This window comes from Providencia sp. PROV261 (assembly GCF_028477945.1).
GTDB classification, from domain to species: Bacteria; Pseudomonadota; Gammaproteobacteria; order Enterobacterales; family Enterobacteriaceae; genus Providencia; species Providencia stuartii.
The window spans coordinates 115343-173013 of record NZ_JAMPMC010000006.1; the positions used below are offsets into that span (position 1 = coordinate 115343).

A 57671-nucleotide genomic window follows, 5' to 3' on the forward strand; every position below is an offset into this window, starting at 1 on the left:
TTTTGCCCTACGCTTCCTCACATCCACTATCAGCTTTAGCTCTGGTGCCCCCGGTGGTATTTTCTCTCCACTACTCGCTTTAGGTACGCTTTTCGGGGGCATTTACGGTTACTGCGTGTTAGAGCTTTTTCCGGATTACCACATTGAAGTGGGTACTTTTGCTATTGCGGGTATGGGCGCTTTATTTGCCGCGACAGTCAGAGCGCCGCTAACGGGGTTAGTGTTAGTACTCGAAATGACCAGTAACTACCAACTTATTTTACCTATGATTATTACCTGTCTAGGCGCGACCATGGTAGCGCAATTTTTAGGTGGTAGACCACTTTACTCGGTTTTATTAGAAAGAACATTGCAAAGAAGTGCGCAAGAAAAATCAGCAGAGCAAACCAAAGCGGCGAGCTAAGCTTAATCAACCAGCGGGATGTTTTACGCATCCCGCAATTGTCTTAACCTAATCAAACACTACCGCTTTTTGGCAATTAATGTCGCGAAATTAAGTTTTATACGGTTACCTTGCGCATCCGTTCTATGCAGATGACCAGGATTTTCATTATATTTTAAAATCTCCCAGTCTTTGTAATATTCATGCAACTCCCCTGCTTTGAGAAAGCATTTGAATGGGATCAAATCTAAAGGAGCATCTGGCGTTTCAGCAGCACATACGATCACATTAATACCACCCGGTAATGTGTGTGCTTGCATGTTAGCAATAACATCCGCAATACGTTCACGCTGCAAAAACATTAATACAACGGTAGAGATGATTAAATCATAATCGTCTTTGATTTGATGGCTATTAATATCATAAATCGCAGTTTTAATATTCTCTATACCAGCTTGTTTTTTGACAAATTCAATGGCCTGAATATGTTGTGGGTTAATATCTACCGCTGTCACGTCATAACCTTGCAATGCAAGATAGAAGCTATTGCGTCCACGTCCTGATCCTAAATCTAACGTTTTACATGGCTGAGACAGGTTATTTTCACACAAAAATCTCACTTCCGAATGTGGGATAGTTAAGCCATATTCTTTATAGAATTTGATATCGGGATGACATAAAAAGGAGAGTTGGCACTGCATATCATCGCTGCAATCCGAAATTCGATGCCAAACTTGAGGCTCAATAATCGGTGGTTGGTTATTAATATCAAATGTAAATTTTTGCTCGCTACCGTCTTCTGAAAAAATAACAAAATCGAGTGTTCCTTTTAGTACTCGAAGTTGTGCATAGGTATCTTCTTTCGTGTTATGGCGCTCTTGAAACATCAGAGGAAGAGAGGCTTTATCCCACACAGGCATAGTCTTATAACAAACTAACTCGCTCATATCATCACCTTTAAGTTGCATATTAAATACATCTTATAACTTTATTAATCGACCTGCAAAGGTTTCATAAGATGATGTTTGGTAGCTTGATCAGAATCAACCTTCTGGAAAACCAGAAGGTTGATAGCGGAAGATTAATAACCCAGTTGTTTTGCTGATAAACCTAAAAACTCAAAAGGCTCACTCTCTACATACTCATTGGTCGCATCGCCAGAAAAAATATGACTCTGCTCAGCACCGAGGGTCAGTTTTTTCACCTTGCCCGTTTCAGCAGAGAAATCAATCTTCTTAAGGTTAGTCCAAAAGATATTTGGGGTTAGAGCGGATTCGAAGAAATAGAGTTGACGTTTATGATCAACTAGAGTCCGCCAGCGAGTCGAGGAAATTTCAGGTGAGTTTTCTGTGGTTAATCCATAAGGAACAGACACATTACGAATAACGCCGAACACACTGGCAACGGCTTTATTTGGTGTTGTCTGTTGTGGGATAGCATTAATATAAAATTGTGCACGTGCAAACCGATCCGCTGAGCGGTTTGTGCCCGGCAACATAACCGTACCACCTATTCCTTGCCAATATTCTTGCATAGCTAATTGCTTTTCATAAATAGGTGAATTTGTCATGACTTGATATTGGCGACTGTGGTGAATAACTTGCTTACCATTAATGTATTCAACAATCGCACTATCACCACTCGCATCTGACAATGATAAATGCAAAGTGGCTAAGCGGTCTTGCCCGGGTACGTTATCGGTCATAACCAATAACGGTGTTTTCTCTAATGCTTCTACCGCTTCAGCCACCGTCGCAAAGTTATCAAGCATATATTGGGCCCATAATGAGATAGAGAGCGCTGGCTGCTTATCATTCGCTGGCGGGTATTGTGATTCTGCAAGCCATAATAAATTAGCCACTAAACCTTTTTCATTCACCCCATCGGTCGTTGAAATATCATAGCCTGATGCAATCACACTACCGTATTTTGACGTCCATTTTAGGGAGTTAGGCCCAGCGATACCCTCTCTCTTCATTCCTCGCGGAAATATCCATAAATTAGTCCCAATATCATATTTCCAGTCCATCGTCCTCGCGGTCATGGTTTGCTGATCTTCACCTAAATACACGACGCGCGTACATGCTTGAGTGACAACTGAGGGAACATAAACTGCGGCCGCGGTGAGTAGTGCAACCATGCTTTTCTTAACAAACGACATCTGACCTCCTAGAAACAAAGAGTTACCGCCAATAGACTTTACACATCGTCAAACAGTGATGGACTGAATAAATAAAATGTATCAACTTGGCTCAATTAACATGTTCATATTCATCATAAAATTGAAAATATAATTTGATGATAAAAGTATAGAAGAATTATGAGCTATGCGCAGGACGAATCAACCTTTTGAAACATTCAATAACAATTAAAGGCTATTTAGCTTCAAAAAATACATTCATTAATGTGAGGATATATTCGACTTTGTCTATTAAACCGTCATATTTGGCAGGGAAATAACATGATGAAGCAATATCCCATCATTTTAAGATGGGATATTGCGTCACTGATTATTGATTCGTGCCAGCGAATAGAGAGCGTAAAAAGGCCGCTTTTTTCTGGCTATCTGGCATCGCCAAAATGTGATCGTAAAAACTCATTGTAATACGGCAAGTGACGGCCGGTTGCTGCTTAGCTTTTTCTAAATCCCCTAGTAATGAGGTTTTCTTACCATATTTTGCAGTTAATTTAGCCTGAATATTCGTCAGAATTGTGTTTTTTTCTTCATTCGACAATGTCGGCTGTTTAACGCCAGCTTCACTGGAAATCAGTAATTCATTGGTTGCCTCTAATTGTTTAAGGAGGACCGAATGACTTTTTTGTGGTGGCATAATCGCCGCTGAATCACGCAAATATGGGAACAGTGAATAGAAACAGGTTTTTCCTGACGGGTCTGCTTCCAACAGCACATTTAAATAATCGTTCACTTTGCTGGTAAAATTAATGATGGATTCATCCGAAGCATAAGGGATACGTTCAGTCACGAGCTTCATGACACTACCCACTATCTGATCAAACATATGTCGGCTCAGTAGTTCATTAGAAGGATCGTAATCACGAACAATATTTTCTATGGCTTGATAAACATCAGGATTGATTTTTTTTATCGTTTTAATAACCGGCATATCTTTTTCGATATCAGATAATGCCTCTATCTGAGCAACGCTTAATGGTGCCTCTAAAGAGCTTGATTGAACTTCAGCCTCTGCTTGTGTTGATAATGTATTGTTATCTTTGCCCAACCAATAAAAACCGAGTGCAAACGCGATAAAAATAACAACAACAATCAGTGCTGTTTTACGTGAATTATTTGTCTCCAAGAGCCTATACCTTTATAACAATGCCTGACTAATAAATCGCCTCAACTGACTTATCCTAAATAAGCACTTACGATCAAGCCATTTGATTTTTAATGTATTCTACCCTGTTACAAAGTCATTAAGCTATAGGAAAAAGGGAAATTAAAAATCCAAATATATTGCCCCCAATGCGCGGGTCGCATTGAGGGCATTTTAGGCTAAAGAATCATTACTTCTCTTGCACGCCTTCAACTGAAATTAACAACTCAACTTCTTGAGATTTAGGACCTAAGTCTGATTTGATATTAAAATCTTTCAGTTTAATATTCCCTTGTGCTTCAAAACCAGCACGGTATCCACCCCAAGGGTCTTTACCTTCACCCATCAATTTAGCATCTAAAGTGATAGGTTTAGTGACACCATTGAGTGTGAAATCACCTGTAATTTTGTAATTTTCACCCTCTTTTTTCACGTCAGTAGAGACAAATTTCGCTTCTGGGTACTTCGCCGCATTCAAGAAATCGCCACTACGTAGGTGCTTATCACGTTCAGCATGGTTAGTATCGATGCTACCCGTTTTAATTGTCACCTCGACTTTGTCTTTTGCAGGATCTTTTGCATCGTAGGTAAAGCTACCATCAAAGTCTTTAAAGCTGCCATAAACCCAGCTATAACCCAAATGTTGGATACGGAATTCGATAAATGCGTGTTGACCTTGCTTATCAAATTTATAGGTTTCAGCTAATGCAGAACCTGCTGTTAAAAATAATGCTCCAGTTGCCAGACCAAGAACCGTTTTCTTAAACATATCTTTCTCCACGTTTATTTATCGGGATTAAAACCCAACATTCTTTTTAAAGTAATATCACCATCAAAGAAGTGATGTTTAAATGCTGCAAAGGCATGTAAAAGTGATAGCAAAACAACTGCCCAAGCAAGATAAAGATGAATATCCCCTGCTGTATCTGCTTGTGTTGCTGCACCAGTAAATAAAGCGGGTACTTCAAACCAACCAAAAACACTAATGGGTTGGCCATCAGCAGTTGAGATTAAATAACCACTGATCAAAATACTAAATAAAATCACATAAATTAATATTTGTGCGATCGCTGAACTTATTTTGGTTAAACGACTATAACTCTCAAGCGGTTTAGGTGACGGAGAAATAAACCGCCAAATCACACGAAATGCCATAACAATAAATAATAAAATACCTATACTTTTATGAATTTCGGGTGCTTGATGATACCAACTATCATAGTAACCAAGGGTCACCATCCATAAACCCAGTGCGAACATTCCATATACAACAATCGCAACTAACCAATGTATGAGCAGTGATATATGCCCATAACGAGTGGCACTATTTTTCCATTGCATGATAAATAGCCTTATAAATTAAAAGGTAATCATTTGTTTTAATAACCTGCCGTAATCATAAGGGGATTTTTAAATTATTCCTATCCCTAACTTAAACAAATATTTTGTTGAACATATTCAAATACTATCAACATTATCGTTTTTTCAATAAATTTCAATTTGTCTAGTGCCAATCATTTAATGTAAATAAAATTATCTTCAGTTTATGTAAATAAAAGAAACCATTTATTTTTATTACTCTTATTGCAACTATAATTTTCGTTATAACTTATATAAAAAAAATATAACCTAATTTTGTATTCTGTCTAATAAATCGTTGTCATTGTCCATAAAACACTTAAATTAAATGGGCTTGTTAGCCACTATCTTCCCTCTCATTATTCTACCGATATAGGGTGGTCATACTATGTACAAACTTTGGATTGCTAATAAAAATTACTCTTCGTGGTCACTACGCCCTTGGGTTTTGCTCAAAACGCTCGGTATCCCTTTCGATGAAAACCTCTGTTATTTTGAAACTGGTAGAGGGAAAAGTAGCCACGATAAGTTTAAAAATTTCTCGCCCACTGGTCTTGTTCCTTGCTTAGTCGATGGGAAGCAAACGATCTGGGATTCGCTGGCGATTTGTGAGTATCTCTATGAAGCGTTCCCTCAAGTATGGCCTGCTGATAAACAAGCACGTGCATGGGCTCGCTGCGCTAGTGCAGAAATGCACTCTGGATTCACGGCGCTTCGCCAAACATGCCCGATGAATCTGACTCACCAAGCTCCATTAGAAAAACTTTCTCGAGAATTACAAGCCGACCTTAATCGGCTTCAACAGTTATGGCAAGAAGGCTTTACGACCTTTGGTGGACCATGGCTAGCAGGAAATCAATTTACGGCGGTGGATGCTTTTTACGCCCCTGTCGCCTTTAGGATCCGTAGTTATCAACTGCCTATGAGTAATGCCGCTCAACAATGGGTTGACCGCATGCTAGCGTTACCGGCAATGCAGGAATGGTATCGAGCAGGGCTTGAAGAGCCAAGCGTTGAACATATCTAATACGATTGGGCTGTTTGCAGCCCAACTTAACCGATTGTTTATAAAAAAATCATCTGTACGAGCATCAAAACTAATTTTTGTTCAATATGGCTAAATCGCCCGCAAATATCGGTTGTAACACCATCAATTACAGGTTTTCATCCCATGGATCTGCTGTCATGACATCGCCATTCGGCGTATGAAGCGTGACTTTTTCGTTTTTAAACCATTCTGCCAAAGAGAAACCACCTTTTGGTGTCTCAACATGTATATCAATGCGGCATAAAGGCGTATTCGCTTTAATGGCAAACTCTGCAAAGTCTTCTTTTTTGTGGCGCGTAGGGCAACGGATCAAAACATCCAAATCACAATCTGCGAGCATACTTTGAATATCGGTCACTAATGTATAGGCACAGCTCCCTGTCACCGCCCATTTCCATGGCCAATTATGCTGTGAAAGTAATAATAATACTTGTACTGGCGGTAATGCGATAAACATAGAGCGCTGTAATTCTCGTGAGTTAGAAACGAGAGACTCTACATTCATAATATGAGTAATTGCTGACTTATCTATTTGAGTAATAACACGCTGTCCCGGTTTGATCCCTCGAATACCCACTGAAAGTTTATTTTCATCCGTTGCTTCTCGGCGCACGACCAATGGCAATTGCTTATTCCATTGAGAAATAACCCATTCCGGCAGTGATTCCACGGGTAAATCATCAAGGCTGCTGATCCAGACAAAATCATGGGGATTCACTTGCATTACAGATTCCTTATTTTAATTCTAATGACATGCTCTTAGATTATTATGCAATTTTTAGATGGCAAAAAATACCGTTAGATGGAATTTGGCATTTTGTGTCTATTTTCATTCTAATTGATTGAGTACAGACCTTTGGCTGATATTTATGATATTATAAATTTACTTTAATAAATAATAACTTACACCGCAATTTGTGAGCATCTTTTTATGAGGAAAATACCAGCGATTAATGACGGTCTTATGTTTAGTGGCTGTATGCTATTAAGTGCAGCAGTTGCTTTCGCCATTATGGATGTGCAAGCTTCTATGTGGGCCGCTTTCTCAACACTATATGCCTTTAACCTTTTTAACGCCGCTAAAGAGTATAAAAACTATTTCTATACGGCTTTTTGGTTAGCCATGATCATGCTCGCCATTTTTATTGGGGATACCTTACGGTTAGGCACCAGCTTTTATGTTTACCTAGCTATTTTCTCTTTTATTTATTATCAACTCTATGGAACCGATCCCGTTATGGATTTGACGATGAAATTTATGATTATCATGTCAACCATTGGAACGGTTCTACCGGATATATCAAAGAGCCTTGCACTGGGTTTTTTAATTGGGAGCAGCGTCACCCTAATGACCTGTTACCTGCTAAGTAAGAAGATGCATCGCCATATTATCCTTACTGGTAGCCTCGTCGAACAAAATTTGTTTACGCTACGCAAATACATTATTCCTCGGTCGATGACTTATGCTATTGGTTTATCACTTTCGTTAGCGATCCCTCGGATGTTGGAGCTCGGCCATTTTTATTGGACGCTACTGACATTTGTGTTTGTTCTACATCCAAAATCACAAAGTATTATTCATATAACGCTACAACGTGTTGCGGGTAGTTTGCTCTCGGTTATTTTACTTTATTTTTTATTCAATACCCCTTTGATGCCTTATATTGGTCTTACCGCTATTGTGGTTTTTGCCTTTTTAATGCCGATGAGTTTCCATCATGGTTATACTTTTATGACCTTTATCGTGACAAGTTTGATCCTTTCCGTGCTTGAACAGGTCATCTATTGGCGACACCCTGCCTATGTACTGCTATTTGATAGGGTATTGGAAACGGCATTAGGTGGCGTTATTGCCATTATCACAAGTATCATCTTAAAACTGTTTAGGGATGCCAAATAACAACCTGTCTAGCTAAGATGCCCTGAGTGTTCAGGGCGTTTCCATTATTTCCCCCGAAAACTGCGCGTAATGTTCAGTAAATGGTTAAGGGAATACCACTATACTTCTCCACATTGAGATATACTCAAATAGAGCGATGTAGGAAATCTGATCCAATTGCAGCTATAAAATTTAACTATAGCTTAATGTTATTAATAACTTGCGGGGAAAATGATGAAAATATCGATTATTGGAGCGACGGGTTTCGTCGGCAAGGTTCTCGTGAATGAAGCCTTATTTCGCCAACATCAAGTGACAGCCATTTCTCGCCATAGTAACCAACTACAGCAACATGCTCATTTAGTCACCGCTTCAGGGGATGTTACTGATATTGCTTGGCTAACAGCACGCCTTAAAGGGCAGGATATTGTAATCAGTGCTTTTAATGGCGGCTGGCAAAACCCAAACCTATATCAAGATACAGTGACAGGCAATCAGGCTATTTTACAGGCCGTCAAACAGTCTGGCGTTAAACGCTTTATTGTCGTAGGGGGTGCTGGGAGTCTTGAAATCGCTCCTGGAATAGAATTAATCGATTCCCCTGACTTCCCTGCTGAAATCAAACCGGGTGCGCAAGCGGTCAGAGAGTTCAAACAACAACTGCAAAACACCCCCGAGCTAGATTGGACATTTGTCTCTCCTGCCGCGGTGTTAGAATCAGGTGAGCGCACACAAACATTTCGGCTTGCAGGCAACCAATTATTGATGAACGGTAACGTTCCTGCCAAAATTTCAGTTGAAGATCTTGCGGTTGCCATTCTTGATGAAGCAGAAAAGCCGCAATTTATTCGCAAACAATTTACAGCTGCTTATTAAAAAGCAGGGTTTGCTCCTGACTCACATCACGAGGAGCAAACCTAAACTTATTTGGTTATAAGCCAAATTTCTTTTTCAGCTTATCCAGTAACTGTTGCTGAAAATGTTCAAACTGCGCTCTTGGTTGCTGTAACCTAATAAAATCCAATAAGGGGTCAGCCACTTCGGTACGTACACCGCTCATCTCTTCTATAACAGCAAGTCCACAGAAAGGCACATACGCCTCTGAATATCCACCTTCATGAACGATAACTAACTTACCGTCACACAAGCTATCCGCGGCATTCATCACAAGACGAGTCATGTCACGAAAACTCTCACTATGCAGTTGCATTCTGGCTAATGGGTCCATGGCATTCGCATCATAACCACTCGCCACAATAATCAATTCAGGCTTAAAACGTGCCAATGCAGGGATCACTATCTGCTCCATCGCATAGATGTAACTGTTGTGCCCTGCTCCCGCGAGTAGCGGAATATTTATGTTATACCCTGTACCATCTCCACCACCAATATCATCTTCCCCACTGTACCCAGGAGGAAAACAACCATCTTGGTGTATTGAAATGGTTAAAACATCTGAGCGATCCCAAAAAATATGTTGAGTTCCATTGCCATGGTGAACATCCCAATCAATGACAGCGATACGCTCAATACTAAATAGTGTCTTAGCGCGTTCGATCGCTAATGGGATATTCGCAAGGAAACAAAATCCCATCGATTCATCCGGTAAACAGTGGTGACCCGGTGGACGTGAAAGACTATAAGCATTGTCCAGTTCGCCTTTAAGTACTGCCTCTACAGCAGCACAAGCCAATCCTACAGATAATTTAGCAATCTCATAGCTTCCAGGGCCTAATGGTGCTTCTTTTCCCAACAGCCCTCCCCCATTATCACTCACTTGTTTAAAACGGGTTAAATATTCTTGAGGATGTATTTTAAGTAATGTCTCTTCAGTTGCAGGCTCAGCGGAAGATAAAATCAGAGAGCGGCTTAAACCAGAAACATCCATTAGGCTTTTCAGCCGCCTTTTCGTTTCCGGTGATTCCGCATGTGAAGCTCCAGCGGGAGGCTGTACCCAGCCGCCAACGGGTAACGTTGTGGCATGTAAGCCAGTACTATGCCAAAAACAATGTTCATCGAAGAAAAAACCTGTTTTACGCTTCATTGACACCTCACTCATCATGTTTTTTGTTTACACAAAATTAACACAATGGAAACACACAAACAGGTTAATATATTAATAATGTGACTGATATTACAATTCAATTTTTCACATTTATACTGTTTATTACTGGCAATAATGGCATCACAAACTTATTAATATCGTAATAAACAAAAAAGCCGGTAATAAATTACCGGCAAACAATAGATAACAGATTTTGGTTTGGTTTTGGTACGTACTCTACAACCTCGGCTGTTTCTCACTAATTCAAGAAACAACCGTCTGTGAGTATTAATAACTACTTTTCATCACGATGTTTAGCGGCATACGTTTCACTATTGATCCAACTATGGTCTTTTTCCCACGTAAAGAGCCACTTACGTGTCGGGCCAGCCATTACATTTAAGTAATAGTTATCGTAACCCGCCATTGTTGCCATTGGATGGTAGCCTTTAGGCACCATGACGACGTCCTTATTATATACCGCCATGCACTCGTCTAATTCACGGTCATCCGTGTAAACACGCTGCATACAAAAACCCTGAGATGGATTCAGACGGTGGTAATAGGTTTCTTCCAAATAAGTTTCTGCGGGTTCATTATCGGTATCATGCTTGTGACTTGGGTAAGAGCTTGTGCACCCTTCATCAGTAAAGACTTCAACCACCAGTAAGCTATCTGCTGATTTATTATCAGGTAGAATGTTATGAACATAACGCTTGTTATTACCATGACCACGCTGCTCAGCATCAATGTCTTCTGGCCCTATCAAGCGTGTCGGATACGTGCCTTTACCTTTTGCTTGGCATACTGCTAGCTCTAGCGCCGTTTCTGCTTTCACCTCAACCGCTTCTTGTGCTGTCACATAAACTGCATACGGTTTTTTGCGCTCAAAAGGATCCATACGGTCGCCGATATTTTCGAATGTTTGCCCCGGCGTTTTCACCGTTGCTTTACCTGCAACCAACACTAGACAAACTTCATTCTCAGATGCCGGCAAGGAAATAGATTCACCTTGTTTGAGTTCATACACATCAAAGTGCACATATCCCCAGTTGGCGATTTCAGGCGTAATATGCTGAGTACGCTTATGCGCATCTGGAGAATGATACTTTGATAATAATTTAGACATATCGCTTACCTCGGCCTCTAAAAAATACTTTAAGCTGTGGAAGCTCAGTTACCCGAATCATCGATATCACTCGACTCATCGGGCTAACTTCACTCTTCAATTATTAGCAACTCAAATAATTGAGATTTGCTATCCATGGTCATTTAGATAAGACCTGCATCTTTCGCGAATTTATGCAGATTCTTATAGCCCATTGTCGCATAAGTCAGCGGATGAGCGATGGCAGGATCTTGCTCCGCTTCAACCACTAACCAGCCATTTTCATACTGGCTATTTTTCAATACTTTAAATACCGCTGGATAATCAACACAACCATCACCAGGAACCGTAAAGACACCCGCTAAAACAGCATTTAAGAAGCTGGTTTTACGGTTTTTCACGTCTTTTAGCACATCAGGGCGAATATCTTTACAGTGAACGTGGTTGATGCGTTTAGCCCAACGTTTCGCAACCTCGACAGGATCTGCTCCGGCAAACGTTAAGTGGCCTGTATCAAGCAGTAAACCAACTTCATCACCGGTGTGTTTCATCAGGTTATCAACATCTTCCGCTGATTCGATCACGGTTCCCATATGATGGTGATACGCGATTTGTACGCCTTGAGATAAGGTATATTTAGCGAATTCGGTTAATTTTTTACCGTATTCTTCCCATTTATCCGCAGGGAACAAAGGACGCATATGGACAGGTTTGTCTTGGTCGCCATGAATACAGTGAGTGACTTCCGCGAACACCATCACTTTTGCGCCCAAATCGCGTAATAACGCTAAGTGGCCTTGCACTGCTTCAATTTCTTCTTCTACGCTGCGAGTCAGTAGTTCGCCTGAATACCAACCTGAAACTAATTTAAGATCATGCTTTTCTAAAATTGGCCCTAAAATTTCGGCTTTACGTGGAAATTTATTGCCTAATTCAAAACCGGCAAACCCCGCCTGACGACCTTCAGTTAAACATGTTTCTAAAGGCGTTTCTGCGCCCAATGTTGGTAAATCATCATTGGTCCATGTCAAAGGGTTAATTCCGAGTTGGATTGCCATGATGAAGCTCCTGTGTATAGGTAAGAGTAAAATTATTTACGCTGACGCCATAAGGCGATCAGGTTGTGATAATTAGATTTAATGGTCTGCACTAACGCGTCATCATCCAGTTCACCTTTCATCCATGCGAGAGAAGGTTTACCAAATAAGGTGCGACCTACTGCAAACCCTTTTACAATCGATTTCCCAGCAGCAGCATTGAAACCCGCTTCTAGCTCTGATTGTGGCGCATCAAGACCCAGTAACACGACACCACGGCAGTAAGGGTCTCGCTCTTGGATCAATCTATCCACTTCATCCCAATTCTCGGCTTTCAATGGCGGCAGTTTCCACCAATCTGGCTTGATACCAAGGTTATAGAAGCGTTTGATGGCTCTGAGGTATAGTTCGTCATTACGTTCCATATCAGCCGGTAGAATAACTTCAAGCAGTAGTTCATGGCCGGATTGGCAACAAGCGCTATAGACCTCTTGTACCGTTTTTTCCTGCTCAAGGCGTAGTGGATGGTTATCTTCTGGGTGGAAGAAAACTAAGCACTTCACAATATGCTCTTTTGGCCAACTGACTAGCTGTGAGCCAATATTACCGTGCTCTAAACACAGCGGTCTTGAAGCCGGTAGTTCAATTGGACGCCCAATCCACCAACCACGTCCCGTCACATCATTTAGCACGTCTTGACCAAATGTACTGTCACACAGTAGCCCCGCTTTACCTTGTAAGTTTGCTTCCTCCGCGACTTCACGGCTGGCACGGAAAATCAATTTTTTCAGATAAGGAATACATGAAACATCAGCTCCCGCCGCGCGAGCCATATCAACGAACTGAATTCGATGATCAAAAGCCATGACACACAGCTCTTCCCACTGTGTTGCACGAGTCGTAACACGATGTAAGTGATTTAACATCGGATCTAAGTCAGGGCGCGGTACAACCGCCGCACGCTCAAGATAGTTATCTAACTCAAGCTGACTTGGCATCGCCGGTGCACAGCCATGACGAGAAACCACCAGCGCGCCACACGCATTGGCATAAGTACAGGCTTTTTCCCAACCTTCTCCATTGAGATAACCGCGAAGTAAGCCCGACATAAAGGCGTCACCTGCTCCCAATACATTCAGGACTTCAACCCGTACCCCTTTGACAGTAATACCTTCATCCAAGGTGTCTGGGATTGCATCAGTAAATACTGAGCATCCAAGTGCACCTCGTTTACACACCAGTTCAGCGCCGGTCAATTGACGAATATTTTTTAGTGCTTGAATGGTGTCGGTAGAGCCACCTGCAATATGGAACTCTTCTTCTGTTCCGACAATCAGATCAAATAACGATAAAACCTCTTGCAGCTGTTCTGTCACTTTGTCCGATTCAATAAAGCGGGTTTCACCATCCCCTAATGAAGTGAGTCCCCAAAGTACTGGACGGTAATCGATATCAATCGCCGTTTTCACCCCGTTGCGTTTCGCGTATTCTAGGGCTTTTAACACTGCTGCTCGGGTTTTAGGGTGTGATAAATGGGTGCCTGTAATCGCCAGACAACGTGCCGATGCAATGTACTCTTCACTAAAGTCATCTGGCGTGATAGCCATATCTGCACAGTTTTCACGGTAGAAGATCAGAGGGAAAGTATCTTCATCTTTGATCCCCAAGATCACTAACCCAGTTAATCGCTCTTTATCCGTAATTAGATGGCTAGTATCACAACCTACCCGCTGTAATTCTTCACGGATAAAACGTCCCATGTGCTCATCACCAACACGCGCCAACATTGATGACTTCAAGCCTTGTATTGCTGTTCCGTACGCAACGTTCCCTGAAGATCCTCCGAGATACTTAGCAAAGCTACTCATATCTTCTAAGCGTGCACCTATCTGCTGTCCGTAAAGGTCAACGGCGATACGGCCCATGCAGATAACATCTAACTTCTTCTGCTTATCCATTAATTACCCCTTGAACAGAATTAATTGATTTCAGTGACTTTAACCCAACGCTGTTCTTCATAAGAACGTGCGATAGCATCGAGAATACGCGACACTTTCCAGCCCTCTTCAAAATCAGGCCACATATTTTCACCGGTCGCGACACCATCAATTAAATCGCGGACTTCAACTGTTTTTTGGTCATTAAACCCAATACCATGCCCTGCGCCATTACAGAAAGGTGCATAGTCAGGATGCTCTGGACCAACTAAAATTGTTTTAAAACCTTGGCGATTGGAAGGCTCATCATGGCGGTATAGTTTTAGCTCAGCCATTCTTTCTTGGGTGAAGGATAAAGTCCCTTTAGTACCCGTAACCACATAGGTTAACCCCATTTTACGCCCTGCCGCGATCCGTGAAGTTTCGATAACGCCCATCGCTCCACTCGCAAAACGAACCATGGCATGAGCCTGATCTTCGTTTTCCACATCGACCATCACTGACGAGCCGGCCTTTTCTGGACGCTGCTTAATGACAATTTCCATATCACCGCATACCGTTTCAATATCACCGACTAAGAATTGCGCCATGTTGACAATATGGGCTGACAAATCACCTAGAGCACCTAAACCGGCTTTTTCTTTAAAGCAGTGCCAATGGATTGGTGCATTAGGATCTGCCATATAATCTTCATTATGAGTGCCGTAGAAATGAATAACTTCTCCAATCTCACCATTAGCGATGATCTCTTTTGCCAATTGTGCCGTTGGGTTTTTCATGTAATTAAAACCCACTAAGGTTTTCACACCAGCTTTCTCAGCGGCAGCCACCATCTCTTTCGCATCGTCAGAGTTGAGGGCTAATGGTTTTTCGCAATAAACATGTTTGCCATGCTTAATTGCTTCCATCGCCATCTCTTTGTGCAAAAAGTTTGGTGAACAAATATCGACCACATCAATGTTTGGGTCCGCAACTAATTTTCGCCAATCATCCGTTGAGCGATTAAAGCCCAACTCTTTAGCACGTGCTTCGGCTAATTCAGGCGTGACTTCCGCGATCATTTCGCGAACCAATTTGCCTTTTAATGGGAAAACAGTCGGCGCTTGCGCATAAGCTATTGCGTGAGCACGACCAATATAGCCAGTACCAATCAGACCAATGCGGATTTCTTTCATTCTGTATTCTCCCTTCGTGCAACTCATCATGTGTAGCGCAAGCTAGCCCGATGTCTGTGCCTGATGTTTTTATTTGATACTGACTTTATACGGAATATTTATTTCATTTTCAACAAAACGAGAAATATTAATTTCATTATGTGATCTAGCCTTAATTTTTTGTGTAATTAGTTAATATATAAAGAAATAAAAATAATATTCTTTATATCTGATCTCACGAATGAAATAAAAAAGGGTTAAAAATGAAATGAAAATTTCAAAAAATCATTATAAATATTATTGTGAGCGCTTATAGAGCTGTTTAATAACAGGATGTTGGGAAGGGTAAATCACTTTAGATTGTGCTAAAAAGAGTTCTGCTGTAGCAATAGCATCAGAGAGCGCATTGTGGGCATCATAATCGGGTAGCTGATAACGGCTTCTTAAGGCTGACAGACTAAAATCATTACGATTAATATTCTTATGGCTTAGTAACGTTTTTTCAATGTTAAGCGTATCAAACCAGAGCAAAGGGAGTTCTTTGATATTCAATGCCTTAGAAAGAAAAGCATGTTCTATCGCACTGCCGTGCGCCAAAATACACTTACCTTTTGCTTCATGTAAAAATGATGCAATGGCGTGAGGCAACGATACCCCATCGCTGAGCTGTTCCGGCGTAATGTGGTTAATCACCGCCGTTTCTGCTTTCACCGGTTCGTTATCATTCACATAATAGTGTTGGGCGCTTTTGAGTAGGATTTTGCTATCTGCAATGGTCACCATCCCAATACTTAAAATTCTATCTTTTTCAGGATCTAACCCTGTAGTTTCTAAATCAATCGACAGAATTTGTTGGGTTTTTAATAAACTATCCTCGCTCGGTATCGGTGATTGTAAGGCTGCCTGCAATAGCTTCGGTAGTTGGGGTGAACGCAATAATTTCGCACGGCGACGTGCTAAACGCGCCAATGGCTGATGGTAACACAGCATTGAACCTATCATTTCATCACACCTTTAGCATGATAACGTTGTTCCGCCGCTTCTTGCGTGCGAGCTATAATACGAAACGCATCTTTCAAATGATTTCGTTCAAATTGCGTGAGCCGCTGAGGCACAATTAAATTCGATAACGCATCTCCGGCTAACAATGCCCTGCGCTGGCAGCCAAATCGCACCTGATTAATAAACAAATAAGCTTCTGTTAACTCTTGGCAAGACGCTGCACTGATAATGCCTGAATCACGCGCCACTTCAAACCGAGTCAAGGTTGATGGCGTAAAAATACCAGCTTCTAATGCGTAAACTCGTGCAAGCTCCACTAATAAATTAACGGCTTGCTTTTTAATATTAAAGACACTGTGGTTTTCGCCATTTTTAACCAACACAAACTGCCTAAACATACCTAAAGGTGGATTTATGCGCGTTGAATTAGCGACCAACATTGAAAGTAACCGCTTACTTCCTTTTAAATGTGATTCTGCTGAACGCACCAATGAGTTAAACAGCACTTGGCTACCATAAAGAAACCGAATATCTAAAAAAACTGAAATGTTTAATAAGGCCAGTTGCTCAGGCTCTTTGAGCCACTGTTGATAATAGGTCTGCCACTGTGTTAACGGCTTACACCACTTGGGATTGGTCGCCATAATATGCCCAGGACAGAGAGAATAGCCGCACTCGTCTAAACCATAGCAGACATACTCTGCCAGTTGCCTAAACCAGCCCTCCTCCTCCTTAGTCACTTCACGCGCTAAAATGATCCCATTGTCTTGGTCTGAAAGATAATGCATCTCTTGTCGTGCCTGTGAACCTGCGGCAAACCAGCAATAGTCACAGGGAGGCTCTCCTAGCTCTCGTTCCGCCAGCCTTAACAATTGCTTATTAAATGCATCAGCAATTAATGTCATCATTAATTGAATAGTGTGTGATTGAACACCGGATTCAATCAAAGACTCAAACACAGCTTGCCTTTGTATCCCAAGCATTTTTAATTCAGCAAGGCTCTCTTGGCGATAAATGCGGCTAATCAAATACACCGCTTGCATGCTGTTTTTCTGCACTAAGCTCGTTGCAGTTAAAACACCAGTGATACGGTGGTTTGTCATCACTGGTAAGCTACGAATGTTATGCTGCATCATCAATTCAATGGCATTAATGATAGGAGCATTGGCTGCAATGGTGATTGGGTTTTCAGTCATCACTTTGCTGACGGGGGTTTTAATATCCAGCCCTAAAGCCACAACCCGCTTCGTCAGATCACGATCGGTAATGATCCCGAGTAATGTCTCCCCATCCATGACTAATGCCGATGAACGGTGCTTTCGCACCATCTCTTGAGCTGCATCTTGAACACTTGTGCCGGGTGTAATCACGACGATATTGCCATTTTCAATGGAGGAGACTGGATTTAAGTACAACAGGCTATCTTCTGTGAGGTTATCGATTTTGGGCCGTGATGCTAATCGCTGCCCTTCCTCACAAGCAAAATGATGGCGAACCGCTTGGTTTTGTTCCATCGCTAACAACAACGAGTCGCGAGGGATGCAATAAAGCAATGTGTTTTCTATAGCGATCACTTGGTATTCACCGGGGGATTCTGGGGTTTTGTTTAACACACTGAACCCAAAAACATCCCCAGACCCCAGCCTTGCTCTTAAGGAGCCATCCTCATAACGTTGTTCCACCGCCCCCGTTCTTACCAGATATAAACCTTGACCAGCAATTTGGTGCGGCTTCAACACTTCCCGTTGAGTCAAATAGCTAATTTCAACGCTATTTACTAATTGGTCTAGCTGCATATCATCTAAGCGATCAAATGGGTCACGCTGTGAGATAAACTGCTTAACCATCGGGATAAGTGATGGCTCCATAATACGTCACTCTCCTTTATGCATTAACCGACTGAGTTTTACCCACTAACCACGCCTTTGAGAATTTATAAATAATAAAGGTTAAAAGGATAGCGGCAAAAATATAGTAACCAATCATGACATAGCTTGGTGCACCTTGAGCCAAATAGACATACATTGAGATAGCGCCTAGTACAATCAAGCAAGCAACAGGAGTCGCAAAACGCCATGGTGAGATATCAACCTGTTCAGTATAAACATCTTCATAAGGTTTACCCGGGAAGAAGTAACCAATAGTCAGCATAAAGAGGATATTTGCGACAAACAAAATGCCCACTAAATGGAAGAAGTGGATATCTAGATCCAAAATAAAGTTACAAATGATGTAAGCAGACATACCAAACAATAAACCTAATTTTGCAGCAATGGCAGGAACACGCTTAGTCATCAAACCAACTAACACCACACTTAAAATAGGTGCGTTAAAGATACCTTGTAATTGTTGAATTAAATAGAATAGGCCATCAGGAGCATTAGCAACCAAAGGAGCTATAATCATGGTTGCCAGCGCTAAAGCGATCCCCAAATATTTACCGACTTTAACCGTCTGAGCTTCTGTCGCATTCTTATTGATACGATCTTTATAAATATTAACCGTAAATAAAGTGACTGAAGAGTTCAAACCACCACTAAATGTTGAGAAAACTGCACCAACCACCACCGCGGCAAAGAATCCAACTAAGAATTCAGGTAGAACCATGTGTACTAAGACGGGATAAGCGTTATCTGGATTATCAATTTCGCCATTAAGAATATGGAATGCAATAATACCCGGTAAAATAATGATTGATGGGATGATCAACTTAAAGAACGCGCAGAGCATCACCCCTTTTTGCCCTTCCGCTAAGTTTTTAGCGCCCAATGATTTTTGGACAATTGACTGGTTAGTACACCAGAAAAACATATTTGAAACAATTAACCCTGTAAATAGAGTTGAGAACGGTACGAGTGAATCTTCATCACCAATGGAGTTAAATTTCTCTGGATGTGATTGATAGACTTCAGTTAATCCAGCCCAAGCGTTGCCATCTCCCACATAAATCAGGGCAAATATTGTCACTAATAGACCGCCAATAATCAAACCTGCGCCGTTCACAGTATCTGCAATCGCGATCGCCTTAATACCACCAAAAATGGCGTAAATAGCGCCTAAACCACCAACTCCCCATACCATAATCCACAGGGCGGTTGTTTTATCGACATTAAAAACATGTGAAACTTGGAATAAGCTTTCAAGAGCAATAGCTCCCGTATATAACACAATAGGTAGCAATGAAATCACATACATTGCGAGGAATAAAATAGAGGTAATTAATAAGGTGTTTTTATCAAAACGGCGCTCTAAATATTCCGGAATAGTCGAAATACCTAATTTAAGATATTTCGGTAAAAAATAAATAGCGAATAACACAATGGTTAATGCCGCCATAACTTCCCAAGCCATTACAATAAAACCGGTTCGGAAAGATAAACCATTTAGTCCCACAAGGTGTTCAGTAGATAAATTCATCAGTAGCATAGAGCCACCGATATACAGGCCAGTCATGGAACGGCCACCCAAAAAATAGCCCTCGGCAGACGAGGTCAAATGTGCATTTCGGGTTTTATAATAAGCAATCCCAGCAACCAATAAGGTAAAGCCGATAAATGAAAGTAGAGCCAGCATTAGTACCCCCAAGCCTTTCTATTTATAATTAGCGCATAAATTTATGTAAGGTGACTGATAAAGCGGGAATGGCATTTCCCGCTTTTTATTTAGTAATCGGTAAACAAGAGGTATTTAAAACTAAAGTTGAATTTCTTTGCCTGTTTTTAGTGATTCAAGGGCTTTGTCTGCTAAGTAAAGCGCCAATTCACCATCTGTACCTGTTGTCTCTGATTCAGCACGGCCTGCAAGGATATCGACAAAATGCTCCCATTCTGCTTTATACGCTTCGTGGTAACGCTGCAAAAAGAAGAATTCAGGTTTTGCGGATAAGCAACCAACGTCACTTAAAAACTCAACGCTGTTTTCTTTGATATTCCCTGCTGTTAACAACCCTTTTTCACCATGTAATTCGATACGTTGGTCATAGCCATAACCTGAACGACGGCTATTAGAGATGGTTGCCATGGCTCCTGATGGAAATTTCAAAATAATAAACGCGGTATCAATATCCCCTGCTTGCCCTATTGCAGGGTCAACGACATTGCTACCTTGTGCATAGACTGAGCATGGGTTTTCGCCAATCATAAAGCGAGCCATATCAAAGTCATGAATTGTCATATCTCTGAACATACCACCGGAAACCTTAACGTATTCCGCTGGTGGAGGTGATGGATCCCGTGATGTAATAATTAAAGATTCAGCTTTACCAATTGCGCCTTGTTCGAATAAATTTTTCAGGTGGCGAAATTGTGGGTCATAGCGGCGGTTGAAGCCAATAAAGAGAGGTACATTATGCTCTTTAACGCTTTTTAAGCACGCTTTAACACGCTCAAGATCTAAGTGCACCGGCTTTTCACAAAAAATCACTTTCTTATTTTTTGCAGCAAGTTCAATTAAATCTGCGTGGGTATCCGTTGCAGAAGCAATCAGAACGCCATGAACATTTGGGTCCTGCATCGCTTCTTCTGTAGATTGAACTTTCGCTTGGTACTTCTCAGCCAATGCTTGTGCATTAGGTTGGTAAGGGTCAATCACAGAGTAAAGTGTAGTTTCTTTGTGGCCGGCAATATTGACAGCATGAACCTGCCCGATACGTCCTGCGCCAAATAGTGCTATATTGAACATTGAAATGCTCCTTGAGGCGATAAATCCACTATTAGGATATGATGAAATATAACAAATAAAACATTCATTTCAATTTATAATTAATTGAAAATTATGTTTTTGAGGACTAGATAACAATTGCTATAATAAAGTGGATTTTTAGTGTTATTCTGATCACAAAATAACAATGTAAACTCAATCAATTAGCCTTTAGAGCATGCCGATAGTCACAATTAGAGTAAGGTTAATAACGGGAGATATTCAACTTAACGGATATTTTAGAATATTCATTTCATTAATTATCATTTCGTCACAGCGACTCCTTTTATTTTGACTGCCTTTTTCCTGATAAAATGAAAGAGTCGACGTGAGTTCCCCCCGCTAAAACCATAAATATGGCACAAGATAAGCTCCCAGCGAACTGAACGACCAACGATCAAAGGAACAGCTTTAAGATGTGAAGTGAAAAGAGTTACGCCACTTTATGCCAAAAAAACGACTTTTCGACTTTGAATTGTTGTTGCCATTTCACCAACGAGTACTTCATACCTTCACCAAAATGCGTTTTTTCTCGCACTCGGTAAAACGAGTTAACACTTGCCGTGATACATCAACCTAAATCATATTGCTTTGCCGACGCTCATCATTTTATTAAATCGCTTTTAACCTTCAATGCCCAAAATGGATAAACAAAAAACCCAGCTTTCGCTGGGTAAAAAGAAATAACCTAATGACGTCAACCACTTTAATCGTCAAATAACAACCACTGCATCCATGCAAACTTCCCGATAAATAACCTGATCTTGTCTGATTAGAGCTCATCACCGCTCTCAATATTTCAATGTGCCGATTGGCTAAGGCGGATTATTTCCCCTTATTAAACAAGCATATTTCAACTTATTTTGAGTGATGCAAAGAGATGGCTAAAGCATTTAGCCCATTACCCTCCCTACAGAGTAATGATTTAGTACTGCCGTACTCGGTTAGCAACCATGTCTTTGATTTTATCTGCTGCGGCAACCACTTCCGGTTTCTTCGCGACCTGCGCTGTTCCGGTACGCCACCACGCTTCATAACCGTTAGTCATCGTTTTAGGGAGTACTTTGATATCAATTAATACACAACCTGAATGCGATTTAGCATCCTCAATTGCGGCGATCAATTGAGCTTCATCATGTACGCGATAACTCTTACACCCATAACTTTCGGCATTTTTAGCAAAATCAACTTTAACTAATGGACCATCCATTTGCCCTGTTTGTGGGTTACGATGACGGTTTTCCGTTCCGAAACTCCCCATGCCTTGACTCATTTGCAGATTATTAATACAACCAAAACCTGCGTTATCGAATAACAGAATAGTGATCTTCACGTTTTCTTGGATAGCCGTTTGTAACTCACTGTGTAGCATCAAATAGGAGCCATCACCGACCATCGCATAAACAGGTTGTTCCGGGGCTGCTATTTTTGCGCCAATGGCAGCAGCAATTTCATACCCCATACATGAATAACCATATTCCAAATGATAAGTATCAGGATGCTTAGGTAACCAAATACGCTGTAAGTCTCCCGGCAATGACCCTGCTGCACCAACAACGATGGCATCATCTTCCATATGGCGCTGCATTAGCCCCAAGACGCGAGTCTGTGCCAACTCTGTACCAAGCGCTTCACGATACTCCTCTAATTTATCATCAAGGTGACCCGCTATTTCTGGCACAAAATTCAATGGGCTATATTGAATCGAGAATAATCTATCTAACTCAGATTGCCACTGTTGCTTAGCTTGTTGAATACGCTCACCCCACTGTGCTTGATAGCCAGTACCTTGTAATAAAGCATCCAGTGCCGTTAGCCCTTCTTTTGCATCTGCAATAATTTTTAAGGCATCGAGCTTATAGGCATCAAACTCAGCAACGTTAATATTCAAAAACTGTACATCAGGGTGACTAAACAGCGACTTTGATGCGGTAGTAAAGTCAGTGAAACGTGTTCCCACACCAATCACTAAATCGGCTTCTTTTGCTAGTAGGTTCGCGGCTAGGCCGCCTGTTGTACCAATCCCCCCCACATTTAAAGGGTGGCTTGCCACAATGGCACTTTTACCTGCTTGAGTTTCGCCAAATGGGATTGCATAGTGCTCCGCGAAAGTACGGAAGGCATCATGCGCTTCGGAATAACGCACTCCACCCCCACAGACTAACAGTGGCTTTTTCTTGCTACGAATTAAACTGACCGCTTCTTCTAAACTCACGGTTGTCGCTGGACGACGTTCAATGCGATGAACACGTTTAGCAAAGAAATAGTCCGGATAATCCCAAGCTTCACCTTGAACATCTTGTGGCAAGCAGATTGTTACCGCTCCCGTATCTGCCGGGTCGGTTAAGACACGCATGGCATTGATCATCGCTGACATCAATTGCTCTGGACGAGATACCCGATCCCAATAACGCGAAACAGGCCGGAAACAATCATTCGTACTGATCGTGCCATCACCATATTGCTCAACTTGCTGTAATACTGGATCAGGCTGACGTGTTGCGAAAGTATCACCTGGCAGCAATAAAAGAGGGATGCGATTCGCGGTCGCTGTCGCAGCCGCCGTCACCATATTTGCTGCCCCCGGCCCAACAGAGGATGTCACTGCACAAATTTGCTTGCGTTTTTTCTGTTTCGCAAACCCTGTAGCAATATGCGCCATCCCTTGTTCATTGCATCCTTGATAAACTTGCAGGTGTCCAGGCGCTTCTTCTAGCGCCTGCCCTAAACCTACTACGTTACCATGGCCGAAGATGGTAAATACTCCCTGAATAAACGGATACTGCTCGCCATCAACCTCAACATATTGTTGGTTAAGAAACTTAACTAATGCCTGAGCTGTGGTCATTGTCTGCTTATTCATATGGGGCTCCATTTATTCCATAGTTGGCATTGTGAAACTGCTTTCATGATGTTCCAGACGGACACTTGCAGGCCAACGGCTGGTAACCGTTTTCATGCGTGTATAGAAACGTACACCATCATTTCCATGAACATTCAGCGGTCCAAAGATAGAACGTTTCCAGCCACCAAAACTGTGGAAAGCCATCGGAACTGGAATTGGTATGTTAATACCCACCATCCCCGCCATCACATTCTCTTGGAATTCACGAGCCGTTTCACCATCACGAGTAAAGATAGCCGTACCGTTGCCATACTCATGTTGATTGATCAGTTTCAGACCTGTTTCAAAATCTGGAACACGCACAATGGCGAGTACTGGACCAAAAATTTCATCTTTATAGATGTCCATGTCTGGAGTGACATTATCAAACAGAGTTGGCCCTACAAAGTAGCCATTTTCAAAACCTGCCACTTTGAAATCACGTCCATCAACTAACAGGCTAGCACCTTGTTTTTCACCGCTGGTGATATAGTCACAAATTTTTGCTTTATGCTGTGCTGAAATCACAGGCCCCATATCATTTTCTTTACCATCAACGATACCCGGACCTACGGTCATTTTAGCGATTTGCTGTTTCAAGTTTGCAATCAGTGTATCTGCGGTCTCATCACCAACAGCAAGCACGACGGATAATGCCATACAACGCTCACCAGCCGCACCAAACGCCGCCCCCATAATCGCATTTGTCGCCAGGTTCATATCTGCGTCAGGCATTAGGATACAGTGGTTTTTTGCACCACCTAGTGCTTGGCAACGTTTGCCATGCTCTGAGGCTGTTGTGTAAATGTACTCTGCGATTGGTGTTGACCCCACGAAACTGACCGCCTGAACTTCAGGTGCACGAAGCAATACATCAACGGACTCTTTGTCGCCTTGAACAACGTTAAAAACACCATCGGGTAAACCCGCTTCTTTTAATAGTTTTGCTAATTCAATAGCGAGTGATGGATCTTTTTCCGACGGTTTTAGGACAAAGGTGTTGCCCGTTGCCAATGCGACTGGGAACATCCACATAGGCACCATCGCAGGGAAGTTAAATGGCGTAATGCCAGCACATACCCCCAACGGCTGCATTAAGGAGTGGCTATCAACACCGGTTGCCACATTGGCGGAATGTTCACCTTTCTGTAAATGTGGAATGCCACAAGCAAATTCAACGACTTCCAGACCGCGAGTTAATTCACCGACAGCATCTGAAAATACTTTACCGTGCTCTTTCGAAATTAAACGCGCCAAATCATCCATATTCTCTTCAAGCAGCGCTTTAAATTTAAATAGGATACGCACACGTTTTAGTGGAGACAGCTTTGACCACATAGGGAAGGCTTTATGGGCAACCTCTATTGCCTGTTTAGTTTCAGCAGCACTGCTCAACACAACTTGAGCTGTTTGTTCACCGGTTGCAGGGTTATATACGGGTGCAAAACGCCCACTTTGGCTGGATACAAGTTCACCGCCAATGAAATTCTGAATCTGTTGCATGTTGCCTCTCTTTAGCTGATAGAGTTACCTTGTTGCTAAAGATATATGAAATATTCATTTCATTTTCAACTAAAACTGAAATAACATTCAATTTATGTGATCCAGACTGAGTTTTTATGAAATTGTCGATTGAAGATAAAGACACTGGTTTCAAAAATCGTTTTAATCAGCCCTCAGATAAAAAGCAATATGAATTGATTATTCCATTTAGTTGGATTAGTTTTTCAAAAAAATTCGACTAACGGCTGAAAATAACTACAATCAATAGCCTAGTCACGGAGGTTTTATGTCAACTGCATCGAATTTAAATGAGTTTCAGGAGCAAGTTCGTTCCCGTTACGATGAACTAAGTAAACGGCTACAGCAAGTAGCACGATATGTTTTAGATAACACAAATAGTGTGGCTTTTGATACAGTTGCTGTCATCGCTAAGGAAGCCAATGTTCCACCATCTACCTTAATCCGTTTCGCTAATGCCTTTAATTTCAGCGGATTTAACGAAATGAAACAGTTATTTCGTATGAATTTAGTGGAAGAAACGGCAAGTTACACCGATCGCGCCCGTTTATTTCGTGAAATGGATAGCGACCAAGAACTGAGTGATGATCCTGCTCAGATTTTAAAAGAGTTTGCTCACTCAAATGCGCAAGCGCTACAACAAATGGCAGCGAGAACCCCCGCTGAAGATCTTGAAAAAGCCGTCACCCTATTAGCCGAAGCAGAAAATGTCTATATCATTGGGTTACGTCGTTCGTTCAGCGTTGCAACCTATCTTAGCTATGCCCTTAGCCACTTAGAGTGCCGTCCACAATTGATCGATGGCCTTGGTGGTATGTTCAAAGAGCAAATCAACCGAATTAACGAAAAAGATGTTGTGGTTTCTATTAGTTTCACACCTTATGCAGAAGAAACCATTATGGTGAGCGAAAAAGCCGCCCAAACTGGCGCAAAGCAGATTGTTATCACAGATAGCCAAATCAGCCCACTCGCTAGTTTTAGTGATGTCTGTTTTGTGATCAAAGAAGCCCAAGTTGATGCCTTCCGTTCCCAGTCAGCAACCTTGTGTCTTGCGCAATCACTCACTGTTGCACTGGCTTATCGCCAAGGCAGTAAGCTAGTTTAATCTTAAGACGGGCTTTGGACACAAATACCTCCGTTGTGACTTAGCCCGGAACATTACAAAGCGGTATCGATTCCCCTTCCCTTTCAATATTCCTCAATTTCGGCAATCTCCAAACTCACTAACCTGTACCTCGTTTCTTGATGCTATTAATCACCACTCATGGATGAAATCTAAGCCTATTACCAGTGTCTTTAAAAATTGTGAGACTCATCAGAAAACATGAATTTCAATAAAAATAATAATGAAATTATTATTTCACACTGTTATGTTGAGATTATGTAAACACCTGAAACTAACCTTTCGGTGAGGAGCTTGGTAATGAATACACATTTTCTCTATTTGTTTGGCCACCTTCGCTTACTTGAAGAGCAGCATGCGCTTGTCTCGTTAAATAAGACAGGTATTGGCCTCATAGGCTCCCCCACGCACAATACATGGTACACAGAAGCGATATTGCATAGCCAACATCATTGTCAACTCAACTCCGTTTGTTCGTTAGATTCACCGATACCTTCAGCTGCATACTTTATTTGCCAAAAAAGAAAAATCGAGCATCTCATCGACAATGATGCGGTTGATACAATTATCGTGACATCCCTATGCGGTGAAGAGCTATTAAAGTTTATTATTCAATCTGCGATTAATTCAGGAAAAAATATTTTACTCAATAATGTTCCAAATTATGGAACCAATGAGTTAGTTAATTTACTCAAATTAGCTAAATACAACGATGTTAATATCTGCCAAAATAGCCTGCTTCGTTTTTCTCACCAGTATGATGAAATGAAATCAATCTTATCAAATAAGAGTACTCGTGATAGTGGTTTATTGCGCTTATCCGCCCACCGTCAAATTGATAAAATGGATTGCCTTTCCAAAGAGACATTGCGTTCATTAATTGCAGAAAAAGTATCGCTGCTCCTTAATTTACTGCCTGAATTTAAATTTGATTCCCTCTCAATTCAATATTCTCGTCCATTTTCACACATTGAAAAAGGTGATGTGCTTATGATTAATTTAAAAGACAGCAATGGCTTTTTAGCCTCGCTAGAACTGTTTTTTAATACAGGGAATGTTTCTGATAAATTATCCCTTAAGCAATGCCATCATGATCTCCAATTTGAGAATTTTCTAATGTCTAATAACCAATTCTCAATAATTAACGAAAATTCATTGATTATAAAACAGCTTGACCATTTCATCTTAAATCCACATAAAACAAACAAAATCGTCATAAACTCACAATTAATTGATATCAATAAAATAACTGAATCGATTTTAAATCAATTGGAATTAAATCAGTTTATTTGATAAGTGAATTTATAATCTACCTAAATCAATAATGTATTCAATAATAACCTTGTTGATTATTTTTTGATAATAAAAATCAAACTATTCAGTATAATTACTTAATTAACAATCAAGGCCGGAAGAAATAGAGCCAAAAAAGATAATGACTCTGTCATTCCTTCCGGTCCGATTAACTTTCTCATAGTATCTCTCTATGTTGATATTTGGTGCTTTTGTTGACGGTGTTTACAAGATATTTTATAGCCTTCCCTGAGTGTATCATACGCCTATTAATGAATGGTGCAGCGTGTACCTAGGTTAACGTTAACAACACCATACAGAAACGTCGTTGACTCCAAGTTAAATAAACAGGCAAATTGGAATAAAGAATCGACATCGATACAGCTTTCACCACTTTCAAAGCGAGTCATCTCATCTTCAGAAACGCCAATTAGTCTAGCCGTTTGTTTTAACGTCATTTTATGACTTTCTCTTTGTTTACGAATTTTGATACCAAGTAGTTTTGCAATATTATCTTTTTGCATAATAACCCCCTAAAAAAATAAATTAAGTAAAGTTAGTTTTGACGATGCGTAAATTAGCATTCTGCTTCCATAAATTAATTGATTTAAATTAAAAAATGACGCCAAAAAACTCATCGAATTATGAATAGCACTAAATGATTAATTTCAACCATAAAACATAATCCAGTGAATCATAAGGACATTTTTAAAATAGATCTTTTTATCCCTAGATATTTATTGTGACATTAATCACAAAAAATGTGTATCCTAACTTCGTATTATTCAGCATTAAACCGTCTTTTTAAGAATTTTATACATGTAAGTTTTATGTGGTTTTTATGTGTTTTATTATTTTTATTTATTAAATTATATAATCACTCTTTAAAAACATTCATAAGATTATCGCCATATTATTATTAAGATAAATAACTTTATTGTTACTAATTATGACATTTTATGTCAGTTGATTTAGGACTAATTTTATTCCAAAAAAGAAAAACATTTAAAGTCATATTTAAATTTCTAAAGTCTAGTATATTATTGAATGTAAGTAATATAAAAAAATAAAAAAAGTCATCTTTTTTAGATTAAAAGTAATCAATAAACGATTATATTAAGTTTTACTATACTTGAATATTTTGAATAACAGTAGATGGCGGACAAAATAATAGTTAAGTCATTGAGTTCAAAAGAACAAAAACTTGAAATATGAAAGGTATACACCAATAGGGAAATCTTTAAATAACAGTTTGCTTATTTTGGAGAGTTCTAAGGTATGTCTCAAAATGATATGAATAATATGATGATGTTAGCTCGTCATTTGCCTCAAAAGGCCGTTGCTTTGATCCTTGCTGGAGGTAAAGGTACTCGCCTTAAAGGATTAACGAGTAAACGAGCCAAGCCTGCTGTTCATTTTGGTGGTAAATTTCGTATTATCGATTTTGCATTATCAAATAGCCTAAATTCGGGTATTAGACGAATTGGTGTTATTACCCAATATCAATCTCATTCATTAGTACAACACATCCAAAGAGGATGGTCGTTTTTTAATGAAGAAATGAATGAGTTTGTCGATTTACTACCTGCACAGCAACGCGAAATTACCGACCATTGGTATAAAGGCACGGCCGATGCGGTCTATCAAAATATGGATATTATCCGTAATTATCGTGCAGAATATATTGTGATCCTTGCGGGTGACCACATCTATAAAATGGATTATTCACGCATGTTGCTCGATCATGTTAACAATGATGCAAAATTTACCGTTGCCTGCATCAAAGTGAAAAAAGAGGAAGCCCATCAATTTGGTGTAATGGAAATTGATGAGAATCGTTGGATAACCCAATTCCATGAAAAACCACAAGACCCGCCGGTACTAAAAGATTCGCCTGATTCATGTTTAGCGAGCATGGGGATCTATATTTTTAACAGTGATTACCTCTACAAAATGTTAGAAGACGATAGCCTTTGCCCGAGTTCCAGTAATGATTTCGGTAAAGATATTATTCCCAAAATAGTGGCCAGAAGAGAAGCTCTCGCTCATCCCTTTGAATATTCATGTGTCACCAGCAATGCCGATGTTCCTCCTTACTGGCGCGATGTCGGAACATTAGAAGCCTATTGGTCAGCAACACTGGATCTTGCCTCGGTAACCCCTGAGTTAGATATGTATGACCGCAACTGGCCTATCCGTACTTATATGGAGCCTTTACCACCTGCAAAATTTGTCCAAGACCGCTCGGGAAGCCATGGCATGACCATGAATTCACTTGTTGCGGGGGGGTGTATCATTTCAGGATCGATTGTCATACACTCTGTGTTATTCCCTCGCGTGAGAGTTAATTCATTCTGTAATATCGAATCTTCTATTTTACTGCCCGGAGTGAATATTGGGCGCTCATCACGTTTACGCCGCTGTATTATCGATAGAGGCTGCGTCATTCCAGAAAATACCGTTATTGGCGAAAACCCTGAAGAAGATAGCCAACGCTTCTATCGCACAGAACAAGGTATCGTTCTCGTCACAAAAGAGATGTTAGATAATTTACATAACAATAAGGAATAAGATTGTGAGCACTCATTTTGTTTACGAATGTCATTCGCCACTAGTGACACAAGAAGCACTAAAAAGCTCCATTATCTATAAATTAAAATTTGTGATTGGCAAAGAACCTTATATTGCGACACAACGAGAATGGTTAGAAGCCATCATACTGGCGGCTCGCGATCGGATCGTTGACCGATGGATGGCGACGAACCGTGCAACCTATTCACAGCAGCTTAAGCAGGTTTACTATCTATCGATGGAGTTTTTACTCGGTCGATCATTATCTAATACATTAATTTCAATGAATATGTATGAGGATCTAACCCAAGTCGTGGCTGAGCTTGGCTTTGATTTTGAGCAATTGTTAGAGCAAGAGACAGATCCCGGCCTCGGTAATGGCGGCTTAGGCCGCCTTGCCGCATGTTTTCTCGATTCTCTCGCAACCCTGAATCTCCCCGCATGTGGTTATGGTATTCGTTATGAATACGGCATGTTTAAACAAACCATTCGTAATGGACAACAAATCGAATCCCCTGATGATTGGCTGATTCATGGCAACCCTTGGGAGTTTCCTCGAACAGAAAATCGCTACCAAATCCAATTTGAAGGCCATGTGACCGAAGAAGAGGGCCGCTATCAGTGGGTAAAAACGAACGATATTATCGCTGTCGCTTATGACCAAATTATTCCTGGCTATAATACTGAGGCAACAAATACCCTGCGTTTATGGAGTGCCAAAGCTAGCGATGAATTTGATCTGCAAATTTTCAATGATGGCGAATATTATGCCGCGGTTAAGAAAAAAAATGAGTCTGAAAACGTTTCTCGCGTCCTCTACCCAAACGATTCAACCTATTCAGGCAAAGAGCTGCGTTTAAAACAAGAGTTCTTCTTAGTTTCTGCATCTGTGCAAGACATACTTCACCGCCATTGGTTGGTTTACCAACGTTGGGATAACTTAGCTGACAAAGTGGCAATTCATTTAAATGATACCCATCCTGTTCTTGCCATTCCTGAGTTAATTCGTCTATTAGTCGACAAACACCAAGTCAGTTGGCAGGATGCCTTAGCATTAGCACAAAACGTGTTCTCTTATACTAACCACACGCTGATGAGTGAAGCTTTAGAAACTTGGCCTGTCGAGATGATCCGTAAAATTCTGCCGCGCCATCTACAAATCATTTATCAAATTAATGACGAATTTTTGCAACATGTGAGCCAAAAGTTTCCGCAAGATTACGAATTGCCGCGTCGTGTCTCCATCATTAATGAAGAGTATGGGCAGCTTGTGCGAATGGCGTGGCTGGCGGCTATTATCTGCCATAAAGTCAACGGCGTCTCTGAGTTACATAGTCAACTTATGACCGACTCTCTGTTTGCCGACTTTGCCCGAATTTTCCCTAATAAATTCTGCAACATCACCAATGGCGTGACACCGCGACGTTGGCTAGCTATTGCTAACCCAGAGCTGACTTCGGTTATAGAAAGCTATATCGGCCAACAATGGTTAGTTAATTTACCTCAATTGACTGAATTGAAGCAGTGGATGGATTACCCTCAATTTTTAGATAAGCTGCAACAAGTTAAACACAGTAACAAAAATAAATTAGCGCGTTTTATTGCCCAGACACAACAAATTGTGGTTAGCCCTGAAGCCTTATTTGATGTACAGATCAAGCGTATTCATGAATATAAGCGGCAGCTCTTAAATTTACTGCATGTCATCACTCGTTATAATCGAATATTAGCGGATCCAGAGCACAACTGGGTGCCCCGCGTGGTGATCTTTGCAGGCAAAGCCGCCTCCTCATATAGCGCGGCAAAAAAAATCATCCACCTCATTAATGACGTTGCTGCGGTTATCAACAATGATGCGCGTATCGGTTCGCGCTTGAAAGTGGTGTTTATTCCTGATTATGGAGTAAGCCTAGCTCAGAAAATAATTCCGGCCACCGACCTTTCCGAGCAGATTTCACTTGCAGGTACAGAAGCCTCCGGAACCGGTAATATGAAATTCGCACTAAATGGTGCATTGACCATCGGTACACTCGATGGGGCAAATGTTGAGATACGCGAACATGTTGGCCACGATAATATTTTTATCTTTGGTCATACCATCGATGAAGTAAAACAAATCAAGCAGAATTACTACTATCCACGTTGGTATTATGAAAATGATGCTGAACTGAAACAAGTGATAGACCAGATAGCACAGGGTTACTTTAAACCTGACGTTCCTAACTTTTATCAAGATTTAACCTACAGCTTGCTCGATGGCGGTGACCCATATTTATTGTTTGCAGATTATCGTAGTTACATCAATACACAGGAACAAGTCGACAATTTATATCAAGACCCATTATCTTGGCAGTCTAAGGTAGCAAAAAACATCTGTAATATGGGCTTTTTTTCTACTGATAGAACAATCCAAGACTATGCCTCACAAATTTGGAATATCGAATCTATCAATTTATGACCCTATGAATTAGATTAATCTAGGCATTTTGGTTAAGGTCAATTTAACGAGAAACTTACTTAACTTCACAACTATTTAAAAAAATTCTCAGTCGGCATGCTATCCTGATACCGACTGGGATGTATCTGTCTAGTATAAAAGTCCAATTTTTAGCCAGTTATGATTTTATACTTTGGGCAAAGTTAATTTAAAAGGGTCATCATGCTTCAGGAAAGTGTTATTAGAGAAATGATTCTCTGGATCGAAAAAAACTTAGAGTCACGCCTGTCTTTAGATACTGTTGCCGAAAAATCAGGATACACCAAGTGGCATTTTCAGCGCCTATTTAAAAACCAAACAGGACTTGCTCTCGGTTCTTACATTCGTGCTAGACGATTATCGTGCTCAGCCGTGGCATTGAGGCTAACTAATGATAGCATCATGGATATCTCTTTACGCTATCGTTTCGATTCACAGCAAACATTTTGTCGTGCATTTAAAAAACAATTCAATATCACCCCTTCTGAATACCGCAAACGTACCGGATGGAAAATTGAAGGTTTTTGCCTGCCACTAAGAGAAAGTAAAGAGTTCAGCGTTAAGGTCAGCCTAACCAAATTAGATCCCGTTAAGGTTATCGGTAAACAGCATCGCTATACTAAAAGCATCAATGAATGGAATTTTAAAACCCAAGAGCTGAGACGCTACTATTGGAGAGACTTTATCAATGAAGCTCAGTGTGTCACAACCAATATGTATGCTATCCACGGTGTTGATTCTATCAATGATCAAGAGGGGCAATTCTGCTATACCACAACCTTTGAAGAAAGTGGTGTTGACTCCCCTACCCCTAATCTTAAAAGCATAACTCTCCCTGCTGGCGATTATCTACAAATTAAGTTTACGTGTGATGAACTCCACGGTATTGATTACAACGACATTATCTATACCGTATATGGAAAAGTACTTGCGAGTATGGATATTGCTCGGGGTGAAGGCTGTGACATTGAAAACTATGTTTTAAAGTCTACGCCCGATTATAAAGAGTTTATTGAAAACTCACGCCTCTATCTTAAAGAATTAAATTATTATATCCCTGTCATTATTTGATTAAATTAAAGAAAACTAACTTACACTGAGTTAGTTTTCTTTATTTCTTATATTTAATCTTAATAACTTATCTAACAGATAATTAACTTTCATTTCATTTTCATAAAAACAATCATCATTAAAAGCCCATCAAATATAGATAATCAATTCTATGATGTTAATAATTATTTGAATATTACTTCATTAAAGTTCATATTAAATATATCGACTGTTGAAAATAAACAAATATCACGTTAGCATAAATTTTAGTTTCATCTTTTTTAAAGGACAGATAACTGAGTTAATAATCCAACTTTGCAATAAAGGACTAATAATAATGGTTAAGAATAATACCTCAACAAGTCTTATGGTTATCTTTGTCGGTTTACTGGCAGCACTCGCAGGCCTCTTCTTTGGTTTAGATACGGGGGTTATCTCTGGTGCACTTCCCTTTATTAGTCAACAGTTTGATATCTCATCAACCCAGCAAGAACTGGTTGTCAGCTCAATGATGTTTGGTGCCGCAGCCGGCGCTATCATTAGCGGTTGGTTATCATCTTTAAGTGGTAGAAAAAAGAGTTTACTGATCAGTTCAATATTATTTATTATTGGTGCATTAGGCTCCGCCTTTTCCCCTAATGCCAATATACTTATTATTTCGCGAGTCATATTAGGACTCGCAATTGGTATTTCTTCATTCACAACTCCAGCTTATTTATCAGAAATCGCACCGAAAAAGATCCGTGGTGGAATGATATCTATGTATCAATTAATGATTACAATAGGTATCTTACTTGCATTTATTTCTGATACCGCTTTTAGTTATGATCATGCTTGGCGTTGGATGTTAGGGATCACAGCTATCCCTGCTGTTTTGCTTTTTATTGGCGTCACTTTTTTACCCGAAAGCCCCCGTTGGCTTGCCAGTAAAAATAGATCGAATGATGCTAAAACTATATTATTAAAATTAAGAAAATCAGAAAATGAAGCGATCCAAGAGCTGGATGATATTTTTAATAGCCTAAAGATCAAGCAATCGGGATTCGGTTTATTTAAAAATAACAGTAATTTCCGACGTACTGTATTTTTGGGTATTGCTCTGCAATTTATGCAGCAACTGACAGGTATCAATGTCATTATGTACTATGCCCCTAAAATATTTTCATTAGCGGGGTTTGAAAGTACCACCCAACAAATGTATGGCACAGTTCTTATTGGCTTAGTCAACGTCATCACAACCATTTTTGCCATCTCAATCGTTGACCGTTTTGGCCGTAAAAAATTATTGATCTTTGGCTTTAGTGTCATGGCAATCAGTATCGGCTTACTCGCCTACTTGCTCTCTTTTGATACGCATACCGTTCTAATCCAATATAGTAGTATTGCCTTTTTACTTATCTTTATTATTGGATTTGCCGTGAGTGCGGGGCCGATTATGTGGGTCTTATGTTCTGAGATACAACCACTGAGAGGTCGTGATTTCGGTATCACCTGTTCAACTACCTCAAATTGGGTAGCAAATATGATCGTTAGTGCTACGTTCTTAACACTGCTATCGACTTTAGGGGATACGAATACTTTCTGGGTTTATGCTGGGTTAAATGCTGTATTTATTATTATCACGCTCTATTTTGTCCCAGAAACAAAAAATGTTTCATTAGAGCAGATAGAAGAGAATCTAATGAAAGGCAATGCGCTACGCAATATTGGTCGATAAGCATCCACAATTAAACGTTATTTTTGTAGAACACCCGATATTACCTCGGGTGTTCTGTTTTGATAAAACCGCTTCTCGTTAGAAAGTTAAGTTCAATTTCGCCCAAAACGTTCTGCCCGGCTCATTCACGGGTTGATTAGAGGAATAACCAAACCCACTATTACCCGCTAAGTTTAGGTGTTCGCTATAATTTCTATCAAATAGGTTATCAACACCAGCACTTAACTTAACATGATCATTCACCCGATAAGCGGTATTAACGGAGAAAATCGTGAAACCAGCACTGCTACCGAAGTCTTTCCCGACTACGTTACCATCATTAATCGCCACACGATGTTGGCTACTGACAATACGCATTAGCCCTGTTGCCGTCCAATCATTCTTTTCCCAAGATAAACCAAAACGGGTTTCTAATGGCGGCATCTGCGGTAATGGTTGCCTATCACTGCGGTTTTCCCCCCAAGAATAAGCGAGACTTGCATCCGCTTTCCACGCATCACTGAGCTTATAGGCGACGCCCATTTCTCCCCCCATGATCATCGCATTCACGTTTTCAACTTGACTTTGTCGCGAATTATGTGGGTTATAACGGAATAGGATAAAATCATCGACTCGCCCAATATAAGCGGAAACCCATGCGTTAGTTTTATCATTGCTATATTTTGCACCGATATCTAACTGGGTCGTTTTTTCCGTTTTTAAATGGTCGAACACATTGCTTGTTCCATCAGGGCCGTAGGTTGGTGAAAATAACTCCCAATAATCAGGGAAACGCTCAGTGTAACCGACACCGGCATACAGCATGACAGGCATATCAGAAAGCGAATGCTCATAACGCACAAACCCTGCTGGCATCACAGTATTGCGCCCCGATGACCCTACCGCGGTCTCATTATCCACTAATACCCTATCGGCACGCGCACCTGTAACGACTTTCCCATGCGCATTTGCATTCCACGTTAACTCACCAAACAGCCCATAATCTTGGAATGTTGCATCCTTATTCCAGTGGTTATTGCTCTCCTTACGGTGAGTATTAGTTTGCATATCGGCCCCTGCACGTAATTCGTAATCGTTCCATAACCAAGTTCCCATAACTCGGCCACCCACCGTTTTACGATCAACACGCATTTTCATTGGCATATTCATCATGCCATGACCACCGCCCATCATATGCCCCATATGACCAGAGCCGCCCCCCATTGAGCCACTTGTGTCACGTAATGAATAGTTATCCATAATATGGTCGGCATAGTTGTAGTACATATTCGCTTCTAGCTTATCAAGCACTGTGCCAATATTTGTCTTTTCAAAACGCACACCTAGACTTTCGCGTTTGAATTGCGAGCCATCCATTCCACGACCTGCATAGCGAGCTTCACCATCCCCTTTCCCCGCGGTAAGCTCAAGTAACGTGTATTCATCTGGCGTCCAGCCTACAGCAACATCCGCATTCCATTTATCCCACTTTGATGGCACTTTCTTACCATCTCCATCTTTATAATCATTAGAGCGAGATTTATTACCTATTAAGCGTAAATAACCTTTTTCATTCCCCATACTGACATCTGCATTCGCATCCCAACGCTGATTAGAGGCCGTTAACGCACTTGCATTCCCCTGAACACCCGCTTTATCAAAAATGGGTTTTTCACGCTCAAAACGAATTGTACCTGCCGAGTTACCTGGTCCCCAAAGAACTGACTGAGGCCCTTTGATCATCGTTAATAGGTCGAAGTTTTCTGGCGAAATATAAGAGGTTGGGGCATCCATGCGAGATGGGCAAGCGCCTAACATCTCACTATCATTAGTTAAAATCCGTAAGCGAGAGCCAAACATGCCACGAAAAACGGGGTCACCGTTCGTGCCGCCATTACGAATTTGCGAGAAGCCGGGGATCGTTTTCAAATAATCAGAACCATCACTCGCTGGCACTGGCTGTCTAGGTGTTTTTGGTGAGGTGCTGATAGTTAATGGTGAATCAACGGGGGCAGTGACTATCATCACTGAGTGTTCTGAAAATTGACTTTGATTCTCTGCCTCAGCGACTGCGCTATTCGACAACAGCGCGGTCGTTACTAAAAGTGTCAGTGGTGCGATTACACATTTTTCTTTGTTCATTATTTTGCCTAATTCTTTTCTTTATGACGTAGCCATGCCGCCTGAATTCGATAATCAAATTCAAGATAGAGAGCAGGCGAAGCCCTTTGCACTCAATACGGCAAATGCAACATTGTGAATTTAAAATGATCAATAATTAATAAGAAAAGAGAGACGGAGGAGCGCGCGCAAAACGCAGAGACCAAGGCCGAAACAAATATGGATGAATGCAAGGCTCAAGGGAGATCCGCGTCGTCAGCGTTGCCAATTGGCGAATTGCAATGGCAATAAATAGAATGATAAATGGAAAATGGATCAACAACTGGCAATAGCCACAGGCAATGTCTTCCATCGGCGATAGTCCGACTCCCGACATTAACAGATGATTCATCATGCCGTTAGAATGGCATTCTTCAGGCAATAGAGCACCTTGATGCGAATGGTGCATCACGTGTGGTGCCATATTTTCCATTGAAGAACAATCAGCCATTTGCATCATTGACTTTGAGACCAATGGTGCAATAAACAGCATTGCTACTGCAAGTAGCGCAAGATAGGCTGCGAATTGTCTTAATCTATCATGCAGGTGCAACGTTTTTCCGTAATATCTATTGTTATTTTAATGCGCGAAAGTGTATCTCATTTACATCATCGTTGTTATCGTTTTTTGTCAATAATGTTACTTGGCCTACATTCCCTCTATATTCAAATAGAACAATTTGGCACCATTATATTGGCGTAATTTCCATTACATTCATCTGAAATAAAAACCATTCGAAATATTATTTTTACAAGTCATATCCACCAATAGCATTCTCAATAATAAAAAATAGTAAAACGGGAATTATCGACAAAAAGCCCTTTTGCTTTCACGCCCCATAAAAAACAAAAAGCGGCAATAGTTTAGCTATCACCGCAAAATCGAACAGAAAAAAACAAGGGGAGATTATTTATTAAGCTAATAAGTTAGCTGGGTTATCGATACATAAGCGGTCAAGGGTAGCTTGATCGACGCCTTTCTTCGCCAGAAGCGATAGAAAAACATTCGGTACAAAGCCCCATCCATTTCCGCCATTTTTTGCCCACATCTGTTTTAAGAACACATCGTGACTCAAAACGATCTGATTGCTATATCCCAGCTCTATCAACTTATAAACCGCATCAACGGTTTCTGTAACGGTTGGTGCGACCCCTTCTTTAGGGAATGAAATATCAAGCCCTATCATATCGAACTCAAGCCATACGCCTCTGTCTAACATACGGCGCTGATAATCGATATCCTTTCCTGATGGGTCTGAGTGCGCTAATGAGATCTTAGCGGGATTAACGCCCATCTCTTTGATTAAAATATCCAATACTTCATCACCACGACGTTGCCAACCTGGCATATGGATATTCATCGAGACATGATCATTGGCAAGCTGAGCGACGGATGCGGCTCTAAGGCTATTTTTTTCCCCTTCCGTAAAAAATGGAGAAACCCCAATTTCGCCAATCATCCCCGCTCGAATATCAGTGCCATCAATACCAATATTCAATTCGTCATCAATCATTTTCGCCATTTCATCGATACTTTTTACTAGGCGCTCGCCTTCAAATTTTTCGATATATAAGCCTGATGAGGCAACGACATTGATACCTGTTTTAATGGACACTTCTCGCAATTGACGAACATCTCGACCAATTGCTTCGGAGCCTGTCGCATCAACAAGCGTTTTACCGCCAAGCTCCTTAAAGTTATTCACTTCATAAATCACATCGTCGATAGGTTTTTTATCCATATTGTCACAGCAGCAATAAGGATCGTGTTTTAGCCCCCATTGAATATCTGCACTGACTTTTTTATCGACCAACACATGCGAGAAATCGTAAAAAGGTTCATCGACAACGGTAGAGAGATCGTTAAACAAATGCTCATGTGGCAGGGTTAAACCCATATCTTCTTTTTTAACTGGCCCAGTGACAGTCTGAATATAACCTTTCATTTTACACTCCCGCCGTTTTCACAGCTTTTGCTTCTCTAAACTCAGGAATTGTTGTGATAATTGCACCAACCAGCGCAAACAGTGTGCCAATAATCGTGACCAGATAGACAGTGTTACCCAATGATGGCAAGAGTAAATCAATCAGAACTGAACCCAGTAATTGCCCTGCTGTTGATGCAACTCCGAGCATTAACAGCCCTAATCCACGAACTAAGATTGCCATTAACGCAATAGACATTAGCCCTAATGGACCACCGAGATACATCCACCACACCCCCCGGTAATTCAAGAGTAATGTGACCAAGAGCCATACGGATCACCAAAGCGACAGTCAAAACCGTGAAGCCGACAATAAAGTTCCATGTGATAGATACCATCATTGAACCTGTCGCTTCTGCCACTTTAGAGTTACCCGCTGGTTGCCAACCCGCTAATAGACCCGCTAAGAAAGGAAGAATGGCTAAATAGATAGCAGAGGTAGAGTGCCATTGTGGAGACACCACAAATAAGGTGGCTACCACGGCAAAAACAGCTCCTAAAACGCGAAAAAGGGTGAACGGTTTTTTCTCATCGATACCAATACCGAAACGATCACACAATAGGTCTGATAATAATAGCGCCGATATCAATGCGGTTTGGAAAGTGGCAATCCCTAGTGCACTGGCAGAAGCCCCTTCAGAGAAAACCACCATTGCGCCACAAAGGCCTGCAAACCAGTTCCACAATGGAATTTTACGTTGTTTAATTAAACTTGGAATAGAGGCAAATTGCTGACGAGTCTGTTTTTTCGCTATGATAATAAAAAACATGACGACAAGACCGCTAGCAAACGAAATTACCGCACTTGCGTTGCCATCTTTTAATACATCCCCGAGCTGCCCATTAACGGCAGATTGCATTGGCGATAACATCCCGGCTAAAACCGTCGCTATCATCAGTAATGGTGTAGAATAACTTTTTGCACTCATAAAATATTCCTTTTGGATTTTTTGACTATGAGTCATTATTTTTGTAATCGGAGTACAAAGTGCGGGGGAAATTCCCCACACTTAATTTCTTATTTTTGATATTTTACTTTTGACAATAACTGAATTAACGAGCGATCTGTTTTAGGATATTTACCCACATGTCAGAGTAATGTTCCCAAGCCATAAATTCTTTACTTCCCCAGTGTGGCGAGCAATCACTCATAAAGCAGGCTGTTTTACCCTTTTCATATTGACCAAAGACTAATAGAGGATCTTCGCCAATATTTAAAACGGTTTCTGTATTTTCTTTAGCTTTAACTTTGTTATAGCCTAAAAACATTGGCCATTGTCCAAATCCTTTAACGGATTCATGTTCTGCATTGACTGGTACTGCAAAAATACCTTCAGGTGTTTCAACACGATCATCACCATCAAGCATTTCTACCGGTAATACATCTGCTAATAATGTATTTTTATAATTCGCTTTAGCCTCAATTCCCATAAAGGATAGATAGCCACCAATCATTAATAATCCACCGCCATTAATGACATACTGCTTAATTAATTGCAGTGCATTTGGTAATACTTTCATATTATAAAAAGTATCGTTTTGCAGTAAGAAAGTATTTGCACCAATATCGCTAATGACAACGACATCATATTTCTCTAACTCTTCTACCGTTTTAGGAAATGCCATTTGAACGGTATGAGCAGGCATATAATCAATTTCAACATTTTTATTTCTTAAGCAATCTAATAAAAATGTTGCACCCTCTTCATATTTACTCGAAGTAAAACTGTCGTAGCCTTTAGTATGAATCATATGAATGTGCCATGACTCACCAATAAATAAAATTTTCATTTTTATTCCTCTTTCAGAATATGAATTATTCAGGGGATTGAGTGACAACCTGAGAGTAGGTTGTTTGGTTAATACGATATATCACGTTAATATCTTCAGGCATTTCTGAAGCTTTGCTCGTTTCTACCGCAAGCGATGAAAATGCCGAAGCATAACGCAACGCATACGAAAATTGCTTACCTTTTGCTAATGAGGCCGCCAATGCGCCATTGAAAGCATCCCCAGCGCCAGCCGTATTTTTCACCACCGCTGTGTAGGCCGGTGAGTAAATAAATTTATTGCCATCGTAAGCAATAGAGCCTTTACTTCCTAATGTGATCACAACCTTTTTAACACCTTTATGATAGATGACGTCGGCTGCTTTTTTAGCCGACTCCATATCCACAACATTCACTCCGGATAGCAAACTGGCTTCCGTTTCATTCGGCGTTAAAATATCGACTTTTTCAAGTAGTTCGATAGCAATATCACTATAAGGTGCAGGGTTTAAAATAATCGGTATATAATACTCATTACCTATCGATATAATTTCCCTTAAGGCTTCAATATTTGTCTCAAGTTGTAGCAAGATAATATTCGAATTAATAATTTTATCTTTTTGAATTTTTACCTCATCAGCACTGATATCCATATTTGAGCCAGAATATATGGAGATAATGTTTTCGCCACTATTTTCTGACACGAAAATTGATGCTGTACCCGTTTGGAACTTTTCAGTTTGGTAAATTGTTGATGTCTTAATTTTTGATGATGAAATAAAATTCACCGCATAATCACTAAATTGGTCAGTGCCAATTTTAGTAATAAAATGGACTTGTGAGTCTGAATAACTTGCAGCTAAAGCCTGATTGCAACCTTTGCCACCTGGTGAAAAAATAAATTTGTTTGATAATAATGATTCGCCTGCCTCTGGTAATCGAGGCAAATAACTAATCATATCAACATTAAATGAACCTAATACACAAACTTTGCCGTTCACTGAATCATCCTTATTGGTTATTTCATTAAGGCTATCGTTACATTCCAGAAACTGTATAATTTCTTTTTTAGCAACCTTATCTAGGGATTCAAATTCAATGAATGCGCCACCATGGCAACGGTTAATAATTCCTTTTTTTGCCAAAGAATTTAAATCTGCTCTAATGGTTTCTTTTGTGACATTCAGTTCTTTCGATAAAACAGAAACTTTTGCTGAGCCTGCGTTTTTTAAAAAATTAATTATTTTTTTATGTCGTTCTGCTTTCATGCCATTTTACCTCATGGCATTTACTCTAAATTAGATAATGTTATTTTAATGTGATAATAATCATATGTTCCCAATGCAAAGCAAAAAAAAGCAAAAAACACAAAAGCTAAAACAAAAAAAAGCAAAAGCATATTACGTTAAGGTAAATTTAGTTTTTAATGCAAAACAAAATAGGAAAGCATTAAGTAATCTAATCATCATTTAATTTAATCATAAAATAATAATTATATTACTTATAAAACAATCATAAGATTAAATAAAATTAAATATTAACTTCAATAGCTTACAAGGAACCAAGTTAATTTATCATTAATAATTAACTATAAAGGATTTCAAATAAATAAATTACTTATTTTTCAATTTTAATCGCCTAATTTCAATATTGAATCGATTCAAACTAAAAATGACCACCATTTAAATAAAACGTATCGAGAAAAATAAAATCAAAAAATGGTACGCAGAATATAAAAACGGGAGCGATTGCTCCCGTTTTAGTGCTTTGAATCAGTTAACAACCCACTATTGAACTGTTTTTTTCTCATGCACCATCATCAATGCTTGTTCAATACTGCGCTCAATGACTGTTCGTCGCTGATCATTTTCAGGTAATAATTGCAGCATCATCTGCCAAGCTGAGATAGCTTCTGCATAACGAGCCCGCTCAAATGCATTAAAAGCAAACATGCTTAATGCCTTAACATTGGTCCTATTTTCAGCAATCAGCTTACGCAATAACTCACCTCCAATGCGATTATCTTCTGGATCAGACGAACGCGTTAACACTTCGGCATACCCTAGCGCCACGTTATCATCATTCGGCTTGAGTCGATAAGCCCGCTCATAAGCATCTGTCGCCATCGTGGCATTATTTAATACCATGCCAATCCGACCTAGCATCACCCATGCATCGGCATTTTGAGGCTCATCCTGCAAACGAGTACGTAAACCTAACGCAAGGCGCTCCATTTCTTCAAGATTAAGTGGTGGCTCTGAGGGATCTAACGCTCTGTCAAGCAACGCTGGCGCCTGTTGGTAAGCTAAATGCCAATCTGCAACTTTGCCATAACTGCCTACCTGATAATAAGCCGCGGCCCCAATTCCGAAAGCCATGATCACCCCCGGGACATACACCCACCCAGTTGAGCGCGTTGGCTTTATTGAAGCGGTATGTTGCTGATCATTTGGAACATCTTGTTTTATGCGAACACGTTTTTTAGTACGTGCGTAAATGATCCACCCACCGACAATCATGGCTGCAAAAGGTAATCCCCATAAGATGGCCGTTAATGGCGTCAATGGAGGATTGTACGTCACAAAATAGCCGTAACGTGCCACCATATAGTCAACGATTTCATCGCGGCTCTTGCCTTCTTTCATCAACTCATACACTTTTTGCCGTAAATCTAAAGCAATCATTGAGTTTGAATCTGCAATGCTATTGTTTTGGCACTTCGGGCAACGTAACTCTTCTGTTAACTTACGAAATTGCTGCTCTTGCTGCTCATTATCAAAGGTAAAAACTTCAGTCGCCGCAAAAGCACTACTTGCACTAACCGCTAGCATCAGCAAACCAATAATATATTTCATTGGCTGGCCTCCTTGCTATAGCGTTCCCATAATGGTTTCACTTCCTTATTCCAGACACGCTCATCCATTGCGCCTGCATGGCGATAACGAATAATCCCATTGCCATCGATTAAGAAGGTTTCAGGAGCCCCATAAACGCCCAGATCAAGGCCTAACATGCCCTCACCATCAAAAAGACTTAAAGCATAAGGGTTACCAAGTTCGCGCAACCAAACAATCGCCTTATTGCGATCATCCTTATAGTTTAACCCCACCACGCGTACACCTTCGGCAGCAAGCTGATTGAGGTATTTATGTTCAGCGCGACAAGTAGGGCACCATGTCGCCCAAACATTTAAGAGGATAGGTTTCCCTTGAATCAATACATTTGACTCATAATGTTGACCGGGGTTTTCAAGTGACTCTAAACGGAACACAGGCACCGGTTTACCCACTAATGCAGATTCAAGTAAACGAGGGTCATCCCCTTCGGCATTACGCATCAATTGCCATAACAAAACGGCGGCAATAGCAGCGAAAATAATAAAAGGGATCAAGAAAACTTTGCGTTTCATGCAGCCTCCTGCACGGGTTTACGGCGACGATAGCGCGGATCAAATAGGCAGCATAGCGCTCCAGCAGCCATTAAAATGCCTCCCGACCAAATCCAGCGCACAAAAGGTTTGTAGTAAAGGCGCATAGTCCATACCTCTTTGCCGACCTCTTCTCCTAATGCAGCATACAAATCTCGGGTTATTCCCCCATCGATAGCCGCTTCGGTCATCACGGCACGGCTGGTGCTATAAAAACGTTTTTCAGGCTGTAATTTAGTGAGTAATTCACCATTTTTCTTAACGTCAATATTCCCTATCACACCCTGATAATTCGGGCCATTCGCTTCATGTACCCCATTAAAGACAAAGGTATAATCACGAATAACCACACTTTCACCGGGCTTCATTTTGGCATCACGTTCAATGCTGTAATTTTGACTAAAGGCAATCCCCACAATGGTTACTGCTAAACCTAAATGTGCAAGTACCATTCCCCAATAACTTGGTGTGAGCTTGATTTTTTTACTAATACGTACACGCATTTCGGCGAACGCCAGTAATGCTATCCAGCAAGCCATCATTAAACCAAGCACGGTCAACGCTTCTAATCTATCTTGCATTAGCCATGGCAGTAGGCATGACAATATCAAGGTCACGAGCAAGGCCATTAAGAGTAATTTTCTAATCGCTGCGGGGCGGTCTCTCCCCCAACGCACTAGAGGCCCAATCCCCAGTAAGAGTGCGAATGGCACCATTAGCGCGATAAACATGGTATTAAAGAAGGGCTCACCAATCGAAATACTGCCTAAACCAATTTGTTTGTGAACTAAAGGCAGTAAGGTGCCTAATAACACGACCAGCATTGCAGCGGTTAGGATGACGTTATTCGCCAGTAGCATTGATTCCCGAGACCAAAGCGCATTATTAACACGAGAACGAACCTTGTGACCTCTTATGGCAAACAGCAGCAATGAGCCACCGATAACTAAGACCATAAAGGCGAGAATGAAGAGTCCTCTCGAGGGGTCAGATGCAAAGGCATGCACAGAAACCAGCACCCCTGAACGTACGAGGAAAGTACCGAGTAAACAAAGTGAAAACGCAAATATCGATAGCAATAAAGACCATGCCTTAAATGTCGCTCGCTGCTCTGTCACCGCCAGCGAGTGAATTAACGCGGTTCCTACTAACCAAGGCATAAACGACGCATTTTCAACGGGATCCCAGAACCACCAGCCGCCCCAGCCTAGCTCATAATAGGCCCAAGCCGAACCTAACATGATGCCGAGCGTTAAAAAAAACCACGCAGCCATCGTCCAAGGGCGAGCGAAACGGGTAAATGAACTATCCAGCCGGCCACTAAGCAACGCCGCGATAGCAAATGCGAAGGCGACTGAAAAGCCAACATACCCCATATACAGCAATGGTGGATGGAAAATCAGGCCGGGATCTTGCAAGAGCGGATTTAAGTCACGTCCTTCAATTGGGAAGGAGGGCAAGGTGCGCGAAAAGGGGTTAGAGGTGAAAATGATGAACAACAGAAACCCGACGCTCACCATCCCCATTACTGCTAAAACACGAGCAACAATATCCAGCGGCATGCGGTAGCTACATAATGCAACCGCAAACGTCCAGCCGCTCATCAATAGCACCCACAACAGCAGTGAACCTTCATGCGCACCCCATGTTGCCGCAACCCGATACCAAACAGGTAATTGCGTGTTGGAGTTATTTGCAACATAAGTAATTGAAAAATCATTTATAACAAAGGCGTTGACTAGCACTAAAAATGCGCCAGCCACACACAAAAACAGTAGCCAAGCAAGAGACCTTGAAGCCCGCATTAAGCGCTCATCGTGACGAGATACGCCCCATAATGGATAGATAGAGAGTAATACTGCAATACCTAACGCTAGGCATAGCAGTATATTGCCAACCTCAGGGATCATAGTGCGTTATCCTTATAAGCCGCGGCAGGTCGACGGTGATTTTCCTGCATCGCTTGCTCAACTTCGGGTGGCGTATAATTTTCATCGTGTTTAGCGAGCACTTCTTTGGCAATGACATGATGGTTTTCAGCCAGCTCCCCTTGGACAACTACCCCTTGCCCTTCTCGAAACAGATCAGGCAAAATCCCCTCATAGCTCACATCAACTTCCGCTTCCGCGTCATACACCGTAAAGGTGACTTTCAGGGAGTCCGGATCACGCTGAACGGTACCTGGCATCACCATTCCCCCGACACGTAAGCGTTGGCCAACTTCAGGTATCTGCTGGGTTTCTCGCTTCCCATAAATGATCTCACCGGGGGTATAAAATAGGTCGATACTGGAGCGAAGTGCATATAAAAGCAGCGCGACCATTAACCCCACACCAATTAGAATGGAACAAACTAGCCATAATCTATTTTTACGACGAATATTCACTCAGCCTCCCGACGCGCTCGTGCTGCTTTCTGTCTTGCTTCTCTTGCTTGCTGTGCAGTGATGGAATTTATAATCATTTTGCGTTGTAAAACGGTGTGAATACACAACAGCAATAGCGGTGTTACCGTCAATAGAACTGCCAGCCAGACATAAAAGGCATAACCGCCCATTGCAAAAAAATCCGCCCAAGATGCAAATGCACTACTCATTATTTACGCCCCTTCTTATTCACGATATCCATAACCCATGGGCGGTTACGCTCCAGTAGTAATAATTGGTTACGCAAACGCACCAGCGTCAGAGAAATAAATAAAAATAGATAGCCTAAGATAGCCAAACGCAAAGGTGTGCGCATTGCAGGGTTAATACTTTGCTGCATTCGCGTTGAAGGCTGATGTAATGTGTTCCACCATTCAACGGAATAATGGATGATAGGTAAATTAATCACACCAATTAAGACTAAGATCGCCGCAGCTTTTCCTGCTGTCCGGCGGTCATCAAATGCATGCCAAAGCGCGATAATGCCAACATACAGAAAAAAGAGAATAAGTTCTGAGGTTAAACGTGCATCCCATACCCACCATGCGCCCCACATGGGTTTGCCCCACGTTGCCCCCGTGACTAAGGCAATAAAGGTAAATACCGCACCAATAGGTGCCATAGCGGCAATCGTTAATTCAGCCACTTTCATTTGCCAAACAAGACCAACAAAAGCGACGAACGCCATAATGGCATAGATCCCCATTGACCACATTGCTGCTGGAACATGGAGGTACATAATGCGATAGCTATCACTTTGCTGATAATCGGCGGGCGCAAATCCGAATCCCCACCCCCAACCTAGTACTAAAAAAATCACACTCAGGGTAATAAACCAAGGGGTCAACCGCCCACATAGTTGGTAGAGATTGGCAGGAATAGCAAGTTGGTGAAGCTTTTTCCACATATTTAAAGGCTCCAGATCATATCTCAGGCAAACTTTGCGCTGCTGCAATATACAATACACGTAATAACAATGGGTTTATTGATATAGCACAAATATAAACTGAGGCTAGTCAAACCATTAACTGTTGACTAGCCTCTATGCTTCTCAGGCGTGATCCCATTTAATCAACCTTCCTGAGTGACGCTTTTCCATTTAAAAACCCGGCTCAACTTCGCGCATATCAGGTAGCTTATGAGCTATCCCTTTATGGCAATCAATACAGGTTTTTCCATCAACAATGGCCTGATCATGCATTTTGGCTGCCACGCTTTTTTGTGCCGTAAAATCCATGTATTCAAAATTGTGGCAATTACGGCACTCCTGAGAGTTATTATCTTTCATCCGTCGCCACTCATTTTGCGCCATGGCTAAACGGTGCTCTTCAAATTTTTGTGGTGTATCAATGATGCCGAATACTTTGCCATAAAGCTCTTTGCTGGCTTTAATCTTTCTGACCATTTTAGGTCCGAACTCATGAGGTACATGGCAATCAGGACAGGTTGCTCGAACACCACTACGGTTGGTGTAGTGGATCGTTTCCATATACTCTTCATACACGTTTTCACGCATCTCATGGCAGCTAATACAAAATTCTTCAGTATTAGCCATTTCCATTCCCGTATTAAAGCCGCCCCAAAAAATGACGCCACTAACAAAACCAATCAATAGTAAGGTTCCCAAAGCCAAACGGCTCGGGCGTCGCCACCATTGCCACACTCTACGGATCACACCAGGCTTAGCGTTATTGTTTCCCATGTCGGCCTCTTATTTCCCAAAACCTTTGGATGGGGTAAATGTGTTCTCCACAATCGGTGAAGTATCGGACTGCGGCACATGGCACTGTAGGCAGAAGTAGCGGTTTGGTGCTACACCACCTAATACTTTCCCCGTAGCATCCACGAAGTGTGTCGGGCTAACGCGAGGCGCCCCTGTTGTTCGATAACTTTCAACACCATGGCATTGTAAGCAGCGATTTGTATTGGTGGTAATTTGATAACCATCAACGCTATGTGGGATCATTGGAGGTTGATTCACATAGTTTAAAGCCATTCTTTCCTGCTCTTTAGGAATATGAATGCCACCTTCTTGAGTACCAGAAACTTCTGGTGACTTAGACAGATCAACGCCATTTGTCGCCCAAGCAAGGCTCGAGGCAACGAGTCCTATTACCGCCATCCAACGGCTCATTGTCTTAATCAGGGCATGGGTTTTCATGATTTCGCTCCCGAACTCCATCGTAGTGTTATTTTAAAAACATCCTCAGAACACACATCGATACAACGACCGCATGTTATGCAGTCCTTATCCGAAATGAATGCTGGGGCCTGTTTATCTAAAACCGGGGTACGCAAAACTTGCGGCTCCGGACAAATGTGAAAGCAATCCATACAGCGAGTACAATTTTGCTTGTTTATCGCTGTGACCATCAGTGCCCCTTTACAACCGGCGATCCCATATAAGGCACCGAGAGGACAAAGGTGACCACACCAGCCATGCTCCACAACGAGTAAATCGAATAAAAATAAGGCGAGCAGCAATAAAGCACCGCTACCAAAACCGAAGATGAGGCTTCGGCCCATTAATGAAACGGGGTTGATCCATTCCCACAATAAAGTCCCTGTTACCGCAGAGCCGATTAAAATCACCACAAGCAACACATAACGGATATAACGAGGGATCGTTGCGGATTGATTAAAATCGAGCTTACGGCGTAACCATGCTGCCGCATCCGTAACAGGGTTTACAGGGCAAACCCAACTGCAAAAAATACGTTTTCCAAGTAATGCATAAACTAGCAATACTATTGCTGCACCAATTAATGTCGAAATAGCAGGTAAATAGCCACTAGCAAGACTTTCTAACGTGATCAAAGGGTCAGTGAGCGGGATTGAATCTAACAATAAACTGCTACTGTAATTACCATGTAAGATCCAGACCCCAAACCAAGATCCACTCAAAAACATCGCGATTACCAATAGTTGACTGATACGACGCATCCATAACCATTTATGGCTCTGCCACCAGCCCTTTTTCGCCAGAGCTTCGCGTCCGGCATCACGTTTACGATTTGCCATTATTTCCCTCCAGCCAACCAAAACGGTAGTGATGCCCCAATTCACCTTTCGCAAGCGTTAGCGGCAGGACTTTAATGGCCGCTTCTTCGAGGACACAAGCCTGCTCGCACTTACCACATCCCGTACAAGCTTGACTATGCACTGTTGGTAAAAAACGTGCATGCTTCCCCGTACGGTGGTTTTGCTCAAGCTCCAGTGTGATAGCCTCATCAATTAGCGGGCAAACGCGATAACACACATCACAGCGCAACCCTTGAAAATTGAGACAGTTTTCCTGATCAAGTAACACTGCCAACCCCATTCGTGCGTCATTGATAGACTCAATCTCTTTATCCAGTGCACCACTCGGGCACACTTTGGCGCACGGGATCTCTTCACACATTTCACAAGGGTTTTCTCGCGCAATAAAATAAGGCGTTCCCGCTGCCAGTCCTGATGCTAATGTTGCTAATTTCAACATGTCATAAGGGCAAGCTTGTACGCACTGCCCACAACGAACACACGCACTCGCAAATGCATTTTCATTAATGGCTCCCGGCGGGCGGAGACGAATTCCACTCGCGCGGGAAGTTTGTTGCTGTAAGCCCAGTACCACACCAACCGCCGCCAATCCGCCTGCCGCACGAACGGCATCGCGTAAGAAACGGCGACGACTATTTTGAGGTTTAGGTTTCTGGGACATATGCAATTACACCTTTTCCAATTTAACGGCACATTTTTTGTAATCCGTCTCTTTAGAGAGTGGGTCTGTTGCATCCAGCGTTAAGTTATTAACTAACTGAGATGCGTCAAAGAAAGCCATATACACCAATCCTTTTGGTGGTCGGTTACGCCCTCGTGTTTCCACAATAGTGGTCACTTCACCACGGCGTGAAATCACTTTTACCTTATCACCACGACGTAACCCTCTCTCTTTCGCATCTAGAGGATGGATAAAGACCTGTGATTCAGGAAAAGCTCGGTGCAGTTCTGGTACACGACGAGTCATACTGCCGGTATGCCAATGCTCCAACACACGCCCCGTTGATAGCCATAAGTCATATTCTTTATCAGGTACTTCCGCCGCGGGTTCGAACGGCAATGCAAAAATGACCGCTTTACCATCTGGCTTACCGTAGAATTGATAACCCGCACCGGCTTTGACATAGGGGTCATGGCCTTCGCTGTAACGCCATTGCGTCTCTTTGCCATCGACCACAGGCCAACGGATACCGCGTGCTTTGTGATAATCATCGAAAGGCGCAAGGTCATGACCATGACCGCGACCAAAACTGGCGTACTCTTCAAATAACCCTTTTTGTAGATAGAAGCCCAATTCGCGTGACTCATCATTGAGCTGATCTTCAGCTAACTCAGTGATCGGGAACTTGGTAACCGCTTGGTTAGCAAACAGCACGTCATACAGGGTTTTACCGCGATACTCCGGTTTTTGAGCCAGTAACTCTTCAGGCCAAACCTCTTCCGTTTTAAAGCGACGGGCAAATTGCACCATTTGCCATAAGTCAGATTTCGCTTCTCCCGGCGCTTTCACTTGCTGACGCCAAAATTGTGTCCGGCGCTCCGCATTCCCGTAAGCCCCCTCTTTTTCTACCCACATGGCGGTTGGCAAAATCAAATCTGCGGCGATAGCACTCACGGTTGGATAAGGATCAGAAACAACAATAAAATTGCGTGGGTCACGCCAGCCCGGCATCCGCTCTTGATTAATATTAGGGCCTGCCTGCATGTTGTTGTTACACATGACCCAATAAAAGTTAAGCGTGCCGTCTTTTAATGCACGGTCTTGCGCCACGGCATGTAAGCCAATTTTTTCTGGGATCGTGCCGGCGGGGAGTTGCCAAACTTGCTCCACTTTTTCGCGGTGTTTTTCATTCGTTACCACCATATCGGCGGGTAAGCGATGGGCAAACGTACCGACTTCACGAGCAGTACCACACGCAGACGGCTGCCCCGTCAATGAGAACGGACCACAACCCGGCTGAGAAATTTTACCTGTCAGTAAGTGCAAGTTATAACAGAGGTTATTCGCCCAAACACCACGAGTATGCTGATTGAAGCCCATTGTCCAATAAGAGACGACTTTTGTGTTTGGATCTGCATACAATTTTGCTAGTTCTTCTAGCTGATCTTTCGGCACCCCTGTCATTTCAGCGGTTTTATCTAATGTGTATTCAGCCACAAAGGCCTTATATTCTTCCCAAGTCATCGGCACAGAGGCATCTGAACCCGGGTTTTTAGCACTTTGTTCTAATGGATGAGTAGGACGCAATCCATAACCGATATCCGTTGTTCCTCGACGTAAGTTAACGTGTTTATCGAAGAATTCCTGATTCACCGCATCATTTTGAATAATATAGTTAGCAATATAATTGAGGATCACTAAGTCAGACTGTGGGGTAAAGACAATACCGTTATCAGCTAACTCAAAGCTACGATGCTTAAATGTGGAGAGTACAGCAACACGCACATTAGGGTCAGATAAACGCCGGTTGGTAATACGTGACCATAGGATAGGATGCATTTCTGCCATGTTCGAACCCCAAAGCACAAATGCATCGGCTTGCTCGATGTCATCATAACAGCCCATAGGTTCATCCATACCAAAAGTACGCATGAAACCAACAACCGCTGAGGCCATACAATGGCGTGCGTTAGGGTCTAAGTTGTTAGAGCGGAAGCCGCCTTTAAACAATTTTGATGCAGCATACCCTTCCCACACAGTCCATTGGCCTGAACCGAACATGCCAATCCCTTCAGGGCCGCGCTCTTTTAATGTGGTTTTTACTTTTTCTTCCATGACATCAAAGGCTTTTTCCCAAGTCACCGGGGTAAATTCACCATTTTTGTCATATTCACCGTCTTTCATTCGCAGCAATGGCTGAGTCAAGCGATCTTTACCGTACATGATTTTCGGTAAAAAATAGCCTTTAATACAGTTTAAGCCACGGTTAACTGGCGCTTCTGGGTCACCTTGGCTCGCCACAATGCGACCATTTTGCGTTCCCACAAGTACACCACAACCTGTACCACAGAAGCGGCAAGGTGCTTTATCCCATTTGATGGCCTCTTGTTGCCCGACGACCGCTTTAGCGATACTCGGAACGCCAATACCTGCCGCCGCAGCAGCGGCCGCAACAGCATTGGCTTTCATGAAGCTACGACGACTGAGTTTCATCATTTTCCTCACATTGCTCATCCTGCTGGTGGTAAACCAGCGAAACAGCCAGCACACCATTAACATTGCGTACTGAATCAATAGTCTCAATCAGGGTGCGACTGTGTTCTGACTCGACAACAACAATCAATTTGCCTGTTTCCGGTGAACTGATAGCCACCTCACAACCGGGTAATTGATTTAAAGCTGCCGTCACAGCGCAAGCCTGTTCACTTTTTACTTGTACAATCAAACTACATACTTGCCAGCTATTGCGCATTTTCATGCTCCAAAGTAATGGCTGATACGGGGCAACCGGCAACACAGGCACCACAACCTGTACAACCTTGCTTATCAATATTGGGCTGATAAATTCCACTCAGTGATGGGCGAAACGCGATCACTTGTGGCTCACAATTGTCTTCGCATCGCCGACATTCAATAGAGCGATATGCCAGACAGGTTTGAGCAATTGAAATGGAAATATCCCAAGGTTGGGAGAGTTGTGGAAGAAATATTGGCTCAGGGCAAGCGGCAGCACAGGCATAACAAAACGTGCACTCCCCCTTGCAAAAAATCAACAACGGGATAGCCACCGGGGCCAGATATTAAAATTGAGGTTTCACAATGCGTCAGGCAATGGTTGCAACGAGTACAACTTTCAATGAAATGATCTTCACTACGACTCCATGGCGGTCGAATAACGGGTGCGGCGCGACGCCATGCACCAGTCAACACTCCCCGACGGGTGATATCAGCCATGTTGATTTCCTTAACATTGCCCAAACAAAATTAATGCAAAAAGTAAAAATTAACCGCAATTATTATATGTGTATTCACTCAGAATCTTATCGATAGAGAGTAAAAAAATACATACCACCTAATAGGTAACATTAATGAATGTACTATTTAGAATGAAATAATTTATACAGAAAGTATTATTTGAAATAACGATGTAACTTATTGACTAGAACTTAAATAAATTATCTTCAAACAAAAAATATTAACATTTTTTAAATATGAGAAACCAAATTAATCCTAATGTTTCATGAAACCCTCATATATATAACATTATAAACTACCACTAAAGTAGTAGTTATAGTCATCAACGATGAATATCCACATTGAAAATATTAGAGGTGCTGCACACTTTGGTTATTAGTTAAATAATAGATAAGCAGATTACTTAGTCATATCCTACTGATAATAAAGCCTTTCAATATGAATTCAATAAATAAAAACCCTCACTCACATGAAAGTGACGCTTAAATGCTTTGCTCTCATTTATTTTAACTGACTCAATGTTTTCTTTCCTAATTTACATTCACGATTCGATATTAATCACATTATTTTAATGACATTTCTTTTAGTAAATTTAGCTTTGATCGAAAACAATATTTTAAGTGTGGTTATTTGTTAGAGCTATTCCTTGAGCATGTCATGATGGCATCAAAACCTATGCCATCACCTATAAATAATAATATCACAGCCAATGGGATGGCTGGCTTATATCACTCGAGGCCCTTATGGCAAAGATAATCAACAGGACTTTGTACTTACTCAGTTTGGTGGCTGGGATATGGTTGTTAACCCCTGCTGTTCATGCGCAAACTGCATCAAAGGAAGCATCATCAACAATAAATACTAAAAATGAATCCTTTGCTCAGGCTCACCCTGATCAATATCACTCGTGGCGTGCAACATCCGAACAATCACAACGTGAAGATGCGCTGGCAGAAGACCCCCGGTTGGTGATCCTATGGGCTGGCTACCCTTTTTCACGTGATTACAACAAGCCTCGAGGCCATGCTTATGCTTTAATTGACGTACGAGAAACACTACGTACTGGTGCACCGAAAGATGCACAAGATGGCCCTCTCCCTATGGCTTGTTGGAGCTGTAAAAGCCCAGATGTCGCCAGACTTATCCAAGAGCAAGGGGAAGATGAATATTTCCACGGTAAATGGGCTAAAGGTGGGCCTGAAATTGTTAACGTACTAGGGTGTGCTGACTGCCACAAAACCGACTCTCCAGAATTCGCGCAAGGCCAGCCCGCTTTAACACTCACCCGTCCTTATGCCGCTCGAGCCATGGAAGCGATTGGTAAACCCTTCGATAAAGCCAGTCGTTTTGATCAGCAATCTATGGTGTGTGGGCAATGCCACGTTGAGTACTACTTTGCAGGGGAAAATAAATCCGTCAAATTCCCTTGGGATAACGGTACGAAAGTGGAGGATATGGAAGTCTATTATGACAATATCGCCTTCTCTGACTGGACAAACTCACTGTCGAAAGCCCCTATGTTAAAAGCACAGCACCCAGAGTATGAAACATGGAGTGCGGGGATCCACGGTAAAAACAACGTGACCTGTATCGACTGCCACATGCCTAAATTACAAAATGAAAAAGGCGAGCTCTACACCAGCCATAAGATAGGTAATCCATTCGATAATTTCGAACAAACCTGTCGTAACTGCCATACCCAAAGCAAGCAAGAGCTACAAGCTGTCGTTGCCGAGCGCAAACAAGCTATCCAAGAGATGAAAATCAAAGTGGAAGATCAACTTGTTCATGCCCATTTTGAAGCTAAAGCAGCTTGGGATGCAGGGGCAACCGAAAAAGAGATGGCGCCCATTTTAGCTGATATTCGCCATGCACAATGGCGCTGGGATTTAGCTATTGCATCTCATGGTATTCATATGCACGCACCAGAGGAAGGCTTGCGCATGCTCGGTGGCGCAATGAACAAAGCTGCTGATGCTCGCACCAAACTCGTTCGTCTATTAGGTGCTAAAGGCATTACACATGAAATTGCTATTCCAGACATTTCAACCAAAGAAAAAGCGCAACAAGCAATTGGTCTGGATATGCAAAAAATCAACGCTGAAAAACAAGAGTTTTTGAAAACTGTCGTGCCCGAATGGGATGCGCAAGCTCGTAAAAACAACCTGTTAAGCCAATAACCGTGATCCGCCTCATACAGAGGCGGTATAACCAATGGAGTTAATATGAGCGTACTACGTTCGTTATTCACTGCTGGGGGGCTGGCATTAGGCTTGTTATGGAGCATTGCAGCCTCTACTGCGACACCTCCCGCGACAGAGACGGGTGAACGTTGGGTTGTTACTCAGCAACGTAACCCAGATGCAGCCTGTTTGGATTGTCATAAACCCGACAAAGAAGGTATGCATGGCACTCACGCATCGGTCATTAACCCTAATAATAACCTTCCCGTTACCTGTACCAACTGCCATGGTAACCCAGGCCCTCATCACCGTGAGGGGGCTAAAGATGTGATGCGGTTTAACCACCCTATGTATAGCGTGGAGCAACAAAATAGTGTCTGTATGTCATGTCACTTACCCGAACAGCTACAAAAAGCGTTTTGGCCACACGATGTTCATGTGACTAAAGTTGCCTGTGCCAGTTGCCATGATCTGCATCCAAAACAAGATACGATGAAAACACTTAATGACAAAGGTCGCGTAAAAATTTGTGTTGATTGTCACTCAGACCAACGTAATAACCCTGACTTCAATCCAGCGGCGGTAAAATTGCTTAAGGAGCAGCCATGAGTTGTTCGCGTCGTCAGTTTATTATTTATGCAGGAGCCTTGGCGGCGTCAGGAGGTGCGACACTCCATAGCCTCGCAAATACGATGAAAGTGGATGGCGTACGTTACGGCATGATCCACGATGAAACCTTATGCATAGGTTGTACTGCTTGTATGGATGCCTGTCGAGAAGTCAACCAAGTCCCGGAAGGGGTTTCTCGGCTAACCATTATTCGCAGCGAGCCAATTGGTCACTTCCCAGATATCAAATATCGCTTTTTCCGGCATTCATGTCAGCACTGTGAGCATGCACCTTGTGTCGATGTTTGCCCAACGGGCGCATCATTTATTGATAAAACGACAGGGATTGTCGATGTTAACCCAGACCTATGTGTTGGTTGCCAATATTGTATTGCGGCTTGCCCTTACAGAGTAAGATTCATTCACCCAGTCAATAAAACTGCCGACAAATGCGATTTTTGCCGAAAAACAAACTTGAAAAAAGGTAAACAACCGGCTTGTGTCGAAGCCTGTCCAACCAAGGCATTGGTCTTTGGCAATCTGGATGATCCTAACA

Annotated in this window: 48 protein-coding genes and 2 pseudogenes (2 of these 50 running past the window's edge); 13 read left to right on the forward strand and 37 right to left on the reverse strand. The window is 41.7% G+C overall.

All coding sequences use genetic code 11. The features are described 5' to 3' along the window. Nucleotides 1-403: the 3' end of a H(+)/Cl(-) exchange transporter ClcA gene (gene clcA, locus PR675_RS04745; RefSeq protein WP_036941215.1), read on the forward strand. 998 nt of this gene lie to the left of the window's left edge; only the last 403 of its 1401 coding nucleotides appear in the window; the start codon falls outside the window, past its left edge; its stop codon occupies nt 401-403. A gap of 59 nt (nt 404-462) precedes the next feature. Here clcA and tehB read toward each other — a convergent pair whose 3' ends face one another. The 5 genes from tehB to PR675_RS04770 form a co-directional block, all read right to left on the reverse strand. Further along, nucleotides 463-1350, reverse strand: a complete 888-nt coding sequence (gene tehB, locus PR675_RS04750; protein WP_004922049.1) for an SAM-dependent methyltransferase TehB — start codon at nt 1348-1350, stop codon at nt 463-465. 113 nt (nt 1351-1463) lie between these two features. Next, the gene (locus PR675_RS04755) at nt 1464-2543 is read right to left on the reverse strand and encodes a linear amide C-N hydrolase (protein WP_004922053.1); all 1080 of its coding nucleotides are present in this window, start codon (nt 2541-2543) and stop codon (nt 1464-1466) included. Nucleotides 2544-2892: 349 nt separating this feature from the next. Next, entirely contained in the window at nt 2893-3702 is an 810-nt protein-coding gene (locus tag PR675_RS04760) for a hypothetical protein (RefSeq protein ID WP_004922055.1), read from the reverse strand. Between the two features lie 208 nt (nt 3703-3910). Further along, a complete protein-coding gene (locus PR675_RS04765) occupies nt 3911-4489 on the reverse strand; it encodes a YceI family protein (RefSeq protein ID WP_014656434.1) in 579 nt (192 codons plus the stop codon). Nucleotides 4490-4503: 14 nt separating this feature from the next. Next, nucleotides 4504-5061 (reverse strand): cytochrome b, encoded by a 558-nt coding sequence (locus tag PR675_RS04770; RefSeq protein ID WP_004922061.1) that lies wholly within the window; start codon nt 5059-5061, stop codon nt 4504-4506. A 406-nt stretch (nt 5062-5467) separates the two neighbouring features. On the opposite strand from PR675_RS04770, the gene PR675_RS04775 reads away from it, so the two are divergent. Then, on the forward strand, nt 5468-6106 hold the full coding sequence (locus PR675_RS04775) for a glutathione S-transferase family protein (protein ID WP_014656435.1): 639 nt from the start codon (nt 5468-5470) through the stop codon (nt 6104-6106). A gap of 127 nt (nt 6107-6233) precedes the next feature. Here PR675_RS04775 and PR675_RS04780 read toward each other — a convergent pair whose 3' ends face one another. Further along, nucleotides 6234-6851 carry a malonate decarboxylase holo-ACP synthase gene (locus PR675_RS04780; protein ID WP_004922067.1) on the reverse strand — a complete coding sequence of 206 codons (618 nt, stop codon included), beginning with the start codon at nt 6849-6851 and terminating at the stop codon, nt 6234-6236. Between the two features lie 207 nt (nt 6852-7058). Between PR675_RS04780 and PR675_RS04785 the strand changes: the two genes are divergently transcribed. Continuing rightward, on the forward strand, nt 7059-8027 hold the full coding sequence (locus PR675_RS04785) for an FUSC family protein (protein ID WP_004922072.1): 969 nt from the start codon (nt 7059-7061) through the stop codon (nt 8025-8027). Nucleotides 8028-8240: 213 nt separating this feature from the next. Next, complete coding sequence (locus PR675_RS04790) at nt 8241-8882, forward strand: NAD(P)-dependent oxidoreductase (protein WP_060560859.1); 642 nt, start codon at nt 8241-8243, stop codon at nt 8880-8882. A 55-nt stretch (nt 8883-8937) separates the two neighbouring features. Here PR675_RS04790 and PR675_RS04795 read toward each other — a convergent pair whose 3' ends face one another. From PR675_RS04795 to PR675_RS04845, 11 genes are all read right to left on the reverse strand, one after another. Next, the gene (locus PR675_RS04795; protein ID WP_060560858.1) at nt 8938-10050 is read right to left on the reverse strand and encodes a class II histone deacetylase; all 1113 of its coding nucleotides are present in this window, start codon (nt 10048-10050) and stop codon (nt 8938-8940) included. A 295-nt stretch (nt 10051-10345) separates the two neighbouring features. Beyond that, the gene (gene iolB / locus PR675_RS04800) at nt 10346-11179 is read right to left on the reverse strand and encodes a 5-deoxy-glucuronate isomerase (protein ID WP_004922083.1); all 834 of its coding nucleotides are present in this window, start codon (nt 11177-11179) and stop codon (nt 10346-10348) included. 143 nt (nt 11180-11322) lie between these two features. Beyond that, complete coding sequence (gene iolE / locus PR675_RS04805; RefSeq protein WP_004922086.1) at nt 11323-12216, reverse strand: myo-inosose-2 dehydratase; 894 nt, start codon at nt 12214-12216, stop codon at nt 11323-11325. Between the two features lie 32 nt (nt 12217-12248). Continuing rightward, a complete protein-coding gene (locus tag PR675_RS04810; RefSeq protein ID WP_004922090.1) occupies nt 12249-14153 on the reverse strand; it encodes a bifunctional 5-dehydro-2-deoxygluconokinase/5-dehydro-2-deoxyphosphogluconate aldolase in 1905 nt (634 codons plus the stop codon). A gap of 20 nt (nt 14154-14173) precedes the next feature. Further along, a complete protein-coding gene (locus PR675_RS04815) occupies nt 14174-15307 on the reverse strand; it encodes a Gfo/Idh/MocA family protein (protein WP_014656438.1) in 1134 nt (377 codons plus the stop codon). Nucleotides 15308-15583: 276 nt separating this feature from the next. Beyond that, on the reverse strand, nt 15584-16288 hold the full coding sequence (locus tag PR675_RS04820) for a 3'-5' exonuclease (RefSeq protein WP_004922098.1): 705 nt from the start codon (nt 16286-16288) through the stop codon (nt 15584-15586). Further along, entirely contained in the window at nt 16285-18156 is a 1872-nt protein-coding gene (locus tag PR675_RS04825; protein ID WP_060560857.1) for a DUF294 nucleotidyltransferase-like domain-containing protein, read from the reverse strand. The genes PR675_RS04820 and PR675_RS04825 overlap by 4 nt, the downstream gene beginning before the upstream one ends. A gap of 16 nt (nt 18157-18172) precedes the next feature. Then, nucleotides 18173-19861 carry a solute:sodium symporter family transporter gene (locus PR675_RS04830; protein ID WP_004922104.1) on the reverse strand — a complete coding sequence of 563 codons (1689 nt, stop codon included), beginning with the start codon at nt 19859-19861 and terminating at the stop codon, nt 18173-18175. 120 nt (nt 19862-19981) lie between these two features. Beyond that, nucleotides 19982-20968 carry an inositol 2-dehydrogenase gene (gene iolG, locus PR675_RS04835; protein WP_004922108.1) on the reverse strand — a complete coding sequence of 329 codons (987 nt, stop codon included), beginning with the start codon at nt 20966-20968 and terminating at the stop codon, nt 19982-19984. Between the two features lie 943 nt (nt 20969-21911). Beyond that, complete coding sequence (gene iolD, locus PR675_RS04840; RefSeq protein ID WP_014656440.1) at nt 21912-23849, reverse strand: 3D-(3,5/4)-trihydroxycyclohexane-1,2-dione acylhydrolase (decyclizing); 1938 nt, start codon at nt 23847-23849, stop codon at nt 21912-21914. A gap of 12 nt (nt 23850-23861) precedes the next feature. After that, a complete protein-coding gene (locus tag PR675_RS04845; protein ID WP_060560856.1) occupies nt 23862-25373 on the reverse strand; it encodes a CoA-acylating methylmalonate-semialdehyde dehydrogenase in 1512 nt (503 codons plus the stop codon). 286 nt (nt 25374-25659) lie between these two features. Between PR675_RS04845 and PR675_RS04850 the strand changes: the two genes are divergently transcribed. Beyond that, nucleotides 25660-26496, forward strand: a complete 837-nt coding sequence (locus tag PR675_RS04850; protein ID WP_004922124.1) for a MurR/RpiR family transcriptional regulator — start codon at nt 25660-25662, stop codon at nt 26494-26496. Between the two features lie 318 nt (nt 26497-26814). Beyond that, nucleotides 26815-27807: a hypothetical protein gene (locus PR675_RS04855; RefSeq protein WP_036941230.1), complete on the forward strand. Its 993-nt coding sequence runs from the start codon at nt 26815-26817 to the stop codon at nt 27805-27807. Nucleotides 27808-28076: 269 nt separating this feature from the next. Here the strand turns inward: PR675_RS04855 and PR675_RS04860 are convergent, their stop codons facing one another. After that, nucleotides 28077-28331, reverse strand: coding sequence for a helix-turn-helix domain-containing protein (locus PR675_RS04860; RefSeq protein WP_272582697.1), 255 nt, complete (start codon nt 28329-28331; stop codon nt 28077-28079). Between the two features lie 754 nt (nt 28332-29085). Between PR675_RS04860 and glgC the strand changes: the two genes are divergently transcribed. From glgC to PR675_RS04880, 4 genes are all read left to right on the forward strand, one after another. Then, nucleotides 29086-30378: a glucose-1-phosphate adenylyltransferase gene (gene glgC, locus PR675_RS04865; RefSeq protein WP_004922133.1), complete on the forward strand. Its 1293-nt coding sequence runs from the start codon at nt 29086-29088 to the stop codon at nt 30376-30378. A gap of 4 nt (nt 30379-30382) precedes the next feature. Next, entirely contained in the window at nt 30383-32836 is a 2454-nt protein-coding gene (gene glgP / locus PR675_RS04870) for a glycogen/starch/alpha-glucan family phosphorylase (protein ID WP_060560855.1), read from the forward strand. A 201-nt stretch (nt 32837-33037) separates the two neighbouring features. Further along, on the forward strand, nt 33038-33925 hold the full coding sequence (locus tag PR675_RS04875; RefSeq protein WP_004922140.1) for a helix-turn-helix domain-containing protein: 888 nt from the start codon (nt 33038-33040) through the stop codon (nt 33923-33925). Nucleotides 33926-34241: 316 nt separating this feature from the next. Continuing rightward, nucleotides 34242-35621, forward strand: a complete 1380-nt coding sequence (locus tag PR675_RS04880) for a sugar porter family MFS transporter (RefSeq protein WP_004922142.1) — start codon at nt 34242-34244, stop codon at nt 35619-35621. Nucleotides 35622-35699: 78 nt separating this feature from the next. On the opposite strand, the gene PR675_RS04885 is transcribed toward PR675_RS04880, so the two are convergent. From PR675_RS04885 to napF, 19 genes and pseudogenes are all read right to left on the reverse strand, one after another. Next, on the reverse strand, nt 35700-37742 hold the full coding sequence (locus tag PR675_RS04885; protein ID WP_004922145.1) for a TonB-dependent copper receptor: 2043 nt from the start codon (nt 37740-37742) through the stop codon (nt 35700-35702). Between the two features lie 136 nt (nt 37743-37878). Further along, nucleotides 37879-38313 carry a DUF2946 family protein gene (locus PR675_RS04890; protein WP_004922152.1) on the reverse strand — a complete coding sequence of 145 codons (435 nt, stop codon included), beginning with the start codon at nt 38311-38313 and terminating at the stop codon, nt 37879-37881. A 361-nt stretch (nt 38314-38674) separates the two neighbouring features. After that, nucleotides 38675-39706 carry a phosphotriesterase family protein gene (locus PR675_RS04895; RefSeq protein WP_004922160.1) on the reverse strand — a complete coding sequence of 344 codons (1032 nt, stop codon included), beginning with the start codon at nt 39704-39706 and terminating at the stop codon, nt 38675-38677. A 1-nt stretch (nt 39707) separates the two neighbouring features. Continuing rightward, nucleotides 39708-40674: pseudogene (locus tag PR675_RS04900) on the reverse strand (DMT family transporter). 124 nt (nt 40675-40798) lie between these two features. Then, a complete protein-coding gene (locus PR675_RS04905; RefSeq protein ID WP_376738360.1) occupies nt 40799-41569 on the reverse strand; it encodes a glutamine amidotransferase in 771 nt (256 codons plus the stop codon). Continuing rightward, complete coding sequence (locus PR675_RS04910) at nt 41562-42782, reverse strand: PfkB family carbohydrate kinase (protein WP_060560854.1); 1221 nt, start codon at nt 42780-42782, stop codon at nt 41562-41564. The genes PR675_RS04905 and PR675_RS04910 overlap by 8 nt, the downstream gene beginning before the upstream one ends. Nucleotides 42783-43301: 519 nt before the next feature. Then, entirely contained in the window at nt 43302-44369 is a 1068-nt protein-coding gene (locus PR675_RS04915; RefSeq protein ID WP_060560853.1) for a cytochrome c-type biogenesis protein CcmH, read from the reverse strand. Beyond that, nucleotides 44366-44923, reverse strand: a complete 558-nt coding sequence (gene dsbE / locus PR675_RS04920) for a thiol:disulfide interchange protein DsbE (protein WP_060560852.1) — start codon at nt 44921-44923, stop codon at nt 44366-44368. The genes PR675_RS04915 and dsbE overlap by 4 nt, the downstream gene beginning before the upstream one ends. After that, on the reverse strand, nt 44920-46851 hold the full coding sequence (locus tag PR675_RS04925) for a heme lyase CcmF/NrfE family subunit (protein ID WP_060560851.1): 1932 nt from the start codon (nt 46849-46851) through the stop codon (nt 44920-44922). Before PR675_RS04925 ends, dsbE begins: the two co-directional genes overlap by 4 nt. After that, nucleotides 46848-47327 carry a cytochrome c maturation protein CcmE gene (gene ccmE / locus PR675_RS04930; RefSeq protein ID WP_036941240.1) on the reverse strand — a complete coding sequence of 160 codons (480 nt, stop codon included), beginning with the start codon at nt 47325-47327 and terminating at the stop codon, nt 46848-46850. Before ccmE ends, PR675_RS04925 begins: the two co-directional genes overlap by 4 nt. Beyond that, nucleotides 47324-47536, reverse strand: coding sequence for a heme exporter protein CcmD (gene ccmD / locus PR675_RS04935; protein ID WP_060560850.1), 213 nt, complete (start codon nt 47534-47536; stop codon nt 47324-47326). Before ccmD ends, ccmE begins: the two co-directional genes overlap by 4 nt. Beyond that, nucleotides 47536-48273: a heme ABC transporter permease gene (locus PR675_RS04940; protein ID WP_060560849.1), complete on the reverse strand. Its 738-nt coding sequence runs from the start codon at nt 48271-48273 to the stop codon at nt 47536-47538. Before PR675_RS04940 ends, ccmD begins: the two co-directional genes overlap by 1 nt. A gap of 192 nt (nt 48274-48465) precedes the next feature. Then, complete coding sequence (gene napC / locus PR675_RS04945) at nt 48466-49068, reverse strand: cytochrome c-type protein NapC (RefSeq protein ID WP_004922200.1); 603 nt, start codon at nt 49066-49068, stop codon at nt 48466-48468. A 9-nt stretch (nt 49069-49077) separates the two neighbouring features. Then, nucleotides 49078-49527, reverse strand: coding sequence for a nitrate reductase cytochrome c-type subunit (gene napB / locus PR675_RS04950; protein WP_004922202.1), 450 nt, complete (start codon nt 49525-49527; stop codon nt 49078-49080). Next, a complete protein-coding gene (gene napH, locus PR675_RS04955) occupies nt 49524-50387 on the reverse strand; it encodes a quinol dehydrogenase ferredoxin subunit NapH (RefSeq protein WP_060560848.1) in 864 nt (287 codons plus the stop codon). Before napH ends, napB begins: the two co-directional genes overlap by 4 nt. After that, nucleotides 50374-51069, reverse strand: a complete 696-nt coding sequence (gene napG / locus PR675_RS04960; RefSeq protein WP_004922210.1) for a ferredoxin-type protein NapG — start codon at nt 51067-51069, stop codon at nt 50374-50376. Before napG ends, napH begins: the two co-directional genes overlap by 14 nt. A gap of 6 nt (nt 51070-51075) precedes the next feature. Then, entirely contained in the window at nt 51076-53562 is a 2487-nt protein-coding gene (gene napA, locus PR675_RS04965) for a nitrate reductase catalytic subunit NapA (protein ID WP_040132254.1), read from the reverse strand. Next, nucleotides 53543-53821 carry a chaperone NapD gene (gene napD, locus PR675_RS04970; RefSeq protein WP_014656456.1) on the reverse strand — a complete coding sequence of 93 codons (279 nt, stop codon included), beginning with the start codon at nt 53819-53821 and terminating at the stop codon, nt 53543-53545. Before napD ends, napA begins: the two co-directional genes overlap by 20 nt. After that, a pseudogene (gene napF, locus PR675_RS04975) lies at nt 53811-54303 on the reverse strand (ferredoxin-type protein NapF). The gene napD and the pseudogene napF overlap by 11 nt, the downstream one beginning before the upstream one ends. Nucleotides 54304-55067: 764 nt before the next feature. On the opposite strand from napF, the gene nrfA reads away from it, so the two are divergent. The 3 genes in view from nrfA to nrfC are tightly spaced (at most 45 nt apart) and all read left to right on the forward strand, a layout consistent with a single transcriptional unit that may run on beyond the window. Beyond that, entirely contained in the window at nt 55068-56504 is a 1437-nt protein-coding gene (gene nrfA / locus PR675_RS04980; RefSeq protein ID WP_041705038.1) for an ammonia-forming nitrite reductase cytochrome c552 subunit, read from the forward strand. Nucleotides 56505-56549: 45 nt separating this feature from the next. Next, nucleotides 56550-57116 (forward strand): cytochrome c nitrite reductase pentaheme subunit, encoded by a 567-nt coding sequence (gene nrfB / locus PR675_RS04985; protein ID WP_004922230.1) that lies wholly within the window; start codon nt 56550-56552, stop codon nt 57114-57116. After that, nucleotides 57113-57671, forward strand: the 5' portion of a protein-coding gene (gene nrfC, locus PR675_RS04990; protein ID WP_004922233.1) for a cytochrome c nitrite reductase Fe-S protein. Its footprint extends 113 nt past the window's final position; the window shows 559 of its 672 coding nt (coding positions 1-559); the start codon lies at nt 57113-57115; the stop codon falls past the right edge of the window. Before nrfB ends, nrfC begins: the two co-directional genes overlap by 4 nt.

What these genes read in the sequence shown, in the direction of transcription:
- tehB (WP_004922049.1), bottom strand. Translation starts at nt 1,350, where the DNA reads ATGCAACTTAAAGGTGATGATATGAGCGAGTTAGTTTGTTATAAGACT.
- PR675_RS04755 (WP_004922053.1), bottom strand. Translation starts at nt 2,543, where the DNA reads ATGTCGTTTGTTAAGAAAAGCATGGTTGCACTACTCACCGCGGCCGCA.
- PR675_RS04765 (WP_014656434.1), bottom strand. Translation starts at nt 4,489, where the DNA reads ATGTTTAAGAAAACGGTTCTTGGTCTGGCAACTGGAGCATTATTTTTA.
- PR675_RS04770 (WP_004922061.1), bottom strand. Translation starts at nt 5,061, where the DNA reads ATGCAATGGAAAAATAGTGCCACTCGTTATGGGCATATATCACTGCTC.
- PR675_RS04775 (WP_014656435.1), top strand. Translation starts at nt 5,468, where the DNA reads ATGTACAAACTTTGGATTGCTAATAAAAATTACTCTTCGTGGTCACTA.
- PR675_RS04780 (WP_004922067.1), bottom strand. Translation starts at nt 6,851, where the DNA reads ATGCAAGTGAATCCCCATGATTTTGTCTGGATCAGCAGCCTTGATGAT.
- PR675_RS04785 (WP_004922072.1), top strand. Translation starts at nt 7,059, where the DNA reads ATGAGGAAAATACCAGCGATTAATGACGGTCTTATGTTTAGTGGCTGT.
- PR675_RS04790 (WP_060560859.1), top strand. Translation starts at nt 8,241, where the DNA reads ATGAAAATATCGATTATTGGAGCGACGGGTTTCGTCGGCAAGGTTCTC.
- PR675_RS04795 (WP_060560858.1), bottom strand. Translation starts at nt 10,050, where the DNA reads ATGAAGCGTAAAACAGGTTTTTTCTTCGATGAACATTGTTTTTGGCAT.
- iolB (WP_004922083.1), bottom strand. Translation starts at nt 11,179, where the DNA reads ATGTCTAAATTATTATCAAAGTATCATTCTCCAGATGCGCATAAGCGT.
- iolE (WP_004922086.1), bottom strand. Translation starts at nt 12,216, where the DNA reads ATGGCAATCCAACTCGGAATTAACCCTTTGACATGGACCAATGATGAT.
- PR675_RS04810 (WP_004922090.1), bottom strand. Translation starts at nt 14,153, where the DNA reads ATGGATAAGCAGAAGAAGTTAGATGTTATCTGCATGGGCCGTATCGCC.
- PR675_RS04815 (WP_014656438.1), bottom strand. Translation starts at nt 15,307, where the DNA reads ATGAAAGAAATCCGCATTGGTCTGATTGGTACTGGCTATATTGGTCGT.
- PR675_RS04820 (WP_004922098.1), bottom strand. Translation starts at nt 16,288, where the DNA reads ATGATAGGTTCAATGCTGTGTTACCATCAGCCATTGGCGCGTTTAGCA.
- PR675_RS04825 (WP_060560857.1), bottom strand. Translation starts at nt 18,156, where the DNA reads ATGGAGCCATCACTTATCCCGATGGTTAAGCAGTTTATCTCACAGCGT.
- PR675_RS04830 (WP_004922104.1), bottom strand. Translation starts at nt 19,861, where the DNA reads ATGCTGGCTCTACTTTCATTTATCGGCTTTACCTTATTGGTTGCTGGG.
- iolG (WP_004922108.1), bottom strand. Translation starts at nt 20,968, where the DNA reads ATGTTCAATATAGCACTATTTGGCGCAGGACGTATCGGGCAGGTTCAT.
- iolD (WP_014656440.1), bottom strand. Translation starts at nt 23,849, where the DNA reads ATGAATAAGCAGACAATGACCACAGCTCAGGCATTAGTTAAGTTTCTT.
- PR675_RS04845 (WP_060560856.1), bottom strand. Translation starts at nt 25,373, where the DNA reads ATGCAACAGATTCAGAATTTCATTGGCGGTGAACTTGTATCCAGCCAA.
- PR675_RS04850 (WP_004922124.1), top strand. Translation starts at nt 25,660, where the DNA reads ATGTCAACTGCATCGAATTTAAATGAGTTTCAGGAGCAAGTTCGTTCC.
- PR675_RS04855 (WP_036941230.1), top strand. Translation starts at nt 26,815, where the DNA reads ATGAATACACATTTTCTCTATTTGTTTGGCCACCTTCGCTTACTTGAA.
- PR675_RS04860 (WP_272582697.1), bottom strand. Translation starts at nt 28,331, where the DNA reads ATGCAAAAAGATAATATTGCAAAACTACTTGGTATCAAAATTCGTAAA.
- glgC (WP_004922133.1), top strand. Translation starts at nt 29,086, where the DNA reads ATGTCTCAAAATGATATGAATAATATGATGATGTTAGCTCGTCATTTG.
- PR675_RS04875 (WP_004922140.1), top strand. Translation starts at nt 33,038, where the DNA reads ATGCTTCAGGAAAGTGTTATTAGAGAAATGATTCTCTGGATCGAAAAA.
- PR675_RS04880 (WP_004922142.1), top strand. Translation starts at nt 34,242, where the DNA reads ATGGTTAAGAATAATACCTCAACAAGTCTTATGGTTATCTTTGTCGGT.
- PR675_RS04885 (WP_004922145.1), bottom strand. Translation starts at nt 37,742, where the DNA reads ATGAACAAAGAAAAATGTGTAATCGCACCACTGACACTTTTAGTAACG.
- PR675_RS04895 (WP_004922160.1), bottom strand. Translation starts at nt 39,706, where the DNA reads ATGAAAGGTTATATTCAGACTGTCACTGGGCCAGTTAAAAAAGAAGAT.
- PR675_RS04910 (WP_060560854.1), bottom strand. Translation starts at nt 42,782, where the DNA reads ATGAAAGCAGAACGACATAAAAAAATAATTAATTTTTTAAAAAACGCA.
- PR675_RS04915 (WP_060560853.1), bottom strand. Translation starts at nt 44,369, where the DNA reads ATGAAATATATTATTGGTTTGCTGATGCTAGCGGTTAGTGCAAGTAGT.
- dsbE (WP_060560852.1), bottom strand. Translation starts at nt 44,923, where the DNA reads ATGAAACGCAAAGTTTTCTTGATCCCTTTTATTATTTTCGCTGCTATT.
- PR675_RS04925 (WP_060560851.1), bottom strand. Translation starts at nt 46,851, where the DNA reads ATGATCCCTGAGGTTGGCAATATACTGCTATGCCTAGCGTTAGGTATT.
- ccmD (WP_060560850.1), bottom strand. Translation starts at nt 47,536, where the DNA reads ATGAGTAGTGCATTTGCATCTTGGGCGGATTTTTTTGCAATGGGCGGT.
- PR675_RS04940 (WP_060560849.1), bottom strand. Translation starts at nt 48,273, where the DNA reads ATGTGGAAAAAGCTTCACCAACTTGCTATTCCTGCCAATCTCTACCAA.
- napC (WP_004922200.1), bottom strand. Translation starts at nt 49,068, where the DNA reads ATGGGAAACAATAACGCTAAGCCTGGTGTGATCCGTAGAGTGTGGCAA.
- napB (WP_004922202.1), bottom strand. Translation starts at nt 49,527, where the DNA reads ATGAAAACCCATGCCCTGATTAAGACAATGAGCCGTTGGATGGCGGTA.
- napH (WP_060560848.1), bottom strand. Translation starts at nt 50,387, where the DNA reads ATGGCAAATCGTAAACGTGATGCCGGACGCGAAGCTCTGGCGAAAAAG.
- napG (WP_004922210.1), bottom strand. Translation starts at nt 51,069, where the DNA reads ATGTCCCAGAAACCTAAACCTCAAAATAGTCGTCGCCGTTTCTTACGC.
- napA (WP_040132254.1), bottom strand. Translation starts at nt 53,562, where the DNA reads ATGAAACTCAGTCGTCGTAGCTTCATGAAAGCCAATGCTGTTGCGGCC.
- napD (WP_014656456.1), bottom strand. Translation starts at nt 53,821, where the DNA reads ATGCGCAATAGCTGGCAAGTATGTAGTTTGATTGTACAAGTAAAAAGT.
- nrfA (WP_041705038.1), top strand. Translation starts at nt 55,068, where the DNA reads ATGGCAAAGATAATCAACAGGACTTTGTACTTACTCAGTTTGGTGGCT.
- nrfB (WP_004922230.1), top strand. Translation starts at nt 56,550, where the DNA reads ATGAGCGTACTACGTTCGTTATTCACTGCTGGGGGGCTGGCATTAGGC.